The following is a 57,671-nucleotide window of genomic DNA, read 5'->3' as shown; positions in this document are numbered from 1 at the left end:
ATCCCCTCAGTTTGATCCCGTAGTAGTGAGTAAGCACCACTACCATGACAGCTAATGTCATCGTTATCAGAGGATCTGCGGTCGGTGACTTCCACCATAACGTGTGTCCGACAGTTCCGGTAACGATAACCCCCAGCATGTTTGAGACAAATATGTAGAGGAATAACGTTAACCCAAGCGGCAGAAACAGCTTTCCTGTTCGCCAGTCCATGTTGGAGCCGATGATATTCTTTATAAAATCGACGGTCCACTCAATCACATTCTGCATGCCTTTCGGGCGTCGCTGTAGATTTCTTGTGGCTGCAACGCACAGAATAAAGACTATGAGAGATGCGACAAACATCATGAGGACGTTCGACAGGTTAAAACTTAACCACGGTATGCCAAACGCTTCATTCCACATTGGTGCTTCGTGATCCAATCTCTTCACCTCTCTTCCATCTTGCTATCCTTGCTAGAATTAATGAAGGCATCTATAAAAATGACAACCGTAGCTGTCATCAGGCCCGATACTACGCCAATTAAATGGAAGTATTCTTCGAACTGAAGGGCGATAACGACGGCGAGCGCTCCGCTCGCAAGTCTCGTGAACGTGCCAATCCCCTTCATCGACTTATTGGCGGCTGCTGATTCCCCGAGCTGCTTCATCTTACGCTGCATCAGCCACAGATTGTAGAAGCTGAGTACACCGCCGAGAAGTGTCCCGAGGAAAAATGCTTTCCATGGAGTAAGTCCATAGGCGAGAACCAATAGCGCGAGAAGGTAGAACATCCATTTACGTTGACGGGTCGCCATAACATCAAAGTCTTTCAAGTTAATCGTCCCCCGTATACTTCCTTACTAAATGAATCGTTCCGTATGTACCTGCTGAAAGACCGGTCAGGAGACCGAGAATCAGAAACAGCGGGTCACTTCCGAACTGTCCGTCTATCCATTTGCCGGCATAGATACCGACGAGGATGCCTCCTGCCAGCTGTGATGAAATGGCACTGACAAGGCCGATTGTCCGGAACGAACCGTTCGATTTTCGCATAAACCGTCTCACCCGTTCCCTTTGTGCGGAAGCTTTTCTCTGCATGAAAACCTTATCATTCCACACTATGTAAGATTACATTAGCACTCTTATAGTGTCAATAATTTGTGGAATAAAAGTGTAAACAGGAAACCCGGTTTTTTTCACATTTCTGCCACATTTGAGCAGGGGAATTTACAGGAGTGCGCAAACGTTTGTTCCGCAAGCGCTCTCTCCTTCTACAGCAAGAGGGAATAGAGACGGACACCCCAATCTCTCCGACGCTCGGACGGCAGTCATTCGAGTTCGAACGGCGCCGGTTTTTTACCGGTCTTTCCGAAGAAATACCGCAGGCCTTCCGCGATACGGGCGGAAGCCTGACCATCCCCGTACGGATTGGAGGCTTGTGACATCCTGGCGTGGGCATCCGGGTCCGAAAGTAACTCATCGGCCAGTCTGAATATGTTTTCCTCGTCCGTCCCGGCCAGTTTTATTGTGCCCGCATCTATCCCCTCCGGACGTTCCGTAGTATCACGGAGGACCAGTACAGGGACGCCGAGAGAAGGGGCTTCCTCCTGCACGCCGCCGGAATCGGTAAGGATAAGATGGGCCCGGGAGGCGAAATTATGAAAATCAATGACGTCGAGCGGAGAGATCAGCTTGACCCTCTCCCAGCCTCCGAGAATATCTTCTGCGGTTTCCTGTACTTCCGGATTCAGGTGAACCGGGTATACGACTACCACGTCCTTATGAGTCTCAACGATCCGCTTCACAGCCCTGAACATTCTTTTCATATTCATACCGAGATTCTCGCGCCGGTGGGCAGTCATAAGTACGAGGCGACGTCCTTCCAGCGAATCGAACACTTTACTGGAATACGCCTCATCCACCGTCGTTTTAAGGGAATCAATCGCCGTGTTTCCGGTGACGAAAATCTGATCTTCCCTTTTGTTTTCAAGAAGCAGATTGTCCCTTGCCTGATTGGTGGGGGCAAAGTGGAGATCGGCGAGCACCCCGGTCAGCTGACGGTTCATCTCCTCGGGAAAAGGGGTCTTTTTATCCCAAGTCCGGAGTCCCGCCTCCACGTGTGCCACCGGAATCTGATTGTAAAATCCGGTAAGGGAGGCGACGAACGTCGTCGTCGTATCTCCGTGGACAAGTATGATATCCGGAGCTGCCTCCTTCATCACTTCATCCAGCCCCTCCATCGCACCGGTGGTAACGTGGGCAAGCGTCTGTTTCTTTTTCATGACGTTCAAATCGTAGTCGGGTCTGATATCGAAGATCGACAGTACCTGGTCGAGCATTTCCCGGTGCTGGGCCGTGACGGCCACTGTCGTTTCGAAATCATTGCTCCGCTTTTTCAATTCAAGAACGAGAGGAGCCATTTTAATAGCCTCCGGTCTCGTTCCGAACACTGTCAACACTTTAATCGGACGTGACATAGCCACTTCCTACTTCGTTCCGTACAGACGGTCGCCTGCGTCCCCGAGACCGGGTACGATGTATCCTTTTTCATCAAGCTTCTCATCGAGAGCCGCTAAATAGATATCCACGTCAGGGTGGGCTTCCTGCATCAGCTTCACGCCTTCCGGAGCTGCCACGAGACACATGAGACGGATCTGTTTCGCCCCGCGTTTTTTCAGGGAGTGAATAGCTTCGATTGCCGAACCGCCGGTAGCAAGCATCGGGTCGAGAACGATGAGTTCGCGTTCGCTGATATCACTCGGCATTTTCACGTAGTACTCTACCGGTTTCAACGTTTCCGGATCACGATAAAGTCCCACGTGGCCGATTTTAGCTGCCGGAATCATATTTACCATCCCGTCGACCATGCCGAGACCGGCACGCAGAATAGGTACCAGACCGACTTTCTTTCCGGACAGGACTTTCGCTTTTGCATCATCGACGACCGGAGTCTGGATATCCACTTCCTCGACCGGAAGATCCCGGGTAATTTCAAACGCCATCAGTGTAGCCACTTCGTCCACAAGCTCCCGGAAATCTTTCGTTCCCGTCTCTTTTTTCCTTATGTACGTCAGTTTATGCTGGATCAGCGGATGGTCCAGTACGTAAACGTTACTCATCGAAGCACTCTCCTTCGTTAATTTTATTCATATCTGTCTTATTGTACTGAATAATAAGCTGTTTTGCAACGAGGGACAAAAGGTTTAAAAATTCGTAATTAAACCGTGTCTAAGTGCTTACAGAACTTACGATTTTCCACACAAAAAGCCGCTCTCGGGCGAGCGACTTTTTGTTCATTCGTATTATTCATCCGCACTTTCCAGGGAGGGGTAAAGCGGGAAGCGGGACGTAAGCGCACGTACACGTTCCTTCGCTTCTTTCAGTTTCCCGGGCTCTTCATGGTGATCGAGGGTGAATGCGATCAGATCCCCGATCTCCTTCATCTCTTCCTCTTTGAAACCGCGCGTCGTTACGGCTGCCGTACCGACACGGATACCGCTTGTCACGAACGGGCTCTCCGGATCGAATGGAATCGTATTCTTGTTCGTAGTGATACCTACTTCGTCCAGCGCCTTTTCGGCCACTTTTCCTGTCAGGCCTTTATTGCGCAGGTCAAGAAGAAGGAGATGATTCTCCGTACCGCCGGAGACGAGACGGATATCATTCTGCTGCAGTGCTTCTCCGAGTTTCTTCGCATTACTGATGATCTGGCTCGAGTAGTCCTTGAAGGAACTGTCGAGAATTTCTTTGAATGCGACGGCTTTCGCAGCGATGATGTGCATCAGCGGGCCGCCCTGCATGCCAGGGAATACGTTTTTGTCGAGTTTCTTCGCGAATTCCTCCTTGCAGAGGATCATCCCTCCACGTGGACCGCGAAGAGTTTTATGCGTAGTCGTCGTTACAAAGTGAGCATGCGGAACGGGATCGGAATGATGCCCGGTTGCCACAAGTCCGGCTACGTGTGCCATGTCCACGAGCAGGTACGCGCCTACTTCGTCCGCGATTTCACGGAAACGGGCGAAGTCGATGTCGCGGGGATAGGCACTTGCTCCTGCAACGATAAGTTTCGGCTGAACTTCTTTCGCCCTTTCGAGAACGGCGTCATAATCGATCAGTTCCGATTCCTTATCCACCCCGTACTCTTCGAAGTTGTAGAGGGAGCCGCTGAAGTTCACCGGGCTGCCATGCGTCAGGTGACCGCCGTGGTTCAGATTCATTCCGAGCACGGTATCCCCGGGATTCAAAACGGTGAAATAAACTGCCATGTTCGCCTGGGAACCGGAGTGGGACTGGACGTTCGCGTGTTCTGCGTTAAAAATCTCTTTCGCCCGGTCCCGGGCCAGGTTTTCCGCTTCATCGACGAATTCGCAGCCGCCGTAGTAGCGTTTACCCGGGTATCCTTCGGCATATTTGTTCGTCATTACAGATCCCATCGCTTCCATAACCGCTTCGGAAGTGAAGTTTTCGGATGCAATCAGTTCGATATTATAGTCCTGACGGTGGTGTTCCTTCTGGATAGATGCAAACAGTTCCGGGTCTTGCGATTTCAGTTGTTTCATCGATTCGTATTCCCCTTTCGTCTTTCCCTCGTTATTTTCTCTTCCTGGCGATGCCTCGTTTCATTCGTACTCCGCACGCGGTCCGCCTATCATAGGCGGTCTCGTCCTGGCAGCCCGGGCCCTCGCTTCTCCTACTGAGGTCTGATCGAGGCGGAGCGGTACGGCGACATGTTTCAAATGCATGCCGATCATCGTTTCACCGATATCCACACCGGCTTCCGCTTCCATACTCTCAACCAGGACAGGGTCCTCCATCTCGCGGTAAGCATGCGCCGCCATCGCCCCTCCTGCTTTCGGTACCGGTACAGCAGCGACGATACGGCCCCCGCAGCGCTCAGCCGTCTGCCTTTCAACGACGAGAGCGCGGTTCAGATGCTCACAGCACTGAAAGGCAAGCGACATTCCGGTTCTTTCCCTGAAACGTAAAAATTCCGTGTACAGGTCCCGGGCAACTTCCCCGCTGCCGGACGTGCCTATTTTACGGCCGTGGACTTCGCTTGTGGAACATCCGACCACGAGCGTGCCCCCGGTCATATATCCGGTGTCCGAGAGCTGCTGCAGGAGGGCGGTTATATCCTGTTGTATATTCATAAAGCTCTCCCTCCCTCTCCACGCGAAAGTGTATTGTTCCTTCTTCAAAAAAAGAGAAGCATGAGCTTCTCTATAAAACTTTCCTTTATTGTATTACTAATTTCTGTTTTCGGCAATGTTCGGGTTTTGGCATCATGCCGCCTGAACGGCTCTCTCCGGAACTTTATTTATCGCCGGTCTTATCAATAAGCAGATCGATATACTTCTCCAGTTCGCGGTAGGTTTCCCTGTACATTTCCACATCCGCCCCGAACGGATCCGACACGTTCACATCCGGAAAAGAATCTTCCAGTTCCTCGATTTCTTCGAGCTCTTCACGACATGCTTCCTGCCATTTTTCACTTACATCTTCTGTTTCTTCCTGCCGAAGCTGATTTCTTTTCTCTTCCACCCGACTGTACAGTGATTTCAGACGGTCCCATTTCTCTTCGGGCACGAGAACGTATTCCTTCAGGGTGAACAGTTTATCTTCATACCCCTGATACTGCATGGCGATCGTCTGTTTGTGGCCCTCCGTCATCGTAAGAACGAGATCCGCCCAGGAAAGGAGCTCCGGCGATACAGGCTGGGAAATGCCATCGGTACTTACTCCTTCTTCTTCCATCACCTGCATGGCTCCCCGGGACACAGGGGAACCGTGGCCGGCGAACATTCCGGCGGAACGGACGTCGTGTCCTGAGGTTTTATTTTTCAGAATGGCCTCAGCCATCGGACTTCTGCACGTATTACCTGTACAAACAAACAAGATATTCATCATATTTCTCCTCCCGTTCCTCGTAAATTCCGGCTGCGCGGTTACGGCTTCCTCACACGACAGTGTGGTCCGCCGCTTTCCGTAGACGGTTCATGACTGCCGTGCCCATCCCCGCTTCTTTGAACGTTTCACATAAAATAAGGTCGATCTCCGTATCGGAAAAAGAGCGGAGCGCGCTGTACAGCCCTCCGGCCACTTCTCCCATGTCCTCCCGGGAGCCGCACTCCACGAGTGGCTCATGATCCAGTTTCCGTGCCAGTTCCCGGCTTGCGATGACACCTATCTTTTTCCCTTCCTCTTTGTAATACTTCAGGGCAGTGACGAATCTCCCGTCATCCCCTTCCACGAGCCACAGCGGTACATCCGGCGCATAGTGACGATACTTCATGCCTGGAGATTTCGGCCGGTCCCCGGCTCCTTCCAGAGCAGGATCCACCTGCACCTCACCGAATACTCGCTCCAGATCTTCTTTCGTTATTCCGCCCGGACGTAAAATCACAGGGACCTCCGACGTACAGTCCACAACTGTCGACTCCACCCCGACTCCCGTCGGACCACCATCGACAATGCCCGTGATTTTGCCGTTCAAATCTTCATACACGTGCCCTGCCGTCGTAGGAGAAGGCTTCCCTGAACTGTTGGCGCTCGGAGCAGCTATAGGCACTCCTGCTTTCGACAGCAGTTCCAGTGCGACCGGGTGATCCGGCATACGCACCCCTATCGTATCAAGGTTCGACGTGACGTTCGGTGCCGCCTCATGATTCGAGGGAACAATGACAGTAAGCGGACCCGGCCAGAACGCATCCATGCACTTCTCGGCCGTCTCCGACCAGGAAGAAGCGATTGCACTCAGCTGGCTGCGCTCACCGATGTGGACGATGAGCGGGTTGTCCGCAGGACGGCCTTTGGCTTTGAATATTTTACTTACCGCTTCTTCACTCGTAGCATCCGCCCCGAGGCCGTACACCGTTTCCGTCGGAAAGGCTACCGTTTCTTTCTGGCGCAGAGCCTCTACCGCTCCGCTCAATCCTTCCTCCATCGTCCATATCTTCGTACGCATTTTTTAATCCCCTTTATTCCGGTTTTCTCTACTATCCATTATGGACAAAGCTGAAGATACAGGCAAGCATGAGCACGCCGGGTGGTATAGCGTTCATCCACAGCTTTTTCCACAATAAACGAAGTTATACACAACTATAAATCAAATAATAATAACGTTATTAACTTTTTATACACACTATCCACAAATAACACCGGAGGTTTATCCACTTATCCACAGAATGCAATCCGGAGGAAATGCCTTCCGTAAAAAAAGCCCCTGTCCGAAAAGGGACAGAGGCTCAGGGAACTAGTGACAGGCGGTGACGAAGCGATCTTTTCCGTTCAGGTCTTTATGGACACGTAACCGGTACCCGGGCAGCGCTTCTCCGAGAAGCCGGGCCACCGCCTCTCCCTGGGTGTGTCCGATTTCGAATGCTGCCATCCGCGGTTTCTGGGGGCGTTCCTTCAGCTCCCGGCACATCGCTGCGTATGCCGCCAGACCGTCTTCTTCCGCAAACAGGGCGAGCTCCGGATCGTAATCCCTGACCGTCGTATCCAGTTCTTCTTTTTCTCTCCAGGAGATATAAGGCGGATTGGAAACGAGAATATCCACATGTTCTCCTTCAAGCGGAGTAAGAAAACTCCCTTCAAAGAAGCGGACCTCTGCCCGGAGACGCTCCGAATTCTGACGGGCGATTTCGAGCGCGGCGGGCGAGATGTCGGTTGCGGACACTTCCGCTTCCGTTTCCAGAGCAAGCGTAACGGCAAGCACACCGCTCCCCGTACCGATATCAGCGATCCGCTCACCCGTCCCTGCACAGGACCTGACAAGATCCATCAGTTCCTCCGTTTCCTGACGCGGTATGAGAACGTCAGGGGTGACTATGAAGTGCCGGCCATAAAAGTGGGCTTCCCCGGTAATATGCTGGTACGGTTTACCGGTAAGGGCGTGGGTTCTGACTGCTTCCATGAAGGAGTGCTGCTCCTCCGAGGAGAGGGGGCGGTCGCCTTCAAGATGAAGGGCCGGACCTTCGAGCCCCGTATAAAACTCGAGCAGGAGTTCCCCTACTCTCTCTTCGCGTCCGTACTCCCTCAAAAAAGAAGAAGCCCGGTGAAGAGCTTCTCTGATCGTCATCGTATCCATATTATTGCCCGATCTCTTCAAGCTTCTTCGCCTGTTCTTCCATAAGCAGCGGTTCGATGATCTGATCGAGATTCCCCTGAAGCACCTGATCGAGCTTCTGCAGCGTGAGACCGATGCGGTGGTCGGTGACACGCGTCTGCGGGAAGTTGTACGTACGGATCCGCTCGGAACGGTCACCTGTACCGACAGCGGATTTACGGCTTTCATCATACTCTTCCTGCGCTTCCCGTTCGTACTTGTCGTAAATACGGGCCCGCAGAATCTGCATCGCTTTTTCCTTGTTCTTGATTTGGGACTTTCCGTCCTGACAGGAAGCTACGATACCCGTCGGTTCGTGGGTAAGACGTACAGCGGACATCGTCGTGTTTACACTCTGACCGCCTGGGCCGCTTGATGCGAACGTGTCCACACGTATATCCTTTTCGTGGATATCCACTTCGACATCTTCCGCTTCCGGCAGGCAGACGACAGTTGCGGTCGACGTATGAATACGACCGCCGGATTCGGTTTCCGGCACACGCTGGACGCGGTGGGCCCCGCTTTCATACTTGAAGCGGGAGAACGCTCCTTCTCCCTTGATCATAAACGTGATTTCTTTATAGCCTCCGACTTCACTCGCCGTGGAGTCGATGACTTCCGTTTTCCACCCTTTTCCTTCGGCGTAGCGTGTATACATACGGTACAAATCACCCGCGAAAAGAGCAGCTTCATCACCGCCGGCTGCTCCCCGAACTTCGAGAATAACGTTTTTGCTGTCGTTCGGGTCTTTCGGCAGCATGAGAACGCGCAGTTCTTCCTCGAGTTCTTCTTTGCGGGAAGTGAGTTCGCTCAACTCTTCTTTCGCCATCTCTTTCATTTCCTCATCCGTTTCGTCTTCAAGCATCTCTTTCGTTTCGTCTATCTGTGAAGTCACACTTTTGTATTCCTGATAGAAGCGGACCGTGTCCGAAAGGTCGGACTGCTCCTTCGAGTACTCACGCAGCTTCTTCGTATCGCTGATGACTTCCGGGTCACTCAGCAGCTCGTTCAGTTTATCGTATCGATCTTCCAGTGTCTGTAACCGTTCGATCATTTTCTTCACCTCTACTTTTCTCTACCGATTGTCATTATATTATAGGGAGACCCGGGATACAACCGCGTCCCCTGTCCTTTACAGCGGAGGATTCCCGTGACATTTACGACAGACCGGGTAGTACGCATCATTCCCGCCGATCTGGATCTGCTCTCCGGAGTAGACCGGTTTCCCGGCTTCATTCACCCGCAGGTTCATCACCGCTTTCTTCTCGCAGAACCAGCAGATCGTTTTCATTTCTTCGATTTTATCTGCATATAAAAGGAAGTATTTACTTCCGTCAAACAGCTCGTTCTGAAAATCGTTTTTGAGACCGAATCCCATGACCGGGATGTTCAGCCGGTCCACTATTTTCGTAAGCTGCAGCACGTGCTCTTTATCCAGAAACTGTGCCTCATCGACGAGGACACAGTACGGCTGTTCCTCTTCCTGTTTCACCGTTTCGTACAGATCGGTTTCTTCGAAAATCGGATAAGCTTTCCGGCGCAGACCGATCCGCGAAGAAACGTATCCGACCTCATCCCGGTCGTCGAGTCCGGGTGTGAATATGAGCACCGGTTTATTCTGCTCTTCGTAGTTATGGGCGACTTTTATGATTTCGATTGATTTCCCGCTGTTCATTGCCCCGTATTTAAAATACAGTTGTGCCATGTGCAGATTCCCCTTTTTTTCTAAGCGCTTCTCCCATTATACACAAAAATAACGGCCGTGCAGATGTCCCCGTTCCTCTCAAAAAATTTTTCCTTCCCTTCGGCACGATCCGGTACGGCCTGAAGGTAACGATTTTCCCCGGATCATGACCCTGGGGCCGGAAAAACGGAGCGGAAGGTCACGATTCCGGGCTAATCCTTCCCTTCGGCTCTATTTCTTCAAGCTCAACGGCACGAAAAGCACACTCACCGGCCTTTCGCCAATAAAAAAACAGGCATATGCCGAAGCGACATCTGCCTGTTCTCTGTAAACTTCCCAAAACGATCAGGAAAGGTTGTATTTTTTCTTGAAACGGTCTACACGGCCACCAGCTTTGTCCGCTTTCTGTTTACCTGTGTAGAACGGATGAGATGCAGAGCTGACCTCTACACGGATCAAAGGGTACGAGTTACCGTCTTCCCATTCGATCGTCTCATCGGAAGTCTGAGTAGATCCTGTAAGAATCTTGTAATCAGAGCTTGTGTCTAGGAATACAACTTTCTGGTATTCTGGATGAATGTCTTTTTTCATTACTCTTCCACTCCTTTTTGCCCTGAGCCCTTTTTCAGCACAGAGTTATTGTAAGAGCCGTTTCGGGTGTAATCTGTCCCTTGACTGAAACTCACATAGAGTGATTATAGCAGGTCGCTCTCTGTAATGCAACCTGTGATTGCAGGCTTTACTTTTTGGATGTCTGATTCATTTCCTTATCCATCACGTCGAAGAACTCACGGTTGTCTTTCGATTTCTTCATGCGGCGCAGGAAGCGTTCGTAGAAATCGTGGGAACTCGTCATCGCCTGACGGATCGCCCACATTTTCTCCAGCTGTTCCTTCGAAAGAAGCAGTTCCTCTTTTCGCGTGCCGGAGCGTTTCAGGTCGATCGACGGGAAGATTCTCCGCTCCGCCAGATTGCGGTCGAGATGAAGTTCCATATTACCGGTACCCTTGAATTCTTCATAAATGACGTCGTCCATCTTCGAACCGGTATCCACCAGGGCCGTAGCGAGAATGGTGAGACTGCCGCCTTCTTCGATGTTACGCGCGGCTCCGAAGAACCTTTTCGGACGGTGGAAAGAAGCGGGATCGATACCACCCGAAAGCGTACGCCCGCTCGGCGGGATCACGAGGTTGTAGGCTCTGGCGAGACGCGTAATGCTGTCCATCAGTACAATCACGTCCCGTTTATGTTCCACGAGACGCATCGACCGTTCGAGGACCAGTTCCGAAACTTTGATGTGGTTCTCCGGCACTTCATCGAACGTGGAGGAGACGACATCCACGTCCGGAGCTACCGAACGCTCGATATCCGTCACTTCTTCCGGACGCTCGTCGACGAGAAGAATGATCAGTTTCGAGTCGGGATGGTTTTTGGCTATACTGTTTGCCATCTGCTTCAGAAGCATCGTTTTCCCGGCTTTCGGCGGAGCGACGATCAGTCCGCGCTGTCCGTACCCGACAGGAGCCATTACGTCCATGATCCTCGTCGCCAGCTGATTCTGAGCCACTTCGAGATTCATGTGACGATCCGGATAGAGAGGGGTCAGCGCCGGAAAGTGTACCCGCTGCTTGGCGGAGTCCGGGTCTTCCCCGTTCACTGCGTCCACGTGCAGCAGGCCGTAGTAACGTTCGTTCTCCTTCGGCGGGCGGACTTTACCGGAGACTTTGTCCCCGTTCCTTAAATCGAATCTTCTTATCTGGGAAGCCGAAATGTAGATATCCTCCGCGCTCGGGGAATAGTTGATCGGCCGCAGGAATCCGAACCCTTCCGAAGGGATGATTTCGAGAATGCCGTCCATGAAAAGATAGCCGTCCTTTTCGGCTTGTGCTTTCAGGATGGCAAATATAAGTTCACGCTTTGTCAGTTTGGAGTAATAGGATACTTTGTATTCACGTGCCTTATCGTACAGGTCTTTCAATTTCAATGTTTCCAAGCTGGAAATGTTCAATTCCGCCACAAAATCACCACTTTAATTAATTTTTGAATCCGTACAATGTCTCGACAGCTTATGAATGTTGAAGAAATATAGAGAAGGTGCTGGAGTGATTGTTCTGAAGCTTACCGAGGCAGGTGTCTTTAAAACATATTCAGTTTACATCTTATCACATCTTCACTTCAATAGGAGGTTTGACGCACTTCTTAAAAAATCGGGGGAGGAGGAATGCTTTTCATAATAAAAAACCCAAGAGGGGTACACGTACCTCCTCTCGAGTTTCGTCAGTATTTCTGGAACTGCTCCTGCTTCGTTTCGCTGATTTCTTCGTACCACATATTGGCCCCGAGACTGTTCAGTTTCTCCACGATATTTTCGTAACCGCGCTCGATGTGCTCGACGCCGTGAATCTCTGTCACCCCGTCCGCCATTAGACCGGCGATGACGAGCGCCGCCCCGGCACGAAGGTCGGAAGCCCGGACCCGGGCCCCCTGAAGAGGGACCGGACCTTCCACAATTGCATACCCTTCATACTCTTTCACTTTGGCGTTCATCCGTCTCAGCTCATCGATATGTTTGAACCGGGATGGGTAAATAGTATCAGTCACCACCGCACTGCCTGCAGCTTTTGTCAGAAGTGAGGTGAACGGCTGCTGCAGATCGGTCGGAAAGCCGGGATATACGAACGTTTTCACATCCACACTCTTATATGTTTCAGGCGGACGTATGTAGAGTTGATCGTCCTTCTCTTCAATCGTTACCCCCGTCTCCCTCAGTTTGGCCAGCAGGGAGTCGAGGTGCTGGGGGATGACGTTATCAAGGACGACCCCTTTTCCCTGAGCCGATGCGAGAATCGCGTACGTCCCTGCTTCAATGCGGTCCGGAATAATCGTGTGCCGGCAGCCCGAAAGATGTTCGACGCCTTCGATACGGATCACGTCGGTTCCCGCCCCTTTGATATTCGCTCCCATGCTGGACAGGAGGGTGGCGACATCAATGATTTCAGGTTCCTTCGCCGCGTTTTCTATAAGCGTCTTCCCTTCGGCCCTTACGGCTGCAAGCATAATATTGATCGTGGCACCGACGCTGGCCATATCCAGGTAGATCCGTGCGCCCTTCAGTTTCTCGGCCCGAATACAGATGGAACCCTGTTCATTCGTGACTTCCGCTCCAAGTGCTTCGAACCCTTTAATGTGCTGATCGATCGGACGGGGGCCCAGATGGCAGCCGCCGGGCATGCCGAGTACGGCTTTGTTGAAACGTCCGAGCATCGCTCCCATGAAATAATAGGAAGCCCGCAGTTTCTTCACCCGGCCATTCGGAAGTGCGAGAGGAGTCATTCCAGAAGGGTCGATGTGAATGGTTCTTCCCTCTTCGGTCACTTCCGCGCCTATCTCTCGGAGCAATCCGCTGAGCGTCTCGAGGTCCGAAATATCCGGCAGGCCTTCGATGGTCACCGGGGATTCGGCCAGTATGGCTGCCGGAAGCAGAGCTACGGCACTGTTTTTGGCTCCGCTGACACGAAGGGTCCCCTCCAGAGGTCTGCCGCCTTCTATCATTAGTTTATGCATATCGGACTCCTCACTTTACACATCCCTGTGCAACTTATTTATTTTGAGCACTGTTCCAGTCGTTCAGAAATTTCTCGATCCCCTGGTCGGTAAGCGGATGTTTCACGAGCTGGTTAAGGACTTTGAAAGGAATCGTCGAAATATGCGCCCCGTTCAAAGCGGCTTCGTGGACGTGCATCGGATGACGGACGGAAGCTGCGATGATTTCGGTGTCGATGGCGTGACGGTCGAAAACTTCGGCGATCTGCGCAATCAGTTCCATGCCGTTGTGCCCGATATCATCCAGGCGACCGAGGAACGGGGAGACGTAGGAAGCGCCGGCCCGAGCTGCAAGAAGCGCCTGATTCACAGAAAAGACGAGAGTGACGTTCGTTTTTACGTTCAGGTCTGAGAGCTGCTTCACCGCTTTCAGTCCCTCCATCGTCATCGGAACTTTCACCGTAATGTTCGGGGCGATCGCCGCCAGTTCCTTCGCTTCCTTCATCATGCCTTCGACGTCCTCGGAAACGACTTCCGCACTGACAGAGCCGTCCACCTCCGACGTGATTTCACGGAGACGGTCGTGGAAGGACACGCCTTCTTTCGCTACAAGGGAAGGGTTCGTAGTCACACCCGAAAGCAGCCCGAGGGCGTTCGCTTCCCTTACTTCGTCTATGTTTGCCGTATCAATGAAAAATTTCATAACTGATATCCCCCTTGTAAATGTGATTGCGTTTTCAAAGTGTGGAACACTCTTTCATTCCACCTGCCAAACCGGCGGAGAGACTGTGGTTCTGTCCCTGCATCGGGGCTTGAACTGATACTTCTAAGAATACCAGTACGTTTATAAAGGTGCAACAGCTCCCGTGCATATCAGCGCTTATATATCAGAATTTTTTCATTTCTCGCACGGATCCCGAATATAAAAAAAGACACCGGCCCCTTTAGTGAGGGACGGTGTCCTGACTGTATGTTACCCGTTGAACGTCGCTCCGATGAAACCGGTGAACAGTTCCTGGGCGCGTGTCGGACGGGATTTGAATTCCGGGTGGAACTGACTGGCTACGAACCACGGGTGGTCTTCCACCTCGATGATTTCTACGAGACGTCCGTCCGGGCTGGTGCCTGAGAAAAGGAACCCTTTCTCTTCCATCTCCTCGCGGTAGTGATTATTGAACTCGAAGCGGTGACGGTGACGTTCGTAAATCACTTCCTCGCCGTATGCTTCCATCGCTTTCGTATCTTCTTTGATACGGGACGGATAGATGCCGAGGCGCAGTGTTCCGCCGAGGTCTTCCACATCTTTCTGCTCCGGAAGCAGATCGATGATCGGATCTTTCGTTGACGGGTCGATTTCCGCCGAGTGTGCGTCCTTATACCCCAGCACGTTACGGGCAAACTCTACCGTCGCCAGCTGCATACCGAGGCAGATGCCAAGGAATGGCACCTTGTTTTCACGTGCGTAGCGGATCGCTTCGATCTTCCCTTCGATGCCGCGGTGTCCGAATCCGCCGGGTACAAGTATGCCGTCGGTATCCGCCACGAGGTCTCCGATGTTTTCCTCAGTAACTTCTTCAGCATTCACCCACTTCACTTCCACGTCGGCGTTCTGCTGATAGCCTGCGTGTTTCAATGCTTCCACTACGGAAATATAGGCGTCCGGAAGCTCCACGTATTTCCCGACAAGAGCGATCGTACGCTTCTCTTCCAGATGTTTGACCCGCTCCACAAGCTCATTCCACTCCGTCATGTCAGCCGCCTGACAGTTCAGCCCGAAATGGTCGCACGTAAGCTGATCGAGCTTCTGTTCCTGGAGCGTAAGCGGAACGTCATAAAGTGTTTCCGCGTCCACCATTTCGATGACGGCTTCTTTTTTCAGGTCGCAGAAAAGGGAGATTTTCTCTTTCATATCATCGGAAATTTCCGTCTCGGAACGGAGCACGATCACATCCGGCTGTATGCCGAGGGAGCGCAGTTCTTTCACGCTGTGCTGCGTAGGCTTCGTTTTCAGCTCGCCCGCAGCCCGGATGTAGGGAACGAGAGTACAGTGAAGATACATAACGTTATCGCGGCCGATGTCACTTTTGATCTGACGGATCGCTTCCAAGAACGGGAGAGATTCGATGTCTCCGACCGTACCGCCGATTTCCGTGATGACGACATCTGCGTTCGATTCGTGTCCGGCACGATATACCCTTTCCTTGATTTCGTTCGTAATATGTGGAATCACCTGAACCGTCCCGCCCAGATAGTCTCCGCGACGTTCTTTTTTGATTACGTTCGAGTAGACTTTCCCGGTCGTTACGTTTGAGAACTTATTCAGATTAATATCGATGAAGCGTTCGTAGTGACCGAGGTCAAGGTCCGTCTCCGCCCCGTCGTCCGTCACGAACACTTCGCCGTGCTGGTAAGGACTCATCGTCCCCGGATCTACGTTCAGGTACGGGTCGAACTTCTGAATCGTTACGCTCAGCCCCCGGTTTTTCAGTAAACGGCCGAGTGATGCCGCCGTTATTCCTTTTCCTAATGAAGATACAACACCGCCGGTAACAAAAATGTACTTTGTCACGTTCATCCCTCTTTCCTTGTTTGTTAGTAATGATTGTTTCTGTTTCGGAATCAATATAGAAAGGGCGGCTGTTTCACCGCCCGTCACCGAAGAAAAATGCGTTATGTTCCCCTGCAGGAATCCGGAACCGGTACGCCCGCCCCTCCTGCAAAAAAGAAAAGCTCCCCAATCGTAATTGGGGAGCTTCTGTTTAAGGTCGTCCTTTTTTAAGAGCCCACATAGAATTATAAAAAGGTTCACCTGTAAAGTCAAGAACAGGAAAAAATTAACTTTCTTCTTTGTCCTCTTCGTCTTCGTCGCCGATAAAGCTGGTGTCTTCATCCACCATTTCTTCCTCTTCGTCGTCGAGTTCATCCTCTTCATAGTCGCCTTCGAAGTCATCGTCATCGTCGAGATCGAGTTCTTCATCCGTCAGGTCAAGTTCTTCTGTATTCTCATCTTCTTCATCGGCGTCGTACTCCGAAGTGCCCAGTTCATCTTCAAGAAGCTTGGAAGGTTTCTTTTTCTTCTTTTTCTTCTTGCGCATCTTCGGAAGGTTGGCGATGTCTTCTTCCATCTGTTCAATCGGATACCATTTACGAAGTCCCCAGTGGTTCGTACCGGTCGTCGTAAAACGGCCGTCGAGATTCATATCGGTGTAGAACTGAGCGATGGCCTGTTCTTTCTCGGCTTTCGTATAATTCTTCCTGTCGGCGATCTGTTTGAACAGTTCGTTGAAATCATACGTCTGATGCTCGTTTTCCAAAATGGTATAAGCCATTTCAAGCATAGAGGTTTCGTCTATCTGTTGTTGGGTCATTTCTTCAAAACTCAACGTCAGCACTCCTTTTTCTCAATTCTGCTGCAGCCATTCCTGCCCTTCCATAAGCGGAGGAGACCGGACAGACTTTCGCTTTTTTCGTCAATCACACACGTTTCTCACTGTAACCATACCCTTTATTATAAAAAGAACGGAGAAAAAAATCAATAACAGAGAATTTCTTTGGAATCCCCACCCGTTTTCGCGTACAATAAAACCAGCTATCGAACGAAGGAGAGAGACCGATGAAGCTTAAAGAACTGCACCCTGTGACCTGGGTCATTATCGCCCTGATTCTGATTTTCGTGCCTTCGTGGCTTTATATGAATTACGGGCTCATTCATGAGGAACATGTCAAAGAGGCCACTGTCTCGGAAAAATATCACGAAAAGGATGAATATTATATCGTCGCGGACGGCAAAGATATCAAATTGGCCGATTCCAGCCAGTGGATGCTCATCGAACCCGAGGAAAAATACGAAATTACGTATGAATGGTACGGTCAGAAAGATCCTGAAGTCGTCTCCATCAACCAGGCCCACGATGACGACAGCACCGGCGGCGGTCATTGACCACGTGATACACACAGAAATCCGAACATTGATGTTCGGATTTCTGTTTTTTTATGCTGGTATGAAAGGGTAGGGAATGAAACATACGTCATTCCCGCACATCGGTTTTTACATATTCCTGCGGTACTGACCGCCCACTTCGTAAAGAGCGTGGGTGATTTGACCGAGACTTGCAACGCGGACGGTTTCCATCAGTTCGGCAAACACGTTTCCGCCTGAACTGGCCGTTTCTTTCAGTCTGTCCAGAGCTTCCTGCGCCTTATCTTCGTGGGACTTCTGGAAGTTCCGAAGCTCTCTGATCTGGTGTTCTTTTTCTTCGGTCGAGGCACGGGCAAGTTCCATCGAATCAATATCCTCTTCCGACTGCGGATTAGGGTTAAGATACGTATTCACTCCGATGATCGGCATTTCACCGGAATGCTTTTTACTTTCGTAATAGAGGGACTCTTCCTGGATTTTACCACGCTGATACTGGCGCTCCATTGCCCCGAGCACTCCGCCGCGGTCGTTCATATTTTCGAACTCCTGCATGACCGCTTCTTCGACGAGATCGGTAAGTTCTCTGATTACGAAGGAGCCCTGTAGGGAATTTTCGTTCTTCGTGAGACCGTACTCCTTATTGATGATCATCTGAATCGCCATAGCCCGGCGTACCGATTCCTGCGTCGGTGTCGTAATCGCTTCGTCGTAGGAGTTTGTGTGAAGCGAGTTACAGTTGTCCTGGATAGCCAGCAGAGCCTGCAGCGTCGTACGGATATCGTTGAACTGGATTTCCTGGGCATGCAGGGAACGGCCGGACGTCTGGACGTGATACTTCAGCTTCTGACTGCGCTCGTTCGCTCCGTATTTATTCTTCATTACAATTGCCCAGATGCGGCGTGCCACGCGCCCGAGTACGCTGTATTCGGGGTCCAGGCCGTTCGAGAAGAAGAAAGAAAGGTTCGGTGCGAACTTGTCGATGTCCATACCGCGGCTCAGGTAGTACTCCACGTAGGTGAACCCGTTTGCAAGCGTGAAAGCGAGCTGCGTAATCGGGTTCGCTCCCGCTTCCGCGATGTGATAGCCGGAAATCGAGACGGAGTAGTAGTTGCGCACGTCGTGGTCGATGAAGTACTGCTGGATATCTCCCATCATACGGAGGGCGAACTCTGTCGAGAAGATACATGTGTTCTGTCCCTGATCTTCTTTCAGTATATCGGCCTGGACCGTCCCGCGCACTACGTGGATCGTGTCTTCACGGATCTGCTTCGCTTCCTCGGCAGACGGCTTTCTGCCCTCTTTCTCTTCGAATTTCTGAAGTTCCTTGTCGATAGCCGTATTGAAATACATGGCGAGGATGATCGGAGCCGGTCCGTTGATCGTCATGGATACGGAAGTTTTCGGATCGACGAGATCGAATCCTTCGTACAGTTTCTTCATGTCTTCGAGCGTGCTGATGTTCACACCGCTCTCCCCGACTTTTCCGTAGATGTCCGGACGCTCACCCGGGTCTTCCCCGTAAAGCGTTACCGAGTCGAAAGCGGTACTGAGCCTTTTCGCTTCTTCGTTTTCGGAGAGGTAATGGAAGCGACGGTTCGTCTTCTCAGGCGTCCCTTCTCCTGCAAACTGTCTCGTCGGGTCTTCCCCTTTCCGTTTGAAAGGAAATACGCCGGCCGTGAACGGGAAAGCCCCCGGTACGTTCTCTTTCATAAGCCACTCGAGACGGTCGCCCCAGTCCGCATATTTCGGCAGAGCCACTTTCGGAATTTTCGTTCCGGAAATGCTTTCTGTCGTCAGATCCATCGTAAATTCCTTGTCCCGGACTTTGTATGTGAACGTCTCTCCTGAATAGTTCTCGAGGAGTGTGTCCCAGTGTTCGAGCTTTTCTTTCACTTCGCCATTGAGTTCTTTTACTACTTTCTTCTTCGCTCCGGTGATCTCTTCATTCTCGCCGAGAATTTTCTCCGTACCTTCGAGCTGGTACCACTGACGGGCTTTTTCCGCCTGCTCCTCCGTAAATTCGTGATAGCCGCGCACTTCTTTTGCGATGTCGCGGAGGTACTGCTTCCGGTCGTTCGGAATGATTACGTTCTGCTTTTCGACTTTGGACACCCGCTCAAGCGAAGTTTCCACACCCCAGTCGTATCGTTCGTTGATTTCATCCAGCAGGGCCGCGAAAAGAGTGTTCGTCCCCGGATCGTTGAACTGGCTGGCGATGGTGCCGTAGACAGGGAACGATTCATGATCTTCGTGGAACAGCATGTGACTGCGTTCGTACTGCTTTCTTACCTGTTTCAGTGCATCCTCCGAACCTTTCTGTTCGAATTTGTTGATAGTGATGAAATCGGCGTAGTCGATCATGTCGATCTTCTCGAGCTGGGACGGGGCCCCGAACTCGGCTGTCATCACGTACATGGAAAGGTCGGTGATTTCCGTAATTTCGGCATCCCCCTGACCGATTCCGCTCGTTTCGATGATGATGAAGTCGTAGCCTGCTCTTTTCAGAATCTGCACCGCATCCGTCACCGCTGTCGATATCTCCGTACGCGCTTCTCTCGTCGCAAGAGATCTCATGTATACGTTCGGGTGGAAGATGGCGTTCATACGGATTCTGTCCCCGAGGAGAGCGCCGCCGGTTTTTTTCTTCGTCGGATCCACCGAGAGGATTCCCACTTTTTTATCCGGCACTTCATTCAGGAAGCGGCGTATCAGTTCGTCCGTCAGGGAACTTTTCCCTGCCCCGCCGGTACCGGTGATACCGAGAACGGGTACATCTTTATCCGTCTGCCACTGTTTCCGGTAGCTTTCCAGTTTTTTCTCATCTGCGTTCTCCGCCTGGGTAATCATTCTTGCAATCGTAACCGGATCTCCTGATTCGAGATTCATATCTTCTTTCACCGGAGGAAGGAAGTCGGCTTTTTCGACCATGACGTTGATCATGCCCTGCAGGCCGTGTTCCCGTCCGAACTCCGGAGAGAAGATTTGTGTCACTCCGTATTCATGGAGTTCCTTGATTTCCCGGGGCAGAATGACTCCCCCGCCTCCTCCGAACGTCTGGACGTGTTCTGCACCTTTTTCGTTCAGAAGATCGATCATGTATTTGAAATACTCCATATGTCCGCCCTGATAGGAGGAGATGGCGATTCCCTGGGCATCTTCCTGTATAGCAGCGTTGACTACGTCCTCCACGGACCGGTTATGCCCGAGGTGGATCACCTCGGCACCTGTTGCCTGCAGAATACGTCTCATTATGTTGATTGAAGCGTCGTGACCGTCGAACAGACTGGAAGCGGTTACAAATCGCACCGCATGTTTCGGTTTATATACTTCCACAATAATTTCCTCCTTTATAGCTATCTGTAAGTTGCAACTCCTTCAAGCAAAAGACTGACCTGGTGATCGATATACTCTTCCAGTGTGAAGGACCTCTGAAGAATCCATCTGCGGAACCCCCACATCTGACCTTCGACGAATACGTTGTTGGCAATGACCGATATTTTTCCGCGGGATGCTTCCGGAAGGCTGCACGCCAGTAATTCCTCAAGCATAGCCACCATTTCCTGTTCCTTCTCCAGGATGTAATCTTTCGCCTCTTTCGGCAGTGCCTTCACTTCCTGGTAAAGAACGATCACTTCCTCCTGCAGATCATCCATCAGACGAAAATAGGAGCGGACCGCTTCTTCAAGAGGAGCGCCGTCCGGTACGGAAGTATCCACTACTTCTTTCATACGTTCATTCACCTGCTCGTAGATGGAATCACATACGAGAAACAGTACATCTTCTTTCGTTCTAATATATTCGTAAAGCGTACCGATACTGAAACCGCTCGCTTTCGCGATTTCCCGCGTCGTCGTTTTATGGAACCCCTTATCACGGAAAAGAGAGACGGCACCGCGGATCATTTCCTGGCGCCTCTTCTCCACGAGAGCTCTGTTCTTAATGGAAGATGGAACCTGTTTACTTCCTTCCATCGGCTTTCCCCTCCTGCTTCCATTCACCGAACCACTGTTTCGCAAGTGCGTAAGGATCATATTCCTCACGCTCGAGTTTTCTGCTGCGGCTGCCGGATTCGATCCAGCGTCTGACGTCCCGCCATATTTCTTCACGGATGAGCTCGTACACTTCCATTTCCCGCTGCATCCGCTTTTTCTCCTGACCGGAAGCCGTTTCTTCGAGGTAAATGCGGTGTTTCTTCATTTTCTCCCACATTTTCAAAATGCCCTGCTTTTTCGTGGACACCGTTTTGACGATCGGCGGCTGCCACCCTTTCGGATCGGCGATCATCATGTAGTCTTCGAGTGTAAGTTTCAGTTTCTCAACGTCCGGCAGATCCGCCTTGTTGATAACGAACAGATCGGCGATTTCCATAATACCGGCTTTGAAAATCTGAAGAATATCTCCGCTGTTCGGCGTAAGTACAAGTCCGGTCGTGTCCACCACTTTCATCACGTCAAGTTCCGACTGCCCGACGCCGACCGTTTCCACCAGTACGATGTCAAAACCCGCAGCATCACACATACGGATCGCATCTTTCGTCGCCCTGGCAAGTCCGCCGAGACTTCCTCTGGTGGCCATACTGCGGATGAAGATGCCCGGGTCGACGAAGTGCTGGTGCATCCTCGTCCGGTCCCCTAAGATCGAGCCTCCGCTGAACGGACTCGTCGGATCGATGGCAATGACCGCCACACTGAGATGCTGTTCCCGGAGAAGATGGAGGAGCTCGTTGATGAGCGTGCTTTTACCGGCGCCGGGAGACCCTGTAATACCGATATAGTGAGCCTGTTTTTTAATGGAGAATATATCACTCATCAGCGTGAGTTTTTCTTCGTCTTCCCGTTCTGCCAGTGTAATGGCTCTTGCGAGTGCCCGACGATCTCCGTTATGAATTCTTTCAGCCAGCGAATGCATCGAATCGTCCTTTCTGTATTCCGGTACTTTTACTTATTATGATCGGTTTACGGTACCGAAAGACCTTTTACTGAACGAAAGCAGTCGCCCCCGCAGAACGGGAGCGCACAACTTACGCTATCAGCTGGTGACCATACGTCCGATGACGAGACGCTGGATTTCATTCGTACCTTCATAGATCTGAGTGATTTTCGCATCACGCATGTAGCGCTCTACCGGATAATCTTTTGTATACCCGTACCCGCCGTAGACCTGGACGGCTTCTGTCGTTATTTCCATTGCGGCATCGCCGGCGAAAAGTTTCGCCATGGCGGAAGCTTTTGCGTACGGCTTTCCTTCCGACTCGAGAAAAGCTGCCTGGTACGTAAGCAGACGGGCTGCTTCCACGTCTGTCGCCATGTCTGCGAGTTTGAAGGAGAGACCCTGATGTTTGGCGATCGGTTTACCGAACTGTTCCCGCTCTTTGGCATAGCCGATGGATTTATCGAGGGCGCCCTGCGCTATCCCTACAGCTTGGGCAGCAATACCGTTCCGTCCTCCATCAAGAGTCTGCATAGCGATCTTGAATCCTTCCCCTTCTTCTCCGAGGAGGTTCTCTTTCGGTATGCGGCAGTTTTCGAAAATAAGTTCCGTCGTCGGGGAAGAGCGGATGCCGAGTTTCTTCTCTTTTTTACCGAATGTGAAACCGTCCGTTCCTTTCTCCACGATGAACGCACTAATGCCTTTATGCCCGGCATCCTGATCCGTTTTGGCGAAAACGAGATAAATATCCGCTACGCCGCCATTTGTGATCCACACTTTATTCCCGTTCAGGATATAATCGTCTCCGTCTTTTTTCGCCTGGGTACGCATGGAGGAGACGTCACTTCCTGCGCCCGGCTCGGACAGTGCATAGGCTCCAAGAGCTTCTCCTGTTGCAAGGCGTGTCAGGAAGTTCTCTTTCTGTTCCTTGTTCCCGAACGTATAGATCGGCCAGCTGGCAAGGGAGATGTGGGCAGAAAGCGTCACACCGGTCGAGGCACAGACGCGGGAGAGTTCTTCCACCGCAATCGCATAGCTTACGAAATCGGACCCGATTCCGCCGTACTCCTCCGGCCACGGAATGCCGGTAAGACCTAGTTCGGACATCTGGTCGAAAATATTGCGGTCAAACCTTTCCTCTTCATCCCGTTCCGCTGCTGTCGGCTCCACTTCGTTTTCCGCGAAGTCACGCACCATTTTTTTGAGCATCTGCTGTTCTTCTGTCAATTGAAAGTTCATACCTGTTCCCCTTTCTTCGGTTCGACTGCTTATTATTTCATCAAGTGCGTTCCAATGACCATCCGCTGAATCTCACTTGTACCTTCATAAATTTCACAAACTTTGGCATCACGGAAAAACCGCTCTACCGGGTAGTCTTCTGTATAGCCGTAGCCGCCGTATACCTGCACAGCTTCGATACTCGTGTTAACCGCAGCACGGGAAGCATAAAGTTTTGCCATCGACACTTCTTTGCCGCATGGCTGCTGTGCCTGCTGCAGACGGGCCGCTTCGTACACCAGCAATTTGGCCGCTTCCACATCCGTAGCCATGTCCGAAAGTTTGAAAGAGAGACCCTGGTGTTTGGCAATCGGTTTGCCGAACTGTTCCCGTTCTTTCGCGTAACCTACCGCATGCTCAAGAGAAGCCTGAGCGATGCCGAGCGCCTGAGCAGCGATTCCGATTCTTCCGGTATTAAGGTTGGCCATCGCAACGTCGAACCCTTTTCCTTCTTCCCCGAGCAGGTTCTCTTTCGGCACCCGGCACTGCTCGAAGTTGATGGCACACGTGCTTGATCCGTGCAGTCCCATCTTTCTTTCCACTTTGCCGACTGTGAAACCGGGAGTGTCTTTCTCCACAATAAAAGCGCTGATACCTTTACTTCTCGATTCTTCCGGGTTGGTACGGGCGAATACGATGAACGTATCTGCCGCCTCGGCGTTAGTGATGTACGCTTTAGAGCCGTTCAGGATATAGGAATCCCCGTCTTTGACCGCTTTCGTCTTCAGACTGGCAGCGTCAGACCCGGCTCCCGGTTCTGTGAGGGCAAAAGCTCCCAGATACTCGCCGCTTGCCAGTTTCGGAATGTATTTCTTCTTCTGCTCTTCCGTTCCGAAGTAAAGAATTGGGTTCGTGCCCACTGAAGTATGAACGGACAAAATCACTCCGACTGTCGCGCTCACTTTCGACAGTTCATTGATGGCGATAATATACGAGGTGAAGTCCATCTCGGAGCCCCCGTATTCTTCAGGGATCGGTATACCCATCAGCCCGAGTTCTCCCATCTTTTTGACTACTTCTATCGGAAAACGGTCTTCCGCTTCCATACGTTCGATGGCCGGGGCGACTTCGTTCTCAGCGAAGTCCCGGACCATTTTCTTCATCATCTGCTGTTCATCAGTTAATAACATTCGGTTCTCTCCTATTCATAAACGTAAAAACCGCGACCGGATTTCTTCCCGAGCCAGCCGGCTGCTACATATTTCTTGAGCAACGGACATGGACGATATTTCGAATCGCCGAATCCGTCGTAAAGTATTTCCATAATGGACAGACATGTATCAAGGCCTATGAAATCCGCCAGCTGGAGCGGCCCCATCGGATGGTTCATGCCGAGCTTCATAACGGTGTCCACATCCTCTTTCGACGCCACGCCTTCGTACACGGTGAAAACAGCTTCGTTGATCATCGGCATAAGTACCCGGTTGGAAACGAAGCCCGGGTAGTCGTTCACTTCCACGGGTGTTTTCGCCAGCTGTTCTGCCAGTTTCTCTACGCGCTCATACGTCTCATCACTCGTCTGGATCGCCCGGATGATCTCCACCAGTTTCATCACCGGTACAGGGTTCATAAAGTGCATACCTATAACCTGTGACGGACGGTTCGTTACCGCCGCCACGTCCGTGATCGGAAGAGACGAGGTGTTCGTCGCAAGAATGGCGTGGTCCGGCATAATGTCATCGAGCTGACGGAACACTTTCTCCTTCACATCCATCCGCTCTACTACGGCTTCGATTGCAAAGTCACAATGCGCAGCGTCTTCCATACTGGAAGCGGTCTCGAGGTGAGCTTTCGCCTGCTCCGCCCCTTCCTTTGTCATACGTTCTTTCTCGACAGCACGGTCGAGACGCTTATAAATTCCTTCGATCCCTTTTTTCAACGCTTCTTCGTTTACATCAAACAACTTTACGGAGAAATTGTGCGAAGCAAATACCTGTGCAATTCCGGCGCCCATCTGACCGGCACCTATAACGAAAATGTTCTTCATGATTAAGCTCCCTCCACTTCGATCATAACCGCATCACCCTGGCCTCCGCCGGAGCAGATAGCAGCGATTCCGGTACCGCCGCCGCGACGACGAAGTTCGTAGGCAAGTGTAAGGATGATTCTGGCACCACTTGCACCGATCGGGTGACCGAGCGCCACGGCACCGCCGTTGACGTTCACTTTATCCGTATCAAGTCCTGCAATCTTACCGCCGGCCAGTGACACGACCGCAAATGCTTCGTTCACTTCGAACAGATCGATATCTTCCATCTTTTTGCCTGTTTTTTCGAGAATTTTGTTAATGACTAGTCCCGGTGTTTCAGGGAAATCCTGAGCTTCCACTGCAATTTCATCGTGGGCGATGATTGTGGCAAGCGGCTTAATGTTCTGCTGCTTCGCTTTCTCATCACTCATCAGTACCATTGCACACGCTCCATCATTCACACCAGGTGCGTTACCTGCCGTAATACTGCCATCAGAGTCGAAAGCAGGTTTCAGTTTCTTAAGTTTCTCCGCTGTCGTATCCAGTCTCGGTGCTTCATCGGTATCGACACTGATCGGATCACCTTTTCGCTGCGGTACTTCAACCGGCACAATCTCTTCTTTCATCACGCCGGATTCGATCGCTTTGCCGGCAAGTTCGTGGCTGCGCGCCGCCCATTCATCCTGGGCTTCTCTGGAAATATCATGCTTATTAGCCGTACGGTTACCGTAGCTTCCCATGTGGATGCCCTCGAAAGAGCAGGTAAGACCGTCGTGGGTCATCATATCTTTTACGGCACCATCGCCCATGCGATAGCCGAACCTCGCTTTCGGAAGGAAGTACGGAGCACTGCTCATGCTTTCCATGCCGCCAGCGACGATGATTTCCTCTTCTCCGAGACGGATGAACTGATCGCCCATCGTTACACTGCGCATACCGGAAGCACAAACTTTGTTGACGGTTTCCGTCTTCACATGCCACGGAATATTCGCGTTCCGTGCCGCCTGGCGTGAAGGCAGCTGTCCCTGACCACCCTGAAGCACACTACCCATAATGACCTCTCCTATATCCTTACCTTCTACTCCGGCGCGCTGCATAGCTTCCGCAATGACTTTTCCGCCAAGATCCGAAGCAGATAAAGAAGAGAGACTTCCTCCGAGTTTCCCGAACGCGGTACGTGCTCCATCAACAATCACTGTTTTTACCATTAATAATTCCTCCTCCATAGTGGTAACGCTTTCAAATAATCCTATTGAACGCTCGCTCAATTTCCTCTCATAAGGAAAGTGTACAAAACTTTCTGTACACTTTCCACAATTTTTTGATTTTTATTTTACAGATCGGGTATTTTCCGCTTCGGTGTTTCTAAGCGGAAGCCCCCGCTTTATCTTTTCATGCCAGCTCACAGGCTTCCAGAAACTCACGTTATAAGCCCTCCGGACCACCGGAAGGAACATCTCTTCCGGACGGCCGGCCTGCTTATTCCGGTGTTTCTAAGCGGAAGCCCCCGCTTTATCTTTTTCAAAGATGGATTTTGCGAGTATTTCTGCGATGTCCATCGTGCTGACTGTTTCTTCGACTTCTTTCGCTTTCGTACCGTCGGAGAGCATAGTCAGGCAGAATGGACAGCCACTGGAGATCATAGTCGGTTCCACTTCAAGTGCCTGTTCGGTACGGGCTTCGTTGACGCGGTTTCCGGTCTTCTCCTCCATCCACATCATTCCGCCGCCCGCTCCACAGCACATGCCGTTGGAACGATTACGCTGCATTTCCACAACTTCTACACCCGGAATCATTTCAAGCACTTCACGAGGCGGTTCGTACACTTCGTTGTAGCGACCGAGATAACAGCTGTCGTGGTACGTAATTCTCTCATTGACCGGTGCTTCCGGTTTCAGGCGTCCTTCTTCAAGCCACTCGGCCAGCAGTTCCGTGTGGTGATACACTTCCGCTTCGAAACCGAAGTCCGGATATTCGTTTTTGAAAATGTTGTAGGCGTGAGGATCGATCGTGACGATCTTCTTCACGTCGTGTTTCTCAAATTCCTTGATGTTCTTCTCCGCAAGTTCCTGGAACAGGAATTCGTTCCCCATGCGGCGGGCCGTATCTCCGGAGTTCTGTTCCTTGTTTCCGAGAATAGCGAATTTGATGCCCGCTTTGTTCATAAGTTTAGCGAAATCCATCGCGATTTTCTGACTGCGGTTATCATATGATCCCATAGAGCTTACCCAGAACAGATACTCGAATTCTTCGCCTTCTTTCTTCAGTTCCTTCACCGTCGGGATGTATGCTTCTTCATCAAGGTCACGCCAGTTTTCGCGTTCTTTCTTGGAAAGTCCCCACGGGTTCCCCTGACGCTCGATATTCATAAGAGCACGTTGACCATCCGGATCCATTTTCCCTTCGGTCATTACGAGATAGCGGCGCAGGTCGATGATTTTATCGACGTGCTCGTTCATGACCGGACAGGCGTCTTCACAGTTCCGGCACGTCGTACATGCCCAAAGCTCTTCTTCCGTGATGACATCCCCGATCAGGTTCGTTTCGTTCACGCGGTCGACCGCATCGTTCTGTTCATTGCGGGCCATCGACGCGAGCATATTTCCTTCGGTTCCGGAAAATGCGTAGGAAGGCACCCACGCTTCGCGTCCTGTGACCGCTGCCCCTTTTTCGGTCAGGTGGTCACGGATCTTAACGAGAAGATCCATCGGAGACAGCATTTTCCCGGATACGGAAGCGGGACAGACGTTCGTACAGCGTCCGCATTCCACACATGCATACAGGTCGATCATCTGCAGCTGGTCGAATTCTTCCACTTTTCCGACACCGAAGGACACATCTTCCTCATCCGTTTCATCATCGATGTCGAAATTGATCGGTTTCAGCTTTCCTGGAGCATCCTCACGACTGAGGAAGACGTTGACCGGAGCTGCAATAAGGTGAGCGTGTTTCGACTGAGGTACATATACGAGAAAGCTGAGCAGCGTAATCAGGTGAATCCACCACATAACGAAAAATACTGCGGCTGCCGCTGTTTCCGGGAGCCATCCGAATCCGAGCGCGATAGCACTGGCTACCGGTTCCCAGACGCTTGCTTCATGTCCGTGCCAGATAATGTTCATACCGTTCCCGGCCAGCACCGTCACCATCAGTGTTCCGATGAAAATAAGTACGAGACCGGCTTTCCAGCCGCGCTTCAGGCGGGCGAGCTTCTCTATGTAACGACGGTAGAAAGCCCAGACGACGGCAACGATGATAGTAAGTGTTACGAGTTCCTGGAAAAACGTAAAGGCAGGATACAACGGACCCAGCGGCAGATGTGAATCAGGCGCCAGCCCCTTCCAAATAAAATCAATCGCTCCGAACTGTACAAGTATAAATCCATAAAACATCATGACGTGAATTGCTCCTGATTTCTTATCTTTGAGCAATTTTTTCTGACCGAAAACGTAAATACCTATCTTTTGAAGGCGACGTTTGATCTTTCCGTCGAATTCAAACTTCTTCCCCATACGGATATAAGCAATTCTCGTCTGAACGATACGTGCGAAAAGATAAAGCGCATAAATCGTTATTCCGAGAAAAAACAACCAGTTCACCAGCAGTAAAGGATCCATCCTTTTTCCCCCTCTTTCCTATTTTCTGTATTGAAACCCCTTTCATGTTCCAGTTAACTCTACTATAAAACTGAATGAGCATTCAGTCAACATGTTTCGCTTTTTTTCTTCCTGTATCTGTGAATGGAGATACGTGTATATATCTATAATTTCAGTTACAATCGGGGTATGGATTTTTGGAGGTGGAGAAGTGCGCACTATTAAAATTATCATTTCACTTTTACTATGGATCGTGCTCGATCTGATTCTCGGCAGGAGAAGTCAGCGCAAACATAACCGTACGCTTGCGTTCGAACAGACGAGAGGGAACTACCGCTTCTACAAAAACGGCACCCCGCTTTTTGAGGATCTGTTCGACGAGATCTCCCAGGCCCAGGATCAGATTGACGTATACTATTATCTCGTACGACGGGATATCATCAGCCGTAAGTTTATGACACTTCTCAAAATGAAAGCGGAAGAAGGGGTAAGGGTCAACCTTCTCGTTGACCGGCTCGTAAGCGCGCCGCTGCGCCGGGAATACCGTGCTCTGAAGAAAGCGGGCGTGGACGTAGCCTTCGCAGAGACGCCGAAGTTCCCTTTTTTCTTCTATACTTTCAACCGGCGGAACCACCGGAAAATGGTGGTCATCGACGGAGTGATCGGCTACGTGGGCGGTTTCAACGTCGGCCGGGAGTACATCGGAAAAAGTTCCCAGTTCATCGACTGGCGTGACTATCATTTGCGGCTGACAGGTTCGATTGTCCGCGATCTGCATCGGATCATCGCGAGTGACTGGACGTACAATACCGGGGACGCTCTTCCTTCCGTCGCTTACCGGGAAGGAGGAAAACACCCCTTCCAGCTTGTAGCATTCGACGGAATCGGAGTCGAAAATACTTTCCTTACGATGATCAGGCGGGCCCGGAGAGAAATTCTCATCGGCAGTCCCTACTTCATTCCGACCAGAAGGATTCACCGGGAACTGCTGAAAGCGCTCGAGCGCGGGGTGGACGTTCATATTCTGCTTCCGCTGAAACGCGATCACGCTTTCGTGAAAGAGGCCGGTTTCCCGTCTCTTCAGAATCTTGTCCTTCACGGAGCAAACGTCTACCACTACAACGCAGGCTTCTATCACGCCAAGCTCGTTCTTGTGGACGAGGAAGCCGCCGATATCGGTACGGCGAATTTCGATAAGCGGAGTATGTTTCTGAATAAGGAAGTGACCATCTCCATCTTCGACGAAAGTTTCGTCCGGCATCTGCGTTCCGAGTACTTCAAAGATACGGAAAACTCTCTCGTATATGATAAAGAACAGGCTGCCAACCCTTCTCTCGGTACGAAAGTGAAAACACAGCTCGTCAAACCGTTCCGATGGATGCTGTGACCTTCTTTCTGTAAAAAACAAAAAAGAGTGATGTTCTTCTATAAATCGAAGAACATCACTCTTTCTTTATATATTATCATTCATCCCGGGACGTTTGCGCCTACATTTTCTCGGGAGCTTCGACGCCGACGAGAGAAAGAGCGTTCCTGAGCGTCTGCTTTACAGCTTCCATCAGTTTGATGCGGGAAGCCGTACGTACAGGATGCCCGGCATCCAGAACTTTTTCCGCATTATAGAAACTGTGGAGGTTCGATGCAAGATCGAACGCGTACTGAGTGACGCGGTGTGGCGTCCGGTTCACTGCAGCGTCATTCACGATCTGCGGAAATTCCCCGAGACGCTTCAGAAGATCGATTTCTTTCTCCGAAGTGAGCAGCGTGCCGTCGAACTCATCGGAGCGGAGATTCTTCTCCTCGGATTGTTTCAGCATCGTTGCGATACGTGCGTGTGCATACTGTATATAATAGACCGGGTTTTCGTTGGATTCGGAACGGGCCAGGTCCATGTCGAAGTCGAGGTGTGAATCACTCGAACGCATTGCGAAGAAATAGCGCATGGCGTCCACTCCGACTTCATCCATCAGTTCGCGAAGCGTAACGGCCTTGCCGGTACGTTTGCTCATCTTCACTTTTTCCCCGTTTTCAAACAGGTTGACCATCTGGATGATTTCGACCTCAAGCGTCTCTTTGGCATAGCCAAGCGCCTGAACGGCCGCTCTCATCCGCGGAATATACCCGTGATGGTCGGCGCCCCAAATGTTGATAAGGGTATCAAAACCGCGGTCCAGCTTGTTTTTGTGATAAGCAATGTCCGGAGCCAGATACGTATAAGTGCCGTCGTTTTTTACGAGGACACGGTCTTTGTCGTCTCCGTACTCCGTAGTTCTGAACCACGTCGCTCCTTCCTGCTCATACACGAGATCCCGAGCTCTCAGTTCTTCGACAGCCGCTTCGATTTTGTTCTCTTCGTACAGGGACGTCTCGGAGAACCACTCGTCGAAAGTGACGCGGAAATCACCCAGGTCCTTCTCTATACGGGAGAGTGCATACCGGAGGCCAGATTCACGGAAGTGACGGTGTCTCTCTTCCCCTGAGACCTCCGCCCACCTTGCACCTTCCTCTGCGGCAAGCTGCTTCCCGAGCTCAATGATGTCCGCTCCGTGATAACCGTCTTCAGGCATCGCGTATTCTTCTCCGAGCGCCTGCATGTAGCGGGCTTCTACAGATTCTGCGAGTTTTGAAATCTGATTCCCTGCATCATTGATGTAGTATTCCCTCTCCACGTCGTACCCGGCCGCTTCAAGAATATTACAAAGTGCGTCCCCGATGGCTGCGCCACGGGCGTGCCCCAGGTGCAGCGTTCCTGTCGGATTCGCAGATACGAACTCCACCTGAATACGCTCTCCGCGGGCTTCTCCGCTTTTACCGTAGCTTTCTTTTTCTTCGAGGATAGAGGGAACGAGTTCTGCGAGATACGTATTGTTCATACGGAAGTTGATGAACCCGGGGCCGGCGATTTCCATCTCCTCTATCGAAGCTTTCGACTTATCGAACGCCTCTACGATGTCCCCTGCGATTTCTCTCGGATTCATTTTTGCGATCCTCGCCATTTGCATAGCCATATTCGTGGCATAATCCCCGTGCTGCTTATCTTTCGGCTGCTCGAGTACCACTTCCGGGATTTCTTCGGAAGAAGCAAGCCCCGCTGCTTCCACGGCGCGGACGATCTCTTCTTTGATCTTTGCCTCCGTCTTTTCTGCAATGTTCATTCCGTTTCCTCCTTAAGCGTTAATTTCAGCTGGTGATCCTGTGTGACATCTTCATTGACCGTCATCTTATAGACAATGAACAGCTCACCGTTTCCTGAGTCGCCCGGGGGACGGTAATCCAGCTGTTCCGTCCAGGTGCTCATGAAAAGTTTCCCGTATTCATGTACGTACGTGTTCTCGGTTTCCGTGTTGACCTCGAACAGCTGGCGCATTTCCACGCCTCCGGAGCGTTTAATGCTTACATGACCCGGTTTGATAGTCACCATCGTATCCACCGGCTCTCTTCCTTCCGGATGTTCCCTGAAAGTCACTACGTCCATATTCCCTTTTCTGAAAAAGCGCCCCTTTTCTGACAGAGACATCTGCTCGGAGTCCGAACCGTCCCGGATGTGCGTTTCTAACGTAACAGCTACGTTTGTCATGCTGTAATCGCTCCTTTTTTCGTCCCGTTTATAACTAATCCATTATAAGAAGAGTGCAGTAAAAACTCAAGTTGTTTCCCGTAAATAGTCGATCGTCTCCTGCAGTTCCGTATGGATATCCACGTGCGTCGTAATGCTGAAGATGCTGTACAGTACCACCACAGCCGCTGTGATGCCTGTATACCACTTGTAGGGCACTTTGTTGCGGAAGGGACGGTAATTTTTATGAAAAGCGAAGAGAATAAACGGCAGCAGTGCTCCGATCGCCACGATGTCCCGGGTCCACTGCTCCTTTTCCCTGTTGCTGATGACAGAAGCCCGGAGTGCTTCGTTCACGTGCTCTTCTGCACTCGTCTCCCACGTTTCCCCTTTGTACTCAACTTTCCACGTATTGTTTTCGATCGAATGTTCATAAGGAACAGGTGTAAAAGAAAATCCGATGGTCGCCACCAGAATCGTTCCCATAACAATCGCATAAACTACAGGTATCCATAACAGTTTTTTACTCATAAAGCCTTTCCTTTCTCTGCCCCCCGGCTTAAGCGACGGGCTGCATCCGGATCATTTCACTTTCATCCCACCTATTTTAGCACGAGTCATCGGTTCCGCCAAAGCCCCATGTTTACGCTTGTGCACCCTCTGAAGCACTTACGTTTCATCATGAGAATAGAAAAAAGACCGGCTGACGATTCAGCCGGTCCTCTTTCTGTCTTAGTAAAAGCATTTTTCCATGCTACTTCAAATATATTACTGCGGATGATTTTTTTCAAGGCGGGAGGTTTCGGAAAAGTGAACATTTTGTGACACAGGCGCCCGATAAAAGTTCCCGGGCCGTACTTTCCTGTTCACATCGATACGTCGGTAACTTCATGGCGGCTGAGTCTCAACAGCCGGCCGCCGTGGATATCACGGCACTCCAGCTCCCCGCTTCGTCTGTGGAAACGAAGCGGCACCACTTCATGCACACCCCCGTCCATTTCAATACAGACAGGAAGCTGCCCCTTCATTGCGTGCTGCAATAAAAAATCGATTCCTGCCGCCTGCTGTTCTTCCATATGTCCCTGTTCAACCCGCTCGTCCTCTTTCCAGAGATTACGGAGCATTTCGATGTGCTCCGGCAGCATGAGTGAAGTCCATTTGATGGAGCCGCGATCTTTCGGTTCCTGATTCATCATCATCCCTCCAACACGAACGTTTGTTCCTATCATATCACACTACCCGTTTTTGTGCACGGGGATATCAGGAAACAGGACGCAATTCCCGGATGAAAGCCCACGCTTCTTCCAGTTCTTCCTGTTTATAATTCTGTCTGCTTTTCACCGTATATACCTTCTCTTCAATTTCCTCTTTCGGCAAATGTTCAAAGAAGAGCATCGTCGAAACCAGTTCAAGGAACCTGGAACTTTTTTCATTCATTGCACTGATATATCCCCCGAGTTCCGGACGTTCAATATCCGCATGTTCCAGAAAATCGTGTCCGGAGTCCGTAAGATTATAGCGGTACTGGTAATAATTCCGCTTTTCCTCCATCGCTTCCGAAATGAAGCCGAGGTTGCACATTTCCTCTATGCGAAGCGTCAGTTCCTCCGAATAAGGACCGTAAAAGTGGAACTCATACTTTTCTTCAAAAGGGACTCCGCATTTTTTCATAATGAATATCATTTTCTGGAGACGTTTCCGTCCCACTACTTCCTCACAACTGTTAAAAAAGTGCATTAATCTCGCGTGTTTCTCGAGCATTACTGTTCCTCCCTGCCATACAGAATTCCTTTAATCCGCTGCTTCGCTTTCTCGTCACTGATCTGCTCAATCGTATCCGCCGGAAAATAGAGTTTATGGTCCGTCCGTTTCTTCCCGGAAATCGATTCGACGATTTCGGAGAGCCGGGACAGCTCCTTCAGTCCCCCGTCCGGCTGCAGAAGATGAATCGGCAGTCTTTCCCCTTCTTCTCCCGGACGATAGAAATCGTAAGGAAGATCGGAGCTTGAATCCACTTCGAGATAAAAGCGCGGATCGACCCCCGCCTCTTCAAATAAATCGTACAGTTCCCGCCAGGCGTTCATCTGCAGATTCGGGTTGAATTCAATATATTTGAACAGTCTCCTGTTTACGAACCGTTCACACAAATCGCTCAAAATCGGATCTTTCTCCTTTATCCACATCTGGAAGTAGTACATCACTACGTTCTCATCCAGATCCAGGTATTCTTCGAGAGAAGGTGCTTCTTCAAAAAAGGAGAAGAAATGTACGGGTTTAAGCTCAAACTCGTAGCCGTTTTTATACAGATCCTTGGCACGCTTCAGAATCTTCGACAGGATCACTTCCGCACTGCGGGTCACGGGGTGGAAATAAATTTGCCAGTACATCTGATAGCGGCTCATTATGTAATCCTCCACCGCATGCATACCGCTTTCCTTGATCGCCACCTGATCCTCGAGCGGACGCATGACGCGGAGTATTCGTTCCATGTCGAAATGACCGTAACTGACCCCCGTAAAATAAGCATCACGCTGGAGGTAATCCATGCGATCGGCGTCGATCTGGCTGGAAATGAGGCTGACGACGAGCTTATCCTGGTACGTCTTGTTGATTACATCCGCCACTTTCTTCGGAAACCCTTCTTCCACTCCGGAAAGAACCCGGTTCACTTCCGTATCGCCGAGCAGGATCGACTGCGTATAATCTTCGTGATCGAGCCTGAAAGCTTTCTCGAACGAGTGGGAAAAAGGACCGTGGCCGAGGTCGTGCAGCAGAGCCGCACATAGGGAAAGCAGGCGCTCGTCTTCATTCCAGTCTTTGTGATCACGGAAGTTCTCAAGGATGCGCCGGACGATTTCATATACCCCGAGAGAGTGGCTGAAGCGGCTGTGTTCCGCTCCGTGGAACGTAAGGTACGTCGTTCCGAGCTGCTTCACGCGGCGCAGCCGCTGGAATTCCCGGGTACCGATCAGATCCCAGATTACACGGTCCCTGACGTGAACGTAGCGATGGACCGGATCTTTGAATACTTTCTCTTCGTCTAATTTTTCATCACGATAAGCCATGTGTCTGCTCCATTCCTTTTTTGTCCAGTATAGCCTCTTGCGGGCCGGAAAGAAACGTCTTGACAATACGGGAGAGCCGTGAAATCCGCTTTTCCTCCCGTTCTACAAACACAAAAAAAATTTGCTATAATGGTGGCAGTCTGAATGCAAAAGGAGACCGACCAATGATTTCATCCATACTGCAGCAACCGGAATACAGGCTCGTGGACCACAGCGATCCGGAGCTTCACACATCCGCCCTGCCGTCCTTCGCCTATGATGATGCGCTGGCGACATCTGTCGGGGCAGGGACTAGCCCGGCGACTGCCCGTCTGTGGGTACACCCGAAAACCGTCGTCCTCGGCATACCCGACGCACGCCTCCCCTACATCTCCGAAGGTATCGACTACCTGGAAGAAGAAGGGTACAGCGTCGTCGTCCGTAACTCCGGAGGTCTCGCCGTCGTACTGGACGAAGGAGTGCTCAACCTCTCTCTCATCTTTCCGGAGATGAAAGGAGTCGATATTCATGGCGGGTACGACGTTATGGTCGAATTCATCCGCTCCCTTATCGATGCCGACATCGATGTGTATGAGATTTCCCGCTCCTACTGTCCGGGCGACTACGACTTAAGTATAGACGGGCGGAAGTTTGCAGGTATATCCCAGCGCCGCGTAAAAGGCGGATTCGCCGTACAGATCTATCTCGATGTGACCGGAAGCGGACAGCAGCGGGCAGAGCTGATCCGGAACTTTTACGACACAGCTAAAAAAGGGGAGGAGACGAAATTCTCTTTTCCCGATATCGACCCGTCCGTTATGGCTTCGCTCAACGAACTGCTCGAAGAAACGGTCACGATTGAATCGATTACGGAACGGATCAAAGACCGCCTCCGTCATTACAGTGACAGCGTCACTTCCTACCCGCTTACGGACCAGGAAGAAGAGTGGCTCAGTAAACGGACAGAACAGATGGTGACCAGAAACAAAAGGGTGTAAGCCCTGAGCTACTAAAAAAAGCGTGGTGCCGGCTATCGGCATCACGCTTTTTGTATATTACTCTACAGACTGAGCGGCTGTTATGATGGCAAGTTTATACACATCATCCGCATTACAGCCTCTCGACAGATCGTTTACAGGCTGATTGAGTCCCTGAAGCACAGGTCCGACAGCATCAAAATCGCCTAGACGCTGGGCTATTTTATATCCGATATTCCCCGCTTCGAGGCTCGGGAAGATGAACGTGTTCGCTTTTCCTTCGAGTGGAGAATCCGGCGCTTTCTTTTCAGCGACGGAAGGTACGAAAGCGGCGTCAAACTGAAATTCTCCGTCAATCATAAGGTCGCTCCGCTGCTGTTTCACAATCTCGAGAGCCTCTCCCACTTTTTCGGTTTCCGGGGAGACGGCCGAACCTTTCGTGGAGAAACTGAGCATAGCTACACGAGGGTCGATATCGAAAAGGGCAGCAGTGTCTGCGCTGGCCATCGCGATTTCAGCCAGATCCTGACTGTCCGGGGAGATATTGATGGCACAGTCCGCGAAAATGTATTTTTCCTCCTCCCGGACCATGACGAATACTCCGGACGTCTTGTTGATGCCTTCTTTCGTCTTAATAATCTGAAGAGCCGGGCGCACCGTATCTCCGGTGGAGTGTACTGCTCCGCTTACCAGTCCGTCCGCTTCGTTCATATACACAAGCATGGTACCGAAGTAGTTACCGTCTTTCAGAATGTCGCGGGCTTCCTCTTCACTCGCCTTACCTTTTCGCCGTTCCACAAAACGCCGGACCATGTCATCCATATTTCCATAAGTTTCCGGATCCACGATATCCACGCTGCTGAGATCGACTCCGTTCGTTTCCGCCTTCTGTTTCACTTCATCTTCATTTCCGACTAATACAGGACGGACGTATCCTTCCGATCCGAGCCTGCCCGCAGCCGTCAGAATTCTTTCATCCTCGGCCTCCGGGAAGACGATCCGCTTTCCTTTGCCTCCTATTTTGCCTTTCAGTGTGTCAAAAAGATCACTCATGTGTACCCCTCCTATTTGATGTCTGTATCATATGATAAAACGTGCCCGCTAAAAAGAAAAGCGATACACGCAGCCGACCGTCAGTAACTGCTCTTTACTTTCATTATTCCCCGATCCTCTTTCGAATATGTGACAGAAATCGGAAAAATCATTTACAGGGAAGTACTTCACATGCCCCTCCGGCACTCGTATGTTATATTGAATAAGGACATAATTATATCAACCATAAAGGAGCGATTCGACTATGCCAGAACCGGTTATAACAATGGACGGGTGGTACGTCCTTCACGATTTCCGTACGATGGACTGGACTTCCTGGAAGTACGCGAGTGCCGAAGAGCGCCAGCAGGCGATCCAGGAGTTTCAGGCGCTGATGGAGACCTTTGAGACGAAAGAAGACAACCGCGAAGGAAGTCACGCTGTCTATACGATTGTCGGCCAAAAAGCTGATCTCATGATGATGATTCTGCGCCCGACTATGGAAGAGCTCAACGAAATCGAGACGGCTTTCAATAAATCCAAACTGGCGGAATTCATGACGCCGGCCTACTCTTACGTGTCGGTCATCGAACTCTCCAACTACATGGGAGGCGACCAGAATCCGGAAGATCCGGAAATCGAAGGCCGCCTGAAGCCGAAACTTCCGAAATGGGAACACGTCTGCTTCTATCCTATGGATAAGCGTCGTCAGGGGAATGACAACTGGTACGTTCTCGAGAAGGACGAGCGGGCGAAACTGATGTACGAACACGGCATGACCGGGCGTCAGTACGCCGGGAAAATCCGTCAGTTCATCAGCGGATCGATCGGTTTTGACGACTGGGAATGGGGCGTGACCCTGTTTGCGCACGACGTTCTTCAATTCAAGAAGCTCGTCTATGAGATGCGCTTTGACGAAGTGACTTCCCGTTATGGTGACTTCGGTTCCTTTTTCATCGGCAACCTCCTTACAAAAGAAAAAGCGGAGACGTTCTTCGAAGCATAAAACGTTTTTCCCGCAAACTAAAACCCCGGACTGACACTCAGTCCGGGGTTTTCAATTACAACATTTGCCGATTACAGAACTTTCGTTACTCCAATACCGAGCAGTACCCATCCGATAAGGAAAGCGACACCGCCGAACGGAGTGATCATGGCCAGTGTTTTCACACCGCTTACGGCATATACATAAAGACTTCCGGAAAACAGAAGAATGCCGGCGAAAAACAGCCATCCGGCTCCTGTGAACATTCCGGATGCACCTTTACCGAGCAGCAGCGCCGTTATGAACAGCGCCATCGTGTGGAACATCTGATAGTTCACCGCTTTCTCCCACTGACCAAGTCCTTTTTCGGACACTTTTCCTTCCAGACCGTGTGCCCCGAACGCTCCGAGTGCCACAGCAAGAAAGCCGTTAATGACTCCCAGTAACAAAAACAGTTTCATTATTCTTCCCCCTTATCAAAAATCAAAGATAGACGAGCCGTTCGCTCCGTCGTGATCCAGTTTATCATTTGTACTTTTCCGCTCCGGCGGGTCCTGCCCCATCATCTTCCTCATCTCTTCCGCCGTCGGCTGCATATCGTTCTTCTCCCCGGTTGCCGGTGCCCCGGCAGATTCCTGCCTTTCCTCTTCGAGCACCAGATCACACAGCAGCCTGACAGCCCGGGCATGTTCCCTGACCCGGACCGGGTCTTCGTGTCTGAGCATAGCTTCCTCTATTTCTTTATTCATTCGCTGCAGTAATTGTTGCATGGAGATGCTCATCAGCTACACATCCTTTCCACCTGTCAGTTTATCACGATTGCCCCGGGATTACCTATGACAAAAATCCGATAATGTTTTCAGAGGAACCGGAAGAAAAACGGACAGGCAAAAAAGAACAACACGCAGAACCCTCCATGTTGTTCTTCCTGAAATTATAGTCGTTCATACCAGCAGGTTACAGAATACTGCTTATAAAAATAATGATGATCATAACGGGTAACAGATACTTCACAAGGCCATACCAGACGTTCCCGATGACATTATCCCCGAAGTCCACGGCTTTCAGTGCTGTAGACTTCGTAAAGTACCATCCGACAAACAGAGCCATGGAAAGTCCTCCGAGCGGAAGCAGGATATTGGAGGCGATGTAGTCCATCGAGTCGAGGATGTTCCTCTCTCCGATCGGCGTTATCCCGGACCAGATTCCGAAACCGAGGGATACGGAGATGCCAAGGAAGAACATGATTGCCCCGACGATGACGCTTGCCTTCGTTCTGCTCCAGCGGAAAAGGCGCATGAAGTAAGCTGTCGGCACTTCGAGTATGGAAATCGCCGAAGAGAGAGCTGCCAGCGACAGAGCGAAGAAAAACAGCAGCCCTGCTATCCCCCCAAGCGGCATCTGTTCAAAAATGGAAGGAAGCGTTATAAACACAAGCGGCGGTCCCGAAGAGGGATCGATATTAAAGGCGAACACCGCCGGAAAAATGACGATTCCTGAGATGACGGCGAAAAACGTGTCCATCAGACCGATTCCGACAGCAGCCCCCGGCAGCCGTTTATCGTCCGACAGGTAGCTGCCGTACGTAAGCAGCGCTCCCATACCAAGACTCAGGGAGAAAAAGGCCTGCCCGAGCGCCTGGACGTAAATCGACGGCTGGGTCAGAGCCGACCAGTCCGGCCGAAACAGGAAACTCAGTCCTTCCATGGACCCGTCCAGCGAAAGGCTGACCCCTGCAAGGGCCAGAAGCAGCAGAGCGAGAAGCGGCATGAACACTTTATTCGCCGTTTCTATCCCCTTCTTCACTCCACTGAATACGATCACGATGGTCATAGTCATAAATAGAGCGGACCAGAAGAGCGGCTGCCACTCCTGCGTGATGAACCCGCCGAAAGCCCCTTCGTATCCTCCCTCCGCAGGAGCCTGGAAGAAGTCACCTGTCACGTAGTGGAACAGGTAGTAAAGCGACCAGCCGGCGACTACTGCATAAAAACTCAAAATCAGAAAAGCGCTGAAGACCCCGAAGAATCCGGTCAGAAACCACGGCGTCCCGGGTGCGAGCTTCTGATAAGAGCCGATCACATCACTTTTCGCTTTCCTCCCGATACTGACTTCTGCCAACAGGAGCGGAATTCCGATCAAAAATACAAATACAAGATATAAAAGCAGAAACGCTCCGCCACCGTTGTTTCCGGCTACGAATGAAAAACGCCATATATTTCCGAGACCTACAGCCGAACCCATTGCTGCAAGCATAAACCCTAATTTCGTCCCCCATTGTTCACGAGCCATAATAGACCTCCTCCACATTGAATATGCACCATCATACCACACATACCCCCCGGTTACGACACGGGTTACCCCTTTTTCCAACTATTCGGTTTATTCATGTTGATGTATGAATATTATATAAGACAGTAAAAAAGCCGTCTCCCCCTTTTTTCCCGGGAATACGGCTCTTCACAGTTTATATTTCTTAGTCATTCTCATTTTCGCGGTGGAGTTTCTCCAGACGTTCCACCCGAGCTTCAAGTTTATAATAGTCTTCTTCCGTAACAAAACCGATTTCCTTCAGCCGGTCTTTCATCATAGTCCGCGTCTGGTTCGTGAAGTCCGTGTCGGCGTTCTGACCTTTTTCCACCCATTCATTCATCATCGCTTTCGCTTCTTTCGGGGTCATTTCCCCTTTGTCGACCATGTCCTGCACCATCTTCTCAAATCTTTCCTTGCCGCTTATAGCTGCTCCGACACCGAGGTAAAACCCGCGCTTCATCCACTTGTCCATCATTCTATCACTCCTCCTAGGAAATATTTTTGATCATACTTGCATGTTTCCATGAAAACAGAAAAGTTCCGGCAAAACTCAAGCCTGATATTAGATATAACACCCAGATCGGAATCTCCTGTAAGCTCTCTGGCAGAAAGAAGGAGGCGACCAGGATGGTACTCCCGATTAAAAAAGTGACAGCAGCATAGAAAAAATAAAAATGATGCCACAACGTCTGCTGCTGCTTCGTCTGCTGCCATTCCCGCTCCTTATCCCCGTCTTCGAGAAACTCAACGAGTGCCCGGGGCAGGGAAAGGAGAGGCTGGCCCGTCTCTTTTACTATGTTTTTATAAAATCCGAATTTGGACTGACTGCCCGTCATCCATTCGTTGATCACCGGCTTGCCCCACGATACGAGGTCCATTTGCGGGTATACCGCCGTAAGCACTCCTAAAATCATGGACGCCGCCCTTCCGAGAAAAGCGTAGTCGGCCGGCAGCTGTATCGGCTGGTCTTTCACGAAATCCTGAAGATCTTCGAGAATATCATTCATGACGGTTGCGTCCATCTTACTCATATCTTCACTCAAATACATCGACACCAGTCGGCGCATCATTTTCTTCATCGCTTCCGTATCTGCATCATCGAGAAGAAAGTTCATTTCTCTGAGCGACTCCACCACTCTGTCATAATCATCGATAATGAACCCTTCGATCATAGAGCGGATGTGGTCGACATCTTCCCTTTTCACTTTTCCGACCATACCGAAATCGATAACGACTACGGTACCGTCCTCTTTAATCATTATATTTCCCGCATGCGGGTCCGCATGAAACATTCCGGCATTGACGAACTGTTCCACACAAAGGTCGAATATAGTCCGGGCAAGCTTCTCACGGTCCAGGTCATTTCTTTTGATGAAGGAAATATCCGTTACCCGCGTGCCTTCCACCCACTCCATCACAAGCACACGACCGGTGGAAAGATCGGTGAAATATTCCGGTATGTACACGTTGGAATGATCCTCGAACCTTTTCCGGAAGTAATTCCCGTTCTCCAGCTCCATCGTGAAATCCAGTTCATCGCTCATCACGGCTACGACTTCTTTATAGAGGGAAGGAAGATCCGCTTTCTTCCCGAAAATAGTAAAGCGGTTGAGTATCCCGAACACCACTCTCATCGCCTTGAAATCCGTCTGGAAAATTTCTCTTACGCGATATCGCTGAACTTTGACTGCAACAGGGGTGCCATCATGAAGATAAGCTTTATATACTTCTCCGATCGATGCGGAAGCGATGGGATCTTCGTCGATGGAGGCGATATGTTTCTCCATGGACTCCTGCCAGTCCTCCTCCATGATCCCTTTCGAATACTCGAAAGGTACAGGCTGGACGCGATCGACCAGGCCTTCGAGTTCACGTATGAAAGAAGAAGGGAGCAAATCACCGCGTGAACTTAAGAACTGGCCGAACTTGATGAGCAGTCCACCCAGATAAACGGCGCGCTGCCTGTATTCGGTGGCCAGCTCTTTCAGTAATTTTTCCCACTTTCTTTCCGTTTCCTGATCCCATATTCTGTTCAGTTTCTGGAACCAGAATATTTTCCACAAAAACTTTATAGACATCCAGATAATTATGTACATTCTGTAAATCCCTATGTATTTCTTCGATTCCAACGTCTTCCCCCCTCTTGCAAATGTAATGACCCTTTCCCTTTCCTGCTTTCTTTCAACCATAAAAAAACATGAATTTGAACTGAAAGACCTGTTTATTACCTTTTTTTACCTTTTAACAGGTAAAAAGAATCAGCGTTTCTAATTGAAATAAAGAATCGACGTTTGCCGGAAGAACAAAATCTTAACTGTCCATACTTTTTTACTATTTTAATTATTTTGAAAATTTTATCAATTATGTGCATAATAGGTTTTGCAAACAAAATCGATACAGGGGGTCTGGAAATGAGGAAATTATCCGCCTGGCTGACTGCCGGGGCACTGTCAATGGCACTCGCTGCTCCGACAGTAAGTGCCGAAACGTCTTCCACCGAAGACTACACCAACTGGAACAAGGAACGCTACACGGACAAAATGCACATCGACAGCATGCTTAAGCAGAAATCCGAGCAGGAAGGCTTTGACGAGAAAGCTATCGAAACGATCAGAAAAAATGCGGAAAACGTAAACTTTAATGAACAGAAAGGTTCGGAAAACGGAAATGGAGATTCCGGATTTACATACGATGGAGGAACGAAAAAGTTCCTTGACCGGGATCTCGGATTCCAGGACTTCACTCTCCGCAGTTCGGGCGAGCACGTGGAAATATGGGTAGCGGACGATCTTTCCTTCCCGGAAGGTGACCCGCGTGAGGCACATAAAATCAATCAGGAACAGGTCGATAAACTTACTAAAGAATTCGATACGAATATTTATCCGAAAGCTACCGATTTCTTCGGTAAACAGGATCCGCTCGACGGGACAAATGCCCAGCTCGTTAATCTCGGCATCGTCCCTGAAGGTTACTACGAGACCGAAGACGATGAGAAAATCACCATTCTCGTCAACAATATCAAAGATGACAACTACAACGATCCCGACTACCCGTTCTTCGTCGCAGGCTTTTTCTGGCAGACGATTGAACAATACACAGATCGTAACATCGTAACGATCGATTCCCGGGACTGGGGTGAACGTCTGGAAGAAACTTTCTACTCGACCACCATCCACGAACTTCAGCACCTGATTCACGCTGATAATGACAGCGACGAAACGTCCTGGGTGAACGAAGGGATGTCTACGTTCTCCGAATACCTTGGCGGTTATGGTGTAGATGCCGGATCCATCAATTTCCTGCTCGACCACCCGGAGAACTCCCTTACTGCCTGGGATGAACACGTAGATGCCAAAACGGGGCCTGAAACGATCGCGGACTACGGTCTCGTGCAGCTGTTCACTCTTTACAACTACGAACAGTTCGGTCAGGAATTCATCCGTTCTGTAGCTACAAGCGACATCAACAGTATCGACAGCTACAGAAAAGCTTATGAAGAATTCGGTATCAATAAGTCGTTCGAGGAAGTATATAAGGACTTCACCTCCGCCCTCGTCATGGATGACAATAAGTTCAAAGGCGGAAAGTACGGATTTGAAAATGTAGATCTGCGTGACCTTCCGACAGAAGACGGGACGCGCGGGAAAACCGTAAACTTCGAAAAAGCCAAGGACTATGAAAAAGAAGGCGTACCTGCCTGGGGGACCGACTTCAAAGAATTCAATTTCAAACCGGGTGAAAACGTGGAATCCTTCGATTTCAACGGCGTCGATTTCCTTCCTTTCCAATGGACTTCTACGGAAGACCCGATGAATCAGGGTAACGACGTATATTACAGTACCAAAGGCGATGAAATGGATAACGCGATGATTTTCGAAGCGGACCTTACAGGACTTAACGAAGCCACTCTTTCTTTCGACCACTACTATCAGATTGAAGAGAACTGGGACTTCGGGATGGTTCAGGTATCCACCGACGGCGGCGATACGTGGACCTCTCTCTCCAATGAAAACACGACGAGTAACGTGACCGACCAGGGGTATCCGAAGATCAAAGAAAACGTTCCGGGTTTCACCGGAAGCAATGGTTCCTTCCAAAACGAAACATTCGACCTCTCTGAATACGCCGGAGAGAACGTACTGATTTCCTTCCGTTATCTTACGGACTGGGGCACCACCGAAAAAGGCTGGTATCTCGACAACATTGAAGTTCCGGAAGCCGGAATTTCCTACACCGGGGAAAGTACGGAAGGCTTCACTTCCCAGGCGGAACTGAACGAAAACTACGTGAACTACGGCGTTTCCTTCTTCAAAGAGAAGAACAACGGAAAGTATCAGGTCGTCCATGTCGATCCGTTCAACATTACAGATAAGGATGCCCTCGAACTTCAGCAGGTCTTCCGTCCCGGCAAAACGTACATGACCACTCATTACGCTGCGCCGCAGGACAGCACGGAGTATGTGAATTTCGAATATGAAATTTCCTACAAAGAAAACGGGAACAACGGAAATAAAGGCAATAACGGTAATAATGGTAACAAAGGCAATAACGGGAACAATGGAAAAAACAAACATTAATAAGCAGGACCGGCCCCTACGGAGGGCCGGTTTTCCTTTTTTCAAAACGCCGGGTGTGTGTACCAGGCTTTCAGCTTTTTTCGTTACGTTCGCAACTCTGTTTTTTCAGTGAACGGCACGCAAAACTATTTTCCTGTCGCGGGGACGCCCGGACGATTGATTCTGCTTTTCATTTGAGGTGATTTTTGCCATGATAGTAGGAGAACGCACTTAGAGAGGACGGGATTTCCCTTGATGATAAAAGAACTGGAAGTGAAAGACTTACGTCCGGTATCCGAATGGCTGCACCGGATGAACGGGGATGATAAACACTTCGTCGCCTGGCTCGCTTCGGATCCGAAAGAGATATTCGAACAGATCTGGGGACTTACCCAGCTGAACGATCCCTTCGCATTTGTAGCGTGGGACGGGGAGGAAATCGTCGGCTTCCTCGGCATACTCCCTTTTTTCGAACAGAGAGTGTGCAGACTTCTCGGCCCGTTCGCGACAAAACAGGAGACTCTGATTATCGAGAGGTTATGGCAGAAGGCTTCTCTTACGCTTGAAATGTATTTTGATGCGGCGAAGCTTGCCTGTTTCGATGTGAACACGGAACTTCTCACCTTCGCGGAACACTATGAATTTGAACTTTATAATATAGAGAAGACGCTCCGGCTTGATAAAGAATCCTTCACCCGGGAACCGGGGGATGCACCGATCGCTCCGCTGGATGAATCCAGGCGCGAAGAGCTCGATTCGATTCACCCGGCCGGCGCTTACTATACGACGGACGAAATGCTCTCGTTTTCCCGTGAGAACGGCCACCACCTGCTTGGATACTTCGACGGCGATGAGCTCGCCGGTTATCTTTATCTGGAAACCATACTCCCGGAAGAAGAAGGGGAAATCTGTTTCGTGAACGTAGCTTCCGAAGAACAGGGAGAGGGCGTCGGCAGTGCCCTGCTCACCTATGCGCTTTCTCTCGGATTCCGGACGGAAAACTTTTCCTATATTACAATTTCCGTGCGGGAAGCTAACAGCGGAGCCGAGAATCTGTACAGGCAGTTCGGCTTTTATGAATGGCATACGATCTACGCCTACAACAAAACGATCGAAACACAGCCGCCTCCGAAACTTGTCCACTGATCCCGGCGGAAAAGGAGGAAACTCATGAGCTATCTTGAAGATATTTTAAAATCCACAGGTGATGCCACGCCGATTACAAAGCAGAAACCGGTAAGCGGCGGAGACATCAATGAAGCTTTTTATGTACGGACGAAAGCACAGGAATATTTCGCGAAAAGGAATAAAGGAGCCTCTTCCCGGTTCTTCCAGACGGAAGCGAGAGGGCTTGAGCTCCTCCGGGAGACCGGTACAATCGACGTTCCGCGGGTTTATCATCACGGGGGGAATGACGAAGAAGCGTGGCTCGTTCTTGAATACATCCAGGCCGGCGCTCCTTCCCCGCTGTCCGAACGCCGACTCGGGGAGCGGCTTTCCCGCATGCATGCCACGGGAAACGATGCCTACGGTTTCGATCAGCCCACGTTCATCGGGGAACTCCTGCAGGAGAATCATATGTATCCGTCCTGGCTGGAGTATTACCGGGACGAACGGCTTCTTCCGCAGATTAAACTGGCAGAAGAAACCGGGAAGCTTCCACCGGACAGAGAAAAACGTGCCCATCAGCTGCTGGAGCATCTGGACACGTGGATTCCCGAATATCCTGGAAGTTCTCTTCTCCACGGTGATCTCTGGGGCCGCAACTGGATGGCGGGTCCCGAAGACACGCCATATCTGATAGACCCTTCCGTTCTATACGGAGACAGACTGATGGATCTCGCTTTCACCGAACTGTTCGGTGGGTATTCCCGGGATTTTTATGAAGCGTATGCCGCTCACTCCCCTCTCCCCGACTATTATCAGGACGTGAAACCTTTATATCAGCTGTTTTATCTGCTCGTTCACCTGAATATGTTCGGGGAGGCCTTCGGAAGCCAGGTCGACCGGATTCTCGCCCATTACACGGAAACGAAAGGATGAGGGTAAAGATAGGCCTGGAACAGTACGTAGTCATCCTCATATTTATGGCCGAAATCTTTCAGCAGCGCTCTTACTTCATCCAAAGAAATCGCACCATCCACGAACTGCTTCAGTTTTCTCAGAAGCAGTTCTTTTTCTTCTCCGGATAAGTTCCGCTTTACGTGCCCTGCAATGTGCTCGCAGGCGTTGACATGCCTCTCCCGGGTCGGGGGTGACTCCACCGCTTTCTCAAGAAGCTGGCGGTAATCCTCGGCCAGTTCAAAAAACGGAACCTCCCTCCCCCGGGCCAATAAACGCCCCATCTGTTTCTGAATCCCCGGGGAATACGCCATCAATAAGTATTTATGATCGGATTGAAAGTCGAACAGCTGCCGTTTTGATTCCTGTTCGAACACTTCCCTTATGCGATGAAGCGTAAATATTTTCGTCCAGAAATCATCCAGGTCTTCAGGACTTGCATGCATCAGAAAAGAAGCGGAGACATTCCCGTCAGCATGGCGATTACCTGTAATGTTTACGTGTTCTTCCAGTCGATGTAAGTACTCCCCGCTGAGTTCCTCGTCTTTCTCAATACATATAGCGGGCTTCTGTTTATATTCCACGTCACTCTCTCCCTTTTACGAAAGATTCTGTCTATGAAGAAGGATTCCCTGTCATAGCCGTCGAATAACATAAAAGCAGTCATAAAATACTTGGCAATATGACGTTTGTGTATTAAAATCTATTTTATTGCATAATTATACTCAGTTAGGAGCGCTCTCATGAATAAACACGATTTCCCCTTATCTGCTCATTTAAAATTCATCATACCTTCTCTTATCGGTGTGATTCTTTTCATGGTACCTATCCCCTCCGGTGAATCCCTTACGATACTTGTCGCTATCTTCGCCGGATGGCTTGAAGAGGTACTTGCGGACTATTTATCTTTAATAATGACGTTCATCATTTCTCTTACGGCTGTACTTACCATCTGGGTGAAAGCGGGAGGGCGTAAAAAAGTTAAGCCCTCTCCTTTCTTCACCTCCCTGCTGGACGTTACCCCTTTCTGGACAGGAGTCCGGGTACTCGGGATGATTTTCGCCCTGATGGTGTATTTCCAGATCGGTCCGGAAGCGATCATTTCGGAAAATACCGGCGGCATGCTTCTCGATTCCCTTCTTCACGTGCTGTTTACAGTGTTCCTGTTTGCCGGGCTGTTCCTGCCTCTCCTTTTGAACTACGGGCTGCTGGAACTGTTCGGGGTACTGCTGACGAAAGTCATGCGCCCGCTCTTCACACTTCCGGGGCGTTCTTCGATCGACTCTCTCGCCTCCTGGCTCGGTGACGGAACGATCGGTGTCCTGCTGACGAGTAAGCAATACGAGGAAGGCTATTACACGAAACGTGAAGCTGCCGTCATCGGTACCACCTTCTCTGTCGTATCGATAACGTTTACAATCGTCGTCATCGAAGAACTCGGACTCGGCCACATGTTTCTGCCTCTTTACGGAACGATCGTCGTTGCCGGTGTCGTGGCCGCGCTGATTATGCCGCGTATTCCTCCGCTTTCCAGAAAGCCGGACACGTTCGTCACGGAAGAACCTCAGGGGAACGGGGACGATATTCCGAAATCGGAAAACGCCTTCTCCTACGGCTATAAGCAGGCGGTCAAACAGGGGAATCAGTCCCCGGGGATTACCGGTTTCTTTAAAAACGGGGCGCAGAACATCCTCGATATGTGGATGGGCGTGGCTCCTATCGTTATGGCGCTCGGTACGATAGCTCTGGTGCTCGCGGAGTTTACACCGCTGTTTTCGTGGCTCGGCGTCCCGTTCATCCCGCTGCTCGAACTGCTGCAGATCCCGTCGGCCCAGGCTGCATCCGAAACCATTCTGATCGGGTTCGCGGATATGTTCCTGCCGGCGCTGATCGGTGCTTCCATTGAAAGCGAAATGACACGCTTCGTCATTGCCGCCCTGTCCGTAACACAACTGATTTACATGTCGGAAGTCGGGGGACTTCTCCTCGGATCGAAAGTACCCGTGGATATCAAAGATCTGTTCATCATTTATCTGGAGAGGACGATTATCACCCTGCCGGTGATCGCACTGATCGCCCATCTGATATTTTAAAATAAAAGCAGAGAGGACAGCCGGTTTGACTGTCCTCTCTGCTTATTTTTCCTCGTAAAGATATCTCTTCCTGTTACAGCTCTTTTACGTTCTGCTAACATTGTTTTTTAAATTATACACAAATGCCCCGGTAAGTAGTACGATATAAATAACACTAATGCTTATAGAAAAGGCAGGAGAGGCACATGGAACGCGATGCTTTTTTCGATAATGCGAAACTGTTTCTGATCGTACTCGTCGTATTCGGGCACGCGATACAGCCGATGACGAATGATTCCGTCTTTGTAAATAATCTATATACATTCATCTATATCTTCCACATGCCGGCCTTCATTTTGCTTGCAGGTTTTTTTGCCAAAGGATCGAGGGACAAAAAATATATACTGCAAATGATGAAGAAACTGCTGCTCCCCTATTTCCTTTTTCAGGCAGTGTACAGCGGCTATTACTATGCTCTCGGGGACGAGGGGTGGTACAACGGCTTCTTTCACCCGCACTGGTCTCTCTGGTTCCTGATCAGTCTGTTCTGCTGGCATATTCTGCTCATCGGATTCAAAAAGCTGCCGCCGCTTCTCGGTATCCTTATTTCGCTTGAGCTCGGTCTGATCATCGGATATTTCAGCGACATCGGCCATACGTACAGTCTGTCGCGCACCTTCGTGTTCTTTCCGTTTTTCCTTGCGGGCTACTGGCTGACCATCCGTCAGGTGAAAATGTGGCGGAGCACTTTTGTGCGTGCCGGTTCGCTCGTGACCATGGGAATTATCGGTACGCTGATCGTCTTTTTTCCGGAATTCAGCTCCGGCTGGCTGCTCGGCTCCAAATCCTATGCCACTCTCGGCAGTCCCGAATCCGGCGGCTGGGTCCGTCTCGGTGTCTACGTACTTGCTGCTGCCATGACAGTATCCGTACTGTCGTGGGTACCGAGTCGTCATTTCTCTTTCACGAGACTCGGTCAGCGTACGCTTTACGTGTATCTGCTGCACGGATTTGTCATCCAGTTTTTCCGGGAGACAGAATTTTTCACCTATACTCACTGGCTGGACGTATTCGGAGTCTTTTTCGTATCGCTCGGGATCGTCTACCTCTTCTCTTCCACTTTCATGATGAAAGCGGCGTCGCCGCTGATTGAAGCGAAACTCCCCTGGAAGCGAAAAATCCGTACGTTAGAGTAATGTACAAGCCTTTGGGCTCGATAAAAGCCCCCTGCGCAACAAAATGTTGTTCAGGGGGCTCTTCCAAGGAGTCGCACGTTCTGTGCCCGTGCCGTTTCTATTTCCTGAAATCCCCGGCCCAGCTGCCGTTGCGGAAGACCGGTTCAAACGTACCGTCTTTTCTCTCTCCGTCGATATCCAGTTCAGCCGAACCGATCATGAAGTCTTCGTGCACGAGACTGTCGTTCACTCCATGCTTATCCCTCTCATCCGCACTCATCTCCGAGCCTTTCTCGACGTTGGTCGGATAAGCTTTTCCGAGAGCGATATGACAGGAGGCATTCTCGTCGAACAGCGTATTGTAGAAAACGTGACCGGACTCGGAAATCGGTGATTCGACCGGTACGAGGGCAACTTCTCCGAGACGCTTCGCTCCTTCATCCGTTTCAAGAAGATATTTCAGAGACTCTTCTCCGGATTCCGCTTTATAATCTACGACCTTCCCTTCTTCGAACGTAAGCGAGAAGTTCTCAATCAGGTTTCCGTCGTAGTTGAGCGGCATCGTACTCTGCACCGTACCGTTCACTCCGTATTTATGAGGCATCGTAAACACCTCTTCCGTCGGCATGTTAGGGTTGAACGTCACGCCTTTCACAGACTCGGCGGCACCGCCGGCCCAAATATGATTTTCCGGCAGTTCAATCGTAAGTTCCGTGCCGGGAGCTTTATAGTGAAGCTTTTTGAACTGTTTATCATTCAGCAGCTCTCTCGCTTTACGCAGGTTTTCATTATGCTCATCCCAGGCTTTCATCGGATCTTCCTTATCGATCCGGGTAATATGGAAAATCTGTTCCCACAGCTTATCCTGAGCTGATGCTACCGGTTCATTCGGAAACAGTTTCTTCGCCCAGTCCGGGTGCGGAAAAGCTACAATCGTCCAGGTGATTTTATCTTCCATAATGTAATCCCTGTAGGTTGTGAGGGCTTCGGCACTCGCCTTATTGGCTTTGGCTACCCTTTCGGAGTCCACATCTTTCAGAAGATCCGGATCCGGTCCGTAGACGTTCACTACCGAATAGCCGTCCTTCGCCATTTCTTCAAGCCCCTCGGCCCGCCAGCGCGGAAAATTCTCAAGCACTTCGTCTGCTGCATGTTTCATTTTCATATAAGTGAGGACGTTATCACCCCACTGGACGTGCACATCTTTCGCACCGCGTCCGTAAGCCTTTGCGCTTAATATGTGCACAAAATCGGCAGCCTCTATCGGGGCATTGATAATAATCCCCTGTCCTTCCTGTATGTTGATACCTTTTTGCAATGCGACGTCTGCATACTGTTCAAGCTTTTTCTGAAATGTACTCATATTCATCCTCCTACGACATCCACTTCGGTGGTGTATTTTTATCCCAGTATATTTCTCCCAATGGGTAATGGGTTTCATACCCGTCTTCTTTCACATGATAATGGAAGTTAAACCAGTACCCTTCCCCCGGGCGCAGGTCGCGCCTGACGTGGAAGCGCGCCAGTTCTTCGCCGGAACGGGTATTTGTCAGATTGAAAATTTTTTCTCCGTAACCTGCAGCCGGGTTCTCCGAAATTTCATACAAAGGTACCTCTCCTGCATTTACCCGGGACTCGATTACTGTTTCGATTTCCGGAAAAATGGTTTCGACTATGTCCTTTTCTACTTTCTCCCTGATGCGCGGCCCCAGTTTCGTGAACGTCTGTTCTTTCGCTTTGTCCGTCAGGTCTTCCACGGTAAGCTGCTGCGACAGCTCTTCCGAAAAAGCCGTCTCTTCCCTGACCGTTTCCGCCCCGGAAGCTTCGGATTCCGCGGGAACCTGCGGTATGTACAGCCCGAGTGTCATAACAGCCACGAGGGAGACGAATAGTTTTCTCAGCCATATCTTCATATTTTTCATCCTTTTGTCGATAAAAGTCGGGATCTTTCCCACTTATCATTGTCCTCACAAAACACCCCTATGCCCAGGCATAGAGGTGTCAGCCGATTCCTACTCCGTAAGTACGAAAGTCTCCAGTTTCAGTGTGACATCGACCTTTTTCATCCGACCCTGGACGGTATAGTGATTGGTTTCATGCCGGAAAAATTCCCGTGCTCCGTTATAGGTCGTGAACCATTTGTTGCCAATTACGGAAAATTCGCCTTTTTCCCTGTCCGTAACTTCAATCGGGTGATACGTCCTGCCGAGGCGTCCGTCTTCCCTTTCCATTATCCCGACGCGATGCCTGGCATCCATCCATACCTGGGTCATGATTTTCAAAAGATCACTCCTTCTATCACGGAAAACCGCATTTAATTGTTTGACAATTTGTAAGTTGAGTCAATTATCGCAAAATTCTCACACAATTTCAATACTTTACCGTTAAAAAGCGAAGAAGCGACTACTTTTCTCTCTGCATGTCACTGATGAATTTATAGCGATCACTGCGATAAATGGATGTGTTCCTCTCAAAAGGTACGCCGGTACTCAGGTAACCGATACGCTCTATCCGCAGGATCGCATCTCCTTCTTCGATGGAAAGAGGCCGGGCTTCTTCGAAAACAGCTGTACCCGCCTCAATCGTCTGTCTGGCCCGTTCAATCGAATGCGCCGTTTTCGTTTCGATATATTCGTAAAAGGAGACGCCTTCCAGTCTGTCGGCATCGAGTTCCGGAAAAAGATGTACCGGTATGAAAGTCTCTTCGATAGCCATCGGTTCGTCATCCGCATAACGGATCCGTTTCAGGTAATAGACTTCTTCCTCTTTCAGCTGAAGGAGGTCTTTCGTCGTTTCGTCCGGGTCCTGCCTCTCGAATATGAGCAGTTCGTTATGAGGGGTGAGTCCGCGGCGTTTCATGTCTTCACTGAAGCTTGTGACCCCCTGAAGAGGCTGTTCGAATTTTTCTTCGGCTACGAACGTGCCCCGCCCCTTTTCCCTGTAAAGGATACGATTCCGGACCATATTCAAAATCGCCTGACGGACGGTCATGCGACTCACTTCATAGGTTTCGGACAGCTCTCTTTCGGAGGGGATCGCCTCTCCATAGTTATAAATACCGGACTCGATCTTCCGTTTCAGATCCTCTTCTATCTGGTAGTACATCGGCAGAGGAGATTCTTTATTCAGCACTGGCGTCCACGTCCTTCCCGTAAGCTTCTTCGTCCACAATCAATGTAACATTTTTATGATTGTAGAGAGCCGAAGCGGGAAACATTTCGTCCATCTCTCCTTTCAGCAGCCGCCGGATAGCCTCCTGTTTATTCGCTCCTGAAGCCAGCAGGAGGATTTCCTCACTTTTCAGAATAGAAGCGATTCCCATCGTGACGGCTTCCGTCGGTACTGCTTCAAGAGAAGGGAAAAACCTTGCGTTCGCCTCCCGCGTGACCTGATCCAGCTTTTCCACGTGCGTTCCGGCTTCAAAGGAAGCTCCCGGCTCGTTAAACCCTATGTGACCGTTACTCCCTATCCCGAGCAGCTGAATGTTTGCAGGACCTTCTCTATCGAGAAGTGCTTCATACTCTCTGCACTCTTTGTCCAGATCTTCTGCTTCCCCGTTCGGAATGTACGTATTCGAAAAAGGGATGTGCGAGAAGAGCTGTTCCTGCATAAACGTATGATAGCTCTGACTGTGATCTCTCGGCAGACCCACGTACTCATCAAGGTTGAACGTCGTCACCCCGGAATAGTCGATTCCGCGTGATCTGTGTCCCTCTATGAGCTGCTCGTACGTGCCGAGCGGCGTTCCTCCGGTAGCCAGTCCGAGAACGCAGTCAGGCTCAGCACTCACCTTTTCCTCTATAATAGAGGCTGCTTTCCGGCTCATTTCCTCATAATTTCTCACAACGATAACTTCCATTCCTATTCCTTCCTTTCATATACCAGTTCTCCCCGGCACCATGTCGCACGTACGTTGAATTCATCATCAACGAGTACGAAATCAGCATCTTTTCCGGGTGCAATACCACCTTTCCTGTGTCCCACTCCAAGTTCGCCGGCTGCATTTCCGGAAGTGATGGCCAGCAATTCCTGATCCGACAGCTGAAGATGTTTTTTCATAAGAGACGCCGCTTTTGAAAGAGTAAGTATACTCCCGGCAAGCGTTCCGTCTTCAAGAACCGCCTTCTGATTTTCAACGGTCACATCCTGGCCCCCGAGGTCATAAGTGCCTTCCGGCAGACATTTGGCCCGCATTGCATCCGTAATCAGCAGCATCCTCTCATCCGTAAGCTGTCTGTAGGCGATCTCGACAGCTTCCTTGCGTGAATGGATATGATCCACAATCAGTTCCACCATAAGACGCGGATCCGTGAAAGCCGCTCCGGTCACGCCCGGGTCCCTGTGATGCAGCCCGCTCATCTGGTTGTATAAGTGCGTCACGTGACTCACTCCCGCTTCAACAGCGGCTTCCGCTTCATCGAACGTTGCATCTGTATGACCCATCGAGGCGATGATACCTTTTGCTTTCAGATGACGGATCAGCTCCTCCCCGCCTTTTTCTTCGGGGGCCAGCGTCACGAGCCTGATTTTGTCATTACCGGCTTCACGGTAGGATTCGAACTTGGTGACGGAGGGCTCACAGATATAATCCACGGGCTGGGCACCGGCTTTCTTCTCGGATATGAACGGCCCCTCCAGATGTACTCCGAGCATTTCGGCCCCCCTTACGTTTTCACTCGTAAAAGAGCCGGCATTGCGAAGAGCACGCTCTATATTTTCCGGGGACTGGGTCATCGTAGTAGCAAGAAATGACGTAGTCCCCTCTTCCGGAAGAATCTCCGCTATGCCCTGCAGGGCTTCGGGAGTGGCGTCCATTACATCGTGGCCGTTCGCTCCGTGGATATGCACGTCGATGAACCCGGGAAACAGAGAAAGACCTTTCCCGTCAATGACCGTATCCCCCCGGTCGAGAGGGGAATCACTCACATAGCGGATTTCGCCTTCTTCAAAGAGTACACTTCCCCCTTCAATGGTACGATCCGTTTGCACAATACGCACATTTTGATACTCGACACTCATCCCGTGCACCTCCTCTTATTTATCCTTCATCTGTTTTTTGATCGCTTCTGCGAGGAACTCGACACTTGTGCCTACAACTACGTGGACGTTTTTCGAACCGATGTTGATGACACCGCGTGCCCCTTCACGTTTCAGCTTCTTGTCGTCCACTTTCTCTCTGTCTTCCATCGTAAGTCTGAGTCTTGTCGTACAGTAATCAAGCGTGTCGATGTTCTCTTCACCGCCGAGGGCCTGCAGATAGGCGACCGCTTTTTCATCATAGTCGGATGTTCCACTCGGCGCTTCTTCGGCATCTTCTTCGTCGTCATCCTCACGTCCTGGTGTTTTCAGGTCCAGTTTCGTAATGAGGAAGTAGAAAACGACGAAGTACACCGCTCCCATGACGAGCCCGAGCACCAGAAGCATAAGCGGATTCTGTGCAATGTTAAAGTTCAGTAAATAGTCGATCAGTCCGGCCGAAAATCCGAATCCGTGCCGCACATCAAGCATATAAGCCGCAATCATCGATATTCCGGTCAACACGGCGTGGACCACATATAGAAGCGGAGCGAGGAACATGAAAGAAAACTCGATCGGTTCCGTAACACCCGTAAGGAAGGAAGTAAGAGCGATACTTCCGAGCATCCCGCCGACAATAGCCTTCTTCTCTTTTTTGGCAGCCGCATACATGGCGAGACAGGCACCGGGCAGACCGAACATCATAATCGGAAAGAAACCTGCAAGGAAGTACCCGGCTTCAGGGTCCCCTTTAAGGAAACGGTTGATCTCCCCGTTCACTGTCTCCCCTGCAGCCGTCGTAAAGCTTCCGAAATCGAACCAGATCAGTGTGTTCATGACGTGGTGAAGCCCGACCGGAATCAGTAGGCGGTTCAGGAATCCGTAAAGACCGACCCCTGCTTCCCCGGAAGAAAGAATCCACTGGGCCGTCGCATCAAGCGCATACTGCGGATAAACCCATAAATACCCCATGATGAAAGACATGATTACCATGGCAGCGGACGTCACAATCGGGACGAAGCGCTTTCCTCCGAAGAAAGATAAATATTCCGGAAGTTTGATATCGTAGAACCGGTTGTACAACATACCGGCTGAGATACCGGCAATGATACCGGCGAATACGCCCATGGAAATGTCCTCGTTAATGGCTTCGACTCCCGCCTGTAAGACGAGAACCCCGATAGCCCCGGACAGGGCCGCGCCTCCGCCTCCATCTTTCGCAAATCCCATCGCGATACCTATACCGAATATGAGCGGAAGGTTATCAAGAATACTGCCTCCTGCAGCTTCGATGAAGTCGATATCAAGCATATCGTCCATGCCGAGGCGCAGAAGCAGCGCCGCAGCCGGAAGAGTGGCAATGGGGAACATCAGTGATTTCCCTATTCGTTGAAAAAATGCTAACACGGTAAAAACTCCTCTCTTTATTTGAAAACGCTTTATATAAATTCTATCACTCACGTATATAGTTGTCTATACCAATTTTAGTGGAACTGCAATTTGAGAGAATCCGGTTATCGTTCCCTTCACGGGAATGTTCAGGTGCTGAAGGTAACGATTCTACCGTTTTCCTTCCCTTCGCGGAGGATATTCTTCTTTGAAGGTCACGATTCAGGAGAAAACGTTACGTTCGGAAGCTTCAGGGACGTCCGAAGGTAACGATTACGCTGTCACCTGCCCTCCCGAGGTCTAAGAACTTCGGTGAGGGTTCCTGTCCACGATTCACAAAAAAAGACTGACCTCCGTCAGTCCCAGCTTGTAGAGAAACCCCGTGTTTTTCTGCAAGCTTTTTTTGTGCAGTTCGTGCGGGCGAATACCACTCGCTTTCCGCGGACGAACGCCCGAGCCTCCCTCGTGAAAACCCACACTCCGGGGTCTC

Annotated in this window: 55 protein-coding genes (1 of these 55 running past the window's edge); 9 read left to right on the top strand and 46 right to left on the bottom strand. The window is 50.5% G+C overall.

Annotated elements, in window-relative coordinates; all coding sequences use genetic code 11:
* The 18 genes from atpB to rpoE all read right to left on the bottom strand — a co-directional run.
* On the bottom strand, nucleotides 1-421 hold the 5' portion of the coding sequence (atpB, locus tag CKW00_RS03515) for a F0F1 ATP synthase subunit A (RefSeq protein ID WP_095821409.1). It extends 302 nt beyond the left edge of the window; only the first 421 of its 723 coding nucleotides appear in the window; the start codon lies at nucleotides 419-421; its stop codon lies off the left edge, out of view.
* A gap of 5 nt (nucleotides 422-426) precedes the next feature.
* Nucleotides 427-813: an ATP synthase subunit I gene (locus CKW00_RS03510; RefSeq protein WP_095821408.1), complete on the bottom strand. Its 387-nt coding sequence runs from the start codon at nucleotides 811-813 to the stop codon at nucleotides 427-429.
* A gap of 1 nt (nucleotide 814) precedes the next feature.
* Nucleotides 815-1,033: an AtpZ/AtpI family protein gene (locus tag CKW00_RS03505; protein ID WP_095821407.1), complete on the bottom strand. Its 219-nt coding sequence runs from the start codon at nucleotides 1,031-1,033 to the stop codon at nucleotides 815-817.
* A 275-nt stretch (nucleotides 1,034-1,308) separates the two neighbouring features.
* Nucleotides 1,309-2,457 carry a non-hydrolyzing UDP-N-acetylglucosamine 2-epimerase gene (gene wecB, locus CKW00_RS03500; RefSeq protein WP_095821406.1) on the bottom strand — a complete coding sequence of 383 codons (1,149 nt, stop codon included), beginning with the start codon at nucleotides 2,455-2,457 and terminating at the stop codon, nucleotides 1,309-1,311.
* A gap of 9 nt (nucleotides 2,458-2,466) precedes the next feature.
* Complete coding sequence (gene upp / locus CKW00_RS03495; RefSeq protein ID WP_095821405.1) at nucleotides 2,467-3,099, bottom strand: uracil phosphoribosyltransferase; 633 nt, start codon at nucleotides 3,097-3,099, stop codon at nucleotides 2,467-2,469.
* A gap of 183 nt (nucleotides 3,100-3,282) precedes the next feature.
* Nucleotides 3,283-4,539, bottom strand: coding sequence for a serine hydroxymethyltransferase (locus CKW00_RS03490; protein WP_008590476.1), 1,257 nt, complete (start codon nucleotides 4,537-4,539; stop codon nucleotides 3,283-3,285).
* Nucleotides 4,540-4,599: 60 nt separating this feature from the next.
* Nucleotides 4,600-5,130, bottom strand: coding sequence for a TIGR01440 family protein (locus CKW00_RS03485; protein ID WP_008590478.1), 531 nt, complete (start codon nucleotides 5,128-5,130; stop codon nucleotides 4,600-4,602).
* Nucleotides 5,131-5,293: 163 nt separating this feature from the next.
* Nucleotides 5,294-5,887 carry a low molecular weight protein arginine phosphatase gene (locus tag CKW00_RS03480; RefSeq protein ID WP_233129701.1) on the bottom strand — a complete coding sequence of 198 codons (594 nt, stop codon included), beginning with the start codon at nucleotides 5,885-5,887 and terminating at the stop codon, nucleotides 5,294-5,296.
* A gap of 49 nt (nucleotides 5,888-5,936) precedes the next feature.
* Nucleotides 5,937-6,944, bottom strand: a complete 1,008-nt coding sequence (locus CKW00_RS03475) for an L-threonylcarbamoyladenylate synthase (RefSeq protein ID WP_076571669.1) — start codon at nucleotides 6,942-6,944, stop codon at nucleotides 5,937-5,939.
* 288 nt (nucleotides 6,945-7,232) lie between these two features.
* Nucleotides 7,233-8,069 carry a peptide chain release factor N(5)-glutamine methyltransferase gene (gene prmC, locus CKW00_RS03470; RefSeq protein WP_095821404.1) on the bottom strand — a complete coding sequence of 279 codons (837 nt, stop codon included), beginning with the start codon at nucleotides 8,067-8,069 and terminating at the stop codon, nucleotides 7,233-7,235.
* Between the two features lies 1 nt (nucleotide 8,070).
* The gene (gene prfA, locus CKW00_RS03465) at nucleotides 8,071-9,141 is read right to left on the bottom strand and encodes a peptide chain release factor 1 (protein WP_095821403.1); all 1,071 of its coding nucleotides are present in this window, start codon (nucleotides 9,139-9,141) and stop codon (nucleotides 8,071-8,073) included.
* Between the two features lie 78 nt (nucleotides 9,142-9,219).
* Nucleotides 9,220-9,792, bottom strand: coding sequence for a thymidine kinase (locus tag CKW00_RS03460; protein ID WP_095821402.1), 573 nt, complete (start codon nucleotides 9,790-9,792; stop codon nucleotides 9,220-9,222).
* Between the two features lie 324 nt (nucleotides 9,793-10,116).
* Nucleotides 10,117-10,362 carry a type B 50S ribosomal protein L31 gene (locus CKW00_RS03455; RefSeq protein WP_095821401.1) on the bottom strand — a complete coding sequence of 82 codons (246 nt, stop codon included), beginning with the start codon at nucleotides 10,360-10,362 and terminating at the stop codon, nucleotides 10,117-10,119.
* A gap of 148 nt (nucleotides 10,363-10,510) precedes the next feature.
* Entirely contained in the window at nucleotides 10,511-11,788 is a 1,278-nt protein-coding gene (gene rho, locus CKW00_RS03450) for a transcription termination factor Rho (RefSeq protein ID WP_095821400.1), read from the bottom strand.
* 260 nt (nucleotides 11,789-12,048) lie between these two features.
* A complete protein-coding gene (locus CKW00_RS03445) occupies nucleotides 12,049-13,335 on the bottom strand; it encodes a UDP-N-acetylglucosamine 1-carboxyvinyltransferase (protein ID WP_095821399.1) in 1,287 nt (428 codons plus the stop codon).
* A gap of 34 nt (nucleotides 13,336-13,369) precedes the next feature.
* Nucleotides 13,370-14,017 carry a fructose-6-phosphate aldolase gene (fsa, locus tag CKW00_RS03440; protein WP_095821398.1) on the bottom strand — a complete coding sequence of 216 codons (648 nt, stop codon included), beginning with the start codon at nucleotides 14,015-14,017 and terminating at the stop codon, nucleotides 13,370-13,372.
* Nucleotides 14,018-14,287: 270 nt separating this feature from the next.
* Complete coding sequence (locus tag CKW00_RS03435; protein WP_095821492.1) at nucleotides 14,288-15,883, bottom strand: CTP synthase; 1,596 nt, start codon at nucleotides 15,881-15,883, stop codon at nucleotides 14,288-14,290.
* 265 nt (nucleotides 15,884-16,148) lie between these two features.
* Nucleotides 16,149-16,706 carry a DNA-directed RNA polymerase subunit delta gene (gene rpoE / locus CKW00_RS03430; protein WP_233129700.1) on the bottom strand — a complete coding sequence of 186 codons (558 nt, stop codon included), beginning with the start codon at nucleotides 16,704-16,706 and terminating at the stop codon, nucleotides 16,149-16,151.
* A 221-nt stretch (nucleotides 16,707-16,927) separates the two neighbouring features.
* Between rpoE and CKW00_RS03425 the strand changes: the two genes are divergently transcribed.
* Nucleotides 16,928-17,254, top strand: coding sequence for a hypothetical protein (locus tag CKW00_RS03425; RefSeq protein ID WP_095821396.1), 327 nt, complete (start codon nucleotides 16,928-16,930; stop codon nucleotides 17,252-17,254).
* 108 nt (nucleotides 17,255-17,362) lie between these two features.
* On the opposite strand, the gene icmF is transcribed toward CKW00_RS03425, so the two are convergent.
* The 8 genes from icmF to CKW00_RS03385 all read right to left on the bottom strand — a co-directional run bounded on the left by icmF (nucleotide 17,363) and on the right by CKW00_RS03385 (nucleotide 29,026).
* On the bottom strand, nucleotides 17,363-20,566 hold the full coding sequence (gene icmF / locus CKW00_RS03420; RefSeq protein ID WP_095821395.1) for a fused isobutyryl-CoA mutase/GTPase IcmF: 3,204 nt from the start codon (nucleotides 20,564-20,566) through the stop codon (nucleotides 17,363-17,365).
* Between the two features lie 20 nt (nucleotides 20,567-20,586).
* Nucleotides 20,587-21,204 (bottom strand): TetR/AcrR family transcriptional regulator, encoded by a 618-nt coding sequence (locus CKW00_RS03415; RefSeq protein WP_095821394.1) that lies wholly within the window; start codon nucleotides 21,202-21,204, stop codon nucleotides 20,587-20,589.
* Nucleotides 21,191-22,141 carry a methylmalonyl Co-A mutase-associated GTPase MeaB gene (meaB, locus tag CKW00_RS03410; RefSeq protein ID WP_095821393.1) on the bottom strand — a complete coding sequence of 317 codons (951 nt, stop codon included), beginning with the start codon at nucleotides 22,139-22,141 and terminating at the stop codon, nucleotides 21,191-21,193. Before meaB ends, CKW00_RS03415 begins: the two co-directional genes overlap by 14 nt.
* 120 nt (nucleotides 22,142-22,261) lie before the next feature.
* Nucleotides 22,262-23,401, bottom strand: coding sequence for an acyl-CoA dehydrogenase (locus CKW00_RS03405; protein ID WP_095821392.1), 1,140 nt, complete (start codon nucleotides 23,399-23,401; stop codon nucleotides 22,262-22,264).
* 32 nt (nucleotides 23,402-23,433) lie between these two features.
* Nucleotides 23,434-24,570: an acyl-CoA dehydrogenase gene (locus CKW00_RS03400; protein ID WP_095821391.1), complete on the bottom strand. Its 1,137-nt coding sequence runs from the start codon at nucleotides 24,568-24,570 to the stop codon at nucleotides 23,434-23,436.
* Nucleotides 24,571-24,581: 11 nt separating this feature from the next.
* Nucleotides 24,582-25,427 carry a 3-hydroxybutyryl-CoA dehydrogenase gene (locus CKW00_RS03395; RefSeq protein WP_095821390.1) on the bottom strand — a complete coding sequence of 282 codons (846 nt, stop codon included), beginning with the start codon at nucleotides 25,425-25,427 and terminating at the stop codon, nucleotides 24,582-24,584.
* 2 nt (nucleotides 25,428-25,429) lie between these two features.
* Nucleotides 25,430-26,617 carry an acetyl-CoA C-acetyltransferase gene (locus CKW00_RS03390; RefSeq protein WP_095821389.1) on the bottom strand — a complete coding sequence of 396 codons (1,188 nt, stop codon included), beginning with the start codon at nucleotides 26,615-26,617 and terminating at the stop codon, nucleotides 25,430-25,432.
* 285 nt (nucleotides 26,618-26,902) lie between these two features.
* The gene (locus CKW00_RS03385; RefSeq protein ID WP_095821388.1) at nucleotides 26,903-29,026 is read right to left on the bottom strand and encodes a heterodisulfide reductase-related iron-sulfur binding cluster; all 2,124 of its coding nucleotides are present in this window, start codon (nucleotides 29,024-29,026) and stop codon (nucleotides 26,903-26,905) included.
* Nucleotides 29,027-29,216: 190 nt separating this feature from the next.
* On the opposite strand from CKW00_RS03385, the gene cls reads away from it, so the two are divergent.
* Nucleotides 29,217-30,392: a cardiolipin synthase gene (gene cls / locus CKW00_RS03380; RefSeq protein WP_158221267.1), complete on the top strand. Its 1,176-nt coding sequence runs from the start codon at nucleotides 29,217-29,219 to the stop codon at nucleotides 30,390-30,392.
* Nucleotides 30,393-30,492: 100 nt separating this feature from the next.
* On the opposite strand, the gene argS is transcribed toward cls, so the two are convergent.
* The 6 genes from argS to CKW00_RS03345 all read right to left on the bottom strand — a co-directional run bounded on the left by argS (nucleotide 30,493) and on the right by CKW00_RS03345 (nucleotide 35,626).
* Nucleotides 30,493-32,160: an arginine--tRNA ligase gene (gene argS, locus CKW00_RS03375; RefSeq protein WP_095821386.1), complete on the bottom strand. Its 1,668-nt coding sequence runs from the start codon at nucleotides 32,158-32,160 to the stop codon at nucleotides 30,493-30,495.
* On the bottom strand, nucleotides 32,157-32,582 hold the full coding sequence (locus CKW00_RS03370) for a DUF1934 domain-containing protein (protein WP_095821385.1): 426 nt from the start codon (nucleotides 32,580-32,582) through the stop codon (nucleotides 32,157-32,159). Before CKW00_RS03370 ends, argS begins: the two co-directional genes overlap by 4 nt.
* A 66-nt stretch (nucleotides 32,583-32,648) precedes the next feature.
* Complete coding sequence (locus CKW00_RS03365; protein ID WP_095821384.1) at nucleotides 32,649-33,092, bottom strand: hypothetical protein; 444 nt, start codon at nucleotides 33,090-33,092, stop codon at nucleotides 32,649-32,651.
* 335 nt (nucleotides 33,093-33,427) lie between these two features.
* On the bottom strand, nucleotides 33,428-33,754 hold the full coding sequence (locus CKW00_RS03355) for a YolD-like family protein (protein ID WP_233129699.1): 327 nt from the start codon (nucleotides 33,752-33,754) through the stop codon (nucleotides 33,428-33,430).
* Between the two features lie 67 nt (nucleotides 33,755-33,821).
* Entirely contained in the window at nucleotides 33,822-34,322 is a 501-nt protein-coding gene (locus CKW00_RS03350; protein ID WP_095821381.1) for a YwgA family protein, read from the bottom strand.
* Nucleotides 34,322-35,626, bottom strand: a complete 1,305-nt coding sequence (locus CKW00_RS03345) for an HD domain-containing protein (protein WP_095821380.1) — start codon at nucleotides 35,624-35,626, stop codon at nucleotides 34,322-34,324. The genes CKW00_RS03350 and CKW00_RS03345 overlap by 1 nt, the downstream gene beginning before the upstream one ends.
* 164 nt (nucleotides 35,627-35,790) lie before the next feature.
* On the opposite strand from CKW00_RS03345, the gene CKW00_RS03340 reads away from it, so the two are divergent.
* The gene (locus CKW00_RS03340) at nucleotides 35,791-36,603 is read left to right on the top strand and encodes a lipoate--protein ligase family protein (protein WP_095821379.1); all 813 of its coding nucleotides are present in this window, start codon (nucleotides 35,791-35,793) and stop codon (nucleotides 36,601-36,603) included.
* A gap of 57 nt (nucleotides 36,604-36,660) precedes the next feature.
* On the opposite strand, the gene pta is transcribed toward CKW00_RS03340, so the two are convergent.
* Nucleotides 36,661-37,635: a phosphate acetyltransferase gene (gene pta, locus CKW00_RS03335; RefSeq protein ID WP_095821378.1), complete on the bottom strand. Its 975-nt coding sequence runs from the start codon at nucleotides 37,633-37,635 to the stop codon at nucleotides 36,661-36,663.
* A 244-nt stretch (nucleotides 37,636-37,879) separates the two neighbouring features.
* Between pta and hemQ the strand changes: the two genes are divergently transcribed.
* On the top strand, nucleotides 37,880-38,620 hold the full coding sequence (gene hemQ / locus CKW00_RS03330; RefSeq protein WP_095821377.1) for a hydrogen peroxide-dependent heme synthase: 741 nt from the start codon (nucleotides 37,880-37,882) through the stop codon (nucleotides 38,618-38,620).
* Between the two features lie 71 nt (nucleotides 38,621-38,691).
* On the opposite strand, the gene CKW00_RS03325 is transcribed toward hemQ, so the two are convergent.
* The 5 genes from CKW00_RS03325 to CKW00_RS03305 form a co-directional block, all read right to left on the bottom strand.
* A complete protein-coding gene (locus CKW00_RS03325; RefSeq protein WP_095821376.1) occupies nucleotides 38,692-39,060 on the bottom strand; it encodes a DUF423 domain-containing protein in 369 nt (122 codons plus the stop codon).
* Nucleotides 39,061-39,075: 15 nt separating this feature from the next.
* Nucleotides 39,076-39,381, bottom strand: a complete 306-nt coding sequence (locus CKW00_RS03320) for a YwdI family protein (RefSeq protein ID WP_095821375.1) — start codon at nucleotides 39,379-39,381, stop codon at nucleotides 39,076-39,078.
* A gap of 175 nt (nucleotides 39,382-39,556) precedes the next feature.
* Nucleotides 39,557-40,891, bottom strand: a complete 1,335-nt coding sequence (locus CKW00_RS03315; protein WP_095821374.1) for a sodium-dependent transporter — start codon at nucleotides 40,889-40,891, stop codon at nucleotides 39,557-39,559.
* 184 nt (nucleotides 40,892-41,075) lie between these two features.
* Nucleotides 41,076-41,387, bottom strand: a complete 312-nt coding sequence (locus CKW00_RS03310; protein WP_008591522.1) for a phasin family protein — start codon at nucleotides 41,385-41,387, stop codon at nucleotides 41,076-41,078.
* A gap of 13 nt (nucleotides 41,388-41,400) precedes the next feature.
* On the bottom strand, nucleotides 41,401-43,041 hold the full coding sequence (locus CKW00_RS03305; RefSeq protein ID WP_095821373.1) for an ABC1 kinase family protein: 1,641 nt from the start codon (nucleotides 43,039-43,041) through the stop codon (nucleotides 41,401-41,403).
* 282 nt (nucleotides 43,042-43,323) lie between these two features.
* On the opposite strand from CKW00_RS03305, the gene CKW00_RS03300 reads away from it, so the two are divergent.
* From CKW00_RS03300 to CKW00_RS03290, 3 genes are all read left to right on the top strand, one after another.
* Complete coding sequence (locus CKW00_RS03300) at nucleotides 43,324-45,489, top strand: immune inhibitor A domain-containing protein (protein ID WP_095821372.1); 2,166 nt, start codon at nucleotides 43,324-43,326, stop codon at nucleotides 45,487-45,489.
* A 234-nt stretch (nucleotides 45,490-45,723) separates the two neighbouring features.
* Complete coding sequence (locus CKW00_RS03295; RefSeq protein WP_095821371.1) at nucleotides 45,724-46,614, top strand: GNAT family N-acetyltransferase; 891 nt, start codon at nucleotides 45,724-45,726, stop codon at nucleotides 46,612-46,614.
* A gap of 24 nt (nucleotides 46,615-46,638) precedes the next feature.
* Nucleotides 46,639-47,511 carry a fructosamine kinase family protein gene (locus tag CKW00_RS03290; protein ID WP_095821370.1) on the top strand — a complete coding sequence of 291 codons (873 nt, stop codon included), beginning with the start codon at nucleotides 46,639-46,641 and terminating at the stop codon, nucleotides 47,509-47,511.
* On the opposite strand, the gene CKW00_RS03285 is transcribed toward CKW00_RS03290, so the two are convergent.
* Nucleotides 47,490-48,113: a DUF1722 domain-containing protein gene (locus CKW00_RS03285; RefSeq protein ID WP_095821369.1), complete on the bottom strand. Its 624-nt coding sequence runs from the start codon at nucleotides 48,111-48,113 to the stop codon at nucleotides 47,490-47,492. The two genes, CKW00_RS03290 and CKW00_RS03285, sit on opposite strands and share 22 nt — an antisense overlap.
* Nucleotides 48,114-48,272: 159 nt before the next feature.
* Here CKW00_RS03285 and CKW00_RS03280 point away from each other — a divergent pair, with 159 nt between their 5' ends.
* Nucleotides 48,273-49,622 (top strand): YjiH family protein, encoded by a 1,350-nt coding sequence (locus CKW00_RS03280; RefSeq protein WP_095821368.1) that lies wholly within the window; start codon nucleotides 48,273-48,275, stop codon nucleotides 49,620-49,622.
* 185 nt (nucleotides 49,623-49,807) lie between these two features.
* On the top strand, nucleotides 49,808-50,797 hold the full coding sequence (locus CKW00_RS03275; RefSeq protein ID WP_095821367.1) for an acyltransferase family protein: 990 nt from the start codon (nucleotides 49,808-49,810) through the stop codon (nucleotides 50,795-50,797).
* Between the two features lie 97 nt (nucleotides 50,798-50,894).
* Here CKW00_RS03275 and CKW00_RS03270 read toward each other — a convergent pair whose 3' ends face one another.
* The 7 genes from CKW00_RS03270 to nagE all read right to left on the bottom strand — a co-directional run bounded on the left by CKW00_RS03270 (nucleotide 50,895) and on the right by nagE (nucleotide 57,199).
* The gene (locus tag CKW00_RS03270; RefSeq protein WP_095821366.1) at nucleotides 50,895-52,139 is read right to left on the bottom strand and encodes an aminopeptidase; all 1,245 of its coding nucleotides are present in this window, start codon (nucleotides 52,137-52,139) and stop codon (nucleotides 50,895-50,897) included.
* 10 nt (nucleotides 52,140-52,149) lie between these two features.
* On the bottom strand, nucleotides 52,150-52,689 hold the full coding sequence (locus tag CKW00_RS03265) for a YpjP family protein (protein ID WP_095821491.1): 540 nt from the start codon (nucleotides 52,687-52,689) through the stop codon (nucleotides 52,150-52,152).
* Between the two features lie 99 nt (nucleotides 52,690-52,788).
* Nucleotides 52,789-53,049, bottom strand: a complete 261-nt coding sequence (locus tag CKW00_RS03260; protein ID WP_233129707.1) for a hypothetical protein — start codon at nucleotides 53,047-53,049, stop codon at nucleotides 52,789-52,791.
* Nucleotides 53,050-53,179: 130 nt separating this feature from the next.
* Nucleotides 53,180-53,908 (bottom strand): GntR family transcriptional regulator, encoded by a 729-nt coding sequence (locus CKW00_RS03255; protein WP_095821364.1) that lies wholly within the window; start codon nucleotides 53,906-53,908, stop codon nucleotides 53,180-53,182.
* A complete protein-coding gene (gene nagB, locus CKW00_RS03250; protein WP_095821363.1) occupies nucleotides 53,898-54,635 on the bottom strand; it encodes a glucosamine-6-phosphate deaminase in 738 nt (245 codons plus the stop codon). Before nagB ends, CKW00_RS03255 begins: the two co-directional genes overlap by 11 nt.
* A 2-nt stretch (nucleotides 54,636-54,637) precedes the next feature.
* The gene (gene nagA, locus CKW00_RS03245) at nucleotides 54,638-55,795 is read right to left on the bottom strand and encodes an N-acetylglucosamine-6-phosphate deacetylase (RefSeq protein WP_095821362.1); all 1,158 of its coding nucleotides are present in this window, start codon (nucleotides 55,793-55,795) and stop codon (nucleotides 54,638-54,640) included.
* 15 nt (nucleotides 55,796-55,810) lie between these two features.
* On the bottom strand, nucleotides 55,811-57,199 hold the full coding sequence (nagE, locus tag CKW00_RS03240; protein WP_095821361.1) for an N-acetylglucosamine-specific PTS transporter subunit IIBC: 1,389 nt from the start codon (nucleotides 57,197-57,199) through the stop codon (nucleotides 55,811-55,813).
* Nucleotides 57,200-57,671 lie beyond the last annotated feature (472 nt).

The sequence above is a fragment of the Salimicrobium humidisoli genome (assembly GCF_002295105.1).
Classification (GTDB): Bacteria; Bacillota; Bacilli; order Bacillales; family Halobacillaceae; genus Salimicrobium; species Salimicrobium humidisoli.
The sequence above is the reverse complement of the archived record's forward strand: the minus strand, read 5'-3'. Positions and strand labels throughout refer to the sequence as shown.

Bases quoted from the DNA above. Each gene is read 5' to 3' on its own strand.
- CKW00_RS03265 (WP_095821491.1), bottom strand. From the start codon at position 52,689: ATGAAGATATGGCTGAGAAAACTATTCGTCTCCCTCGTGGCTGTTATG.
- CKW00_RS03270 (WP_095821366.1), bottom strand. From the start codon at position 52,139: ATGAGTACATTTCAGAAAAAGCTTGAACAGTATGCAGACGTCGCATTG.
- CKW00_RS03415 (WP_095821394.1), bottom strand. From the start codon at position 21,204: ATGGAAGGAAGTAAACAGGTTCCATCTTCCATTAAGAACAGAGCTCTC.
- CKW00_RS03300 (WP_095821372.1), top strand. From the start codon at position 43,324: ATGAGGAAATTATCCGCCTGGCTGACTGCCGGGGCACTGTCAATGGCA.
- argS (WP_095821386.1), bottom strand. From the start codon at position 32,160: ATGAACATTGCAGAAAAGACGGAGGCAAAGATCAAAGAAGAGATCGTC.
- CKW00_RS03490 (WP_008590476.1), bottom strand. From the start codon at position 4,539: ATGAAACAACTGAAATCGCAAGACCCGGAACTGTTTGCATCTATCCAG.
- pta (WP_095821378.1), bottom strand. From the start codon at position 37,635: ATGAGTGATCTTTTTGACACACTGAAAGGCAAAATAGGAGGCAAAGGA.
- fsa (WP_095821398.1), bottom strand. From the start codon at position 14,017: ATGAAATTTTTCATTGATACGGCAAACATAGACGAAGTAAGGGAAGCG.
- prmC (WP_095821404.1), bottom strand. From the start codon at position 8,069: ATGGATACGATGACGATCAGAGAAGCTCTTCACCGGGCTTCTTCTTTT.
- CKW00_RS03290 (WP_095821370.1), top strand. From the start codon at position 46,639: ATGAGCTATCTTGAAGATATTTTAAAATCCACAGGTGATGCCACGCCG.
- CKW00_RS03280 (WP_095821368.1), top strand. From the start codon at position 48,273: ATGAATAAACACGATTTCCCCTTATCTGCTCATTTAAAATTCATCATA.
- CKW00_RS03395 (WP_095821390.1), bottom strand. From the start codon at position 25,427: ATGAAGAACATTTTCGTTATAGGTGCCGGTCAGATGGGCGCCGGAATT.
- wecB (WP_095821406.1), bottom strand. From the start codon at position 2,457: ATGTCACGTCCGATTAAAGTGTTGACAGTGTTCGGAACGAGACCGGAG.
- CKW00_RS03355 (WP_233129699.1), bottom strand. From the start codon at position 33,754: ATGAATCAGGAACCGAAAGATCGCGGCTCCATCAAATGGACTTCACTC.
- CKW00_RS03455 (WP_095821401.1), bottom strand. From the start codon at position 10,362: ATGAAAAAAGACATTCATCCAGAATACCAGAAAGTTGTATTCCTAGAC.
- CKW00_RS03345 (WP_095821380.1), bottom strand. From the start codon at position 35,626: ATGGCTTATCGTGATGAAAAATTAGACGAAGAGAAAGTATTCAAAGAT.
- CKW00_RS03400 (WP_095821391.1), bottom strand. From the start codon at position 24,570: ATGTTATTAACTGATGAACAGCAGATGATGAAGAAAATGGTCCGGGAC.
- CKW00_RS03475 (WP_076571669.1), bottom strand. From the start codon at position 6,944: ATGCGTACGAAGATATGGACGATGGAGGAAGGATTGAGCGGAGCGGTA.
- CKW00_RS03405 (WP_095821392.1), bottom strand. From the start codon at position 23,401: ATGAACTTTCAATTGACAGAAGAACAGCAGATGCTCAAAAAAATGGTG.
- hemQ (WP_095821377.1), top strand. From the start codon at position 37,880: ATGCCAGAACCGGTTATAACAATGGACGGGTGGTACGTCCTTCACGAT.
- CKW00_RS03325 (WP_095821376.1), bottom strand. From the start codon at position 39,060: ATGAAACTGTTTTTGTTACTGGGAGTCATTAACGGCTTTCTTGCTGTG.
- CKW00_RS03460 (WP_095821402.1), bottom strand. From the start codon at position 9,792: ATGGCACAACTGTATTTTAAATACGGGGCAATGAACAGCGGGAAATCA.
- CKW00_RS03275 (WP_095821367.1), top strand. From the start codon at position 49,808: ATGGAACGCGATGCTTTTTTCGATAATGCGAAACTGTTTCTGATCGTA.
- CKW00_RS03340 (WP_095821379.1), top strand. From the start codon at position 35,791: ATGATTTCATCCATACTGCAGCAACCGGAATACAGGCTCGTGGACCAC.
- CKW00_RS03505 (WP_095821407.1), bottom strand. From the start codon at position 1,033: ATGCGAAAATCGAACGGTTCGTTCCGGACAATCGGCCTTGTCAGTGCC.
- CKW00_RS03315 (WP_095821374.1), bottom strand. From the start codon at position 40,891: ATGGCTCGTGAACAATGGGGGACGAAATTAGGGTTTATGCTTGCAGCA.
- CKW00_RS03390 (WP_095821389.1), bottom strand. From the start codon at position 26,617: ATGGTAAAAACAGTGATTGTTGATGGAGCACGTACCGCGTTCGGGAAA.
- nagA (WP_095821362.1), bottom strand. From the start codon at position 55,795: ATGAGTGTCGAGTATCAAAATGTGCGTATTGTGCAAACGGATCGTACC.
- upp (WP_095821405.1), bottom strand. From the start codon at position 3,099: ATGAGTAACGTTTACGTACTGGACCATCCGCTGATCCAGCATAAACTG.
- meaB (WP_095821393.1), bottom strand. From the start codon at position 22,141: ATGCATTCGCTGGCTGAAAGAATTCATAACGGAGATCGTCGGGCACTC.
- CKW00_RS03320 (WP_095821375.1), bottom strand. From the start codon at position 39,381: ATGAGCATCTCCATGCAACAATTACTGCAGCGAATGAATAAAGAAATA.
- CKW00_RS03480 (WP_233129701.1), bottom strand. From the start codon at position 5,887: ATGATGAATATCTTGTTTGTTTGTACAGGTAATACGTGCAGAAGTCCG.
- prfA (WP_095821403.1), bottom strand. From the start codon at position 9,141: ATGATCGAACGGTTACAGACACTGGAAGATCGATACGATAAACTGAAC.
- CKW00_RS03310 (WP_008591522.1), bottom strand. From the start codon at position 41,387: ATGATGGACAAGTGGATGAAGCGCGGGTTTTACCTCGGTGTCGGAGCA.
- CKW00_RS03295 (WP_095821371.1), top strand. From the start codon at position 45,724: ATGATAAAAGAACTGGAAGTGAAAGACTTACGTCCGGTATCCGAATGG.
- CKW00_RS03350 (WP_095821381.1), bottom strand. From the start codon at position 34,322: ATGCTCGAGAAACACGCGAGATTAATGCACTTTTTTAACAGTTGTGAG.
- CKW00_RS03425 (WP_095821396.1), top strand. From the start codon at position 16,928: ATGAAGCTTAAAGAACTGCACCCTGTGACCTGGGTCATTATCGCCCTG.
- CKW00_RS03385 (WP_095821388.1), bottom strand. From the start codon at position 29,026: ATGGATCCTTTACTGCTGGTGAACTGGTTGTTTTTTCTCGGAATAACG.
- CKW00_RS03370 (WP_095821385.1), bottom strand. From the start codon at position 32,582: ATGACAAACGTAGCTGTTACGTTAGAAACGCACATCCGGGACGGTTCG.
- CKW00_RS03365 (WP_095821384.1), bottom strand. From the start codon at position 33,092: ATGAGTAAAAAACTGTTATGGATACCTGTAGTTTATGCGATTGTTATG.
- CKW00_RS03445 (WP_095821399.1), bottom strand. From the start codon at position 13,335: ATGCATAAACTAATGATAGAAGGCGGCAGACCTCTGGAGGGGACCCTT.
- nagB (WP_095821363.1), bottom strand. From the start codon at position 54,635: ATGGAAGTTATCGTTGTGAGAAATTATGAGGAAATGAGCCGGAAAGCA.
- CKW00_RS03260 (WP_233129707.1), bottom strand. From the start codon at position 53,049: ATGACCCAGGTATGGATGGATGCCAGGCATCGCGTCGGGATAATGGAA.
- CKW00_RS03485 (WP_008590478.1), bottom strand. From the start codon at position 5,130: ATGAATATACAACAGGATATAACCGCCCTCCTGCAGCAGCTCTCGGAC.